The following is a 57671-nucleotide window of genomic DNA, read 5'->3' as shown; positions in this document are numbered from 1 at the left end:
CCGCCATATCGACGTTATATGACGTGCTACCGGTCAATGGGTCGTCTGTGTATGCGGTTACCATCTCCGGCTTCGGCGGATCAGGTTTCTGAGGCATACCGACCTTGGTATTCGCAAGCCATTCCGACGTGTATTCGAGGGTCTTACCCATATCGGTGATCTGTGTAGCCAGGGCTTTTGCCTTCGTGTGGTAGTTCTCGACCGCTTTGATGGCTCCGTTTGCCCCGTGTGATTTCCACTGCGACTCGTCCACCGCGTACTGGGCGAGTGTTTCGCCGGTCTTTTTCAGCTCGTTCGCCATCGATTGCCACGCCAGCGCGGCGTCGAGCACCGGTTTGACCGCGTGCCCGGCCGTCTGACCGAGGTTGTACAGATCGCGCCACGACTGGCTGGCCGGGTTCTCGGAGTTCGGGCCGGACTCGAGCCGCCAGAGCTTCAGCGCTTCCACCTGAGTCTGATTCGACCCCATGGAATTGACGAGTTTGTCCGGGAGCTCGGCAGGCTTGACGATTTGACTGAGCGGCGCCCGACCCTGGGACGAATCGACGATCTGGTCTTCCGTCAGCTTCTTTCCGCCGTTGATGAAATCGCGGCTACCGAAAGCCACTCCTTGTTCTTCCAGCTCGGAAGCTGATTGTGGCTCTTTACTCTTGACGGGTACCCCTGGGTAGTCGACGTCCATATATTCGGTTTCGTGCTTACCGCTCTTCGGCATCTTGGTTTGAAATTTTCCGGCATCTGCGGCCGATTTCGGCTTGATCCGGTCGAGATCGTTGAGCATTCCTTTCTTCACGTCGGGATTCATATCGTGCGCGGAATCCAGGTCGACCTCGATATATTTCTTACCTGCGTCCTTGAACGTATTCAGCATTTCGTTCAACGCGGTGCTGTGCGTCTGCAACACCTCGCCCAGGCCGTGGCGAGTCCCATTGAACAGAGTTGCCAGCGCGGAGCCGGACTTCAGTTGACTCAAGGGGGCGAGCGGGTCCATGCCGGTGAGCTTCTCCTGGATGCGGCTGATTCCGTCGAGCGCTTTGAGGCATTCGTTGGCCGCCTTCGCTGCGGCAGCGGGTTCGAATCGGAGCTTTTTGGCGTGTACCTGCTCGGCGATGTCTTTCCAGGGGTCCTCGGCCTTCTTGCCTGGAGAATTGACCGGGCCGCGGACCTCGGGCGCCTCGCCATTACCGCCACCATCGATCATCGGTGCCCCCAGGTGCGGGCAGCCGACTGCGGCAAGGCCGTGGTACCAACCATGGGTCCGCTCCTGACTATCGCCGAGAATTCGATCAAGTCTGGCATGGACGTGTACCCGGCCCCATGATCCACTTCTCAGTGGTGGCAATACATTAACGTCTGGTCGATCTTCGGCCGCAGTACACTACTGCGACGAAACCCTTTGGGGTGTCGTGACGAGCCGGTACGTCACAAGCGATGAGGGGTGTTATGTGGACAGCCGCATCAAGGAGTGGCTCGATCTCGGTGGAGACCACTGAGCAGGGTTTGCCGGTCGGTATCACGGTCGAACGCGGTGAGTTGCGTCGTCCCCCTGCCGAGTTGGCGGCCGAGATCGTCAGATTGTGTAAGCAGTCGGCGAATCGAGCCGGTCTCGCGCGCCGGGCGGAGTTGCGGGAGGCGGGGCTGAGCAGTGATGTTCTCGCGTTGACCGGGCTGCCCAAGCCGGAAGATGTTGCCCGCCAGGAGCTCATCGAAGAATCCGAGTACGAGGTCGAGCCGCAGAGTTGGTTGCGGTCGGTATGAGTAAGGCGATGGACGACCTCGAGGCGCGGGCGCAGCGCAGCCTGGAACGGCTGCGCGACCTCGCCGATGAGATGGGTGCGGTGCGAGGCCGGGAAACCTCATCCGACGGAGTCGTCACCGTGGTGGTCGACGGGAACGGCGCGCTGCAGGAGTTGGAATTGTCGGCGGGGATAGTGAAGTTGACCCCGGCCGAGTTCGAGCGACTCGTGGTCGACACGGCGAGTCGTGCGGCGCACCGTGCTTTTGCCGAACGTGGCGATCTGGTTGCCGCGTTCAACGAAGAGGCCGCCGAGTAGGGGGCGCGTATCACGACAACGACCCCTTACCACCAGTGGGTGGTTCCGCCGAGGTGCCGCCGCGGTAACCCGCTACATTCAACAATGTGAAATAATCATGTTCCGGCAGCGAGGGTTTGCGATGAACAAAGTAGTAGCTACGACCGATGCCATCCGCCGGTACGGTGACGCCTCCGCGGCCTTGGCGACCGATGTCGCGCTGGCGGGAGCGACGAATCAGGTCGCGACCATGGCTGCCGCGATACCGGTCTTCGGGCTGATCGGCCAGGACTTCCTGGCCACCTTCGCTGTCGCCCAGGCCAACAACCTGACCTCGGTGGCGGAACTGGCGCATGTCCATGGAATGTCGGCGGTTGCCGCATATGAGAGCGCAGCCCTCTACGACGGTACCGAAGCCGCCGCTGCCGCCGATTTCGGCAGAATAAACCGCTGACCCATGAACGCGCCGCTGGACCAGTCGGTCGTAGACCTGTTGCGCCACAGTGCCGTTGGACAAGCAGTGAACAGGCCGGTGAACGATGTCCTGAAGGATCTGGGGCTGCCACAGTTGCCGCAGGTTCCGGCACTGCCGCCGATGCCGGAGTTCCCACCGCTACCGGTGCTAGATCTGTCCGTGCTGGCGAAACCGCTCACCGATCTGGCCGGCAGTTTCGGCACCGGGCGTATGCCCGCCGTGGGGCACGTCGGCTCCGAGGAACTCGGGGTCAATCAAGCGGCGGCCCCGGCGGTCAATCCGGCGGCGGCCCCCGCGATCGATCCGGTGCAGGCGCTGTCCCAGGTGTCATCGGTCGTGCAGACGGCGGTGTCGCTCGGCACCTCCGCCATGCAGATAGCGCAGATGTTGTGGCAGAGTGACGCAGCCACCGCCGCCGGTACGAAGGCGACTCGGGCCGCGGCGGACGGAACGGCCGTCTCGGAGCAGAGTGCGGAGACATCGGTCGGTGTCACCGCCGCGGCGGGCAGTGTCTTTCAAGGTGCCACGATGATGTCGGGGATCATCGCGAAGTTCATGACCTCGCTGGTGGCCGCGGCTCCTTTCCTGCCCACCCCACCCGGGCAGGCGTTCGTGGTCGCACTCACGGCCGATACTCTCGCCGAGGCCACCGCCTGCGTCGCCAAGACTCGTGCCGAACTCACCGTGCACAGCGCGGCCATGACCAAAACCGGAAAGAAGGTCCCGGTGACCGGAGCGCCGAAAAACGTCGATCCGTCACAGGCAGTGCAGCAGATGATGCAACTGGTGGGGCCGCTCGGTCAGCTGGCGACCGCGGGTGGCCAGGCGCTGCAGACCGCCCAGACCGCGCTGAATCCGGCGAAGGCGATCGCCGATCAGGATGTCGATATGGCGCGGGCACGCCATGAGGCCGAGCTGCGCAACCCCGGTGGTGCGCTCGGCGGAGGTGCGGCAGGTGTCGGCGCCCCGATAGTGGGAGGGCAAGCGCGCCAGCTGACTCCGTGGGCCGGTGTTCGCGGCGGCACCTCTTTCGGACCGGCGGGTGCCAGTATGCCCGCCGCGGAGACGGCGTCCGCTGTCCAGGCTTCGCCGGTGCGCGGTGCGGCCACCTCGCCCGGCGCGATGCCGATGGCGGGTGCGGCGGGTGCGGCCGGTGCGCGTGCGCAAGAAGAGCAAACGACCGAGGGCCTGCGCGGGCTACTGGTCACCGGGGTGCACGGCGACGAGGTCGTCGGTGCTGTCGAAGGTGTATCGATGCCGGTGGTCGGCGCACCCGAACAAGCTTCGGGGCGACTGGATTCCGATCCGCCGGACAAGGCACTCACCCTCTGACGGGAGATCATCATGGAATTCGAATCGACGCAGGCCCGCAAGTCGGCGACGGCATTGGACGCCCTCGCGGCGCGGCTCGAGGCCGACCTGCGCACGCGACTGCCGGTACTCGCCGTCGAACCGGCCGGGACCGACGAGGTGTCGGTGCGCGCCGCGCAGTCGCTGCGCTCGGTCGCCTCGTCCTATGACGAAGCCGCCACGGCGGGCATTCTCGAGGTCCGCAAGCTGGCCGCCACACTGCGTTCCCAGACCGATGTGATGGATCGGATGGACGACGACAACGCGGCCGGCTTCCGGGCGGTGAAATAGCAACGGGAGCAGGGATGGTCGAGCCGCCGGTAATCGGCTTCACCGGTGTGGTCTGGCCCGCCAGACCCACCGAACAGCTGGCACGTGATTTGACCACGGGTCGCGGCGCGGCGCCGATGGCCGAAGCCGGTACGGCATGGACGCAGCTGGCCACCAGCTTCGGCGCGGCGGTCGTCGAATACGACCAGATCGTGGCGGAGCTGCGGGAGTCGTGGCGGTCGGACGGCAGTGATCTCGTCCTGGAGCGGATCGGCAAGCTGCGTGATTGGCTCGTCGATGCGGCCGCATCCGCGGGCCGCAATGCCACCAGTGCGGCGGGCCAGGCCGCCGCCTATGAGGTGGCCAGGCTCGCGATGCCGCATGTCGCCGAGATCGCGGCACTGGAAGCTGTCAAACAGAGCATCGAGCACGCGGGTGCCGCGCTCGGCGCGCCACTGGTCGCCGCGGCTGCGCAGGTCGACAGCGAACAGGATCTCGCGAAAGCCGATGCCGCACGGGTGATGCAGAGCTATGAGTCCGCGACTACGCCGCTGGCGACTCCCTGGGTGCAGGACCATCCACCGGTGATCGCGACCAGTGTCGCACTGGACGCCGAGCAGAATGCGGCGGCGGCATCGACGGCCGCGGCGACGCCCGCGATGCCCGGCGGTCGTTTCCTGCCCGTCCTCCCGGGGCTGCCCTCGATGCCGCTGGTGCAGACGGCGTATCGGGCACAGACCGTCGCGCAGTCGGTGTCAGTGGAGGAAACCGTTGCGGCCCAACCGGTGCCGGTACCTGCGGAGGATGCAACCGGCCGGATGGTGCCCGGCGGAGGTATGGCCCCGGGCGGCGCGGGCATGGGCGAGGCCGAACGCACGGTTCGTGCGGGGGCCGCCCCGACACCGCGCCCCGGCGATGCCATGCATTTGGAAACCGGTATCGAGGCCGCACCGCCGGTGCTCGGCGGCGTTGCCGAGCAGAACGCGCCCGCACCGGGGAAGGCACAGGCATGACGACGCCCGGACGGAGGAGATCGATATGCCGACGTTGACGAACGACGGGCTGCTCGCCGTGTCGGATATGCTGGGCGTGCAGACCCTGCCGACCGTACTCGGGGCCTGCCCGCAGCAGGATTCGGTCGACGCCTGGCATGCCGCGCAACAGCAGGCATTATCGGATCTGCGCGGCGCCGGCCTGATCGACGGCTACGACGAGGTCGAGTCCGACCTCGCGGCCGCACTGCATATCCTCGCGCAGCCGGATCGGGAATTGGTGGCGCGCATCTACACCGAATCGGGACCGATACGAATCTGCCTGGCGCGCAGAGGGTTCGAACACGCGCTGGCCATTCGTCACGGCGGCGATTTCGATATTCGCACCACCTGGGCCGACGACAGCGGAACCGCGCTGTCCCGTCCGATACTGTCCGCCCTCGGCGCATGCGAGCCCGCACCCATCGCCAATTTCAGTGCGCTCGCCGAGGATCTGCGACCGTTGTTCGACGGCGCGACGACCTCGAGCGACTTCACCCAAGCGCTGTATTCGCTGGGAGTGGCCGACGAACGCGATGCGATCGAATTCGGGCTGGCCATGTCGACCTGCTTCGCACACGCCGAAATCGTCGCCTACGCCACCTCCGACGCGGTGACGACCCGGGCCCTCGGATCGGTCGCGGTATACGACACCGCACGCGGCCGCATCGTCGCCAGCCCCGGAGCAGCCCAGGACCTCCGGGTCTGGTCCACCTTCACCCCGGGCTCCGATCACCGGATCGCACAGTCGATTTCTGCTCTGATCGATTCCCTGCCTGGAGGAAGGTGGATGCCCTAGCTCACGCGCTGTCGAGGGCTGACTGTGCGAATTACCGGCAACACCAACTGAATACACCCGACACCGCAGAATGAGAAGGACTGAACAATGAGCAAGGTAAGTCTCGACGATGCCGCCGCCGCCCAGGTTGTGAATGATTTCATGACGGCGGTGGGAGAGATCAAGAAGACGATCAGCGGGATCGGCGACGACATCAACGCCGCCAAGCCCGGCTGGCAGGGTGACGCCAACACCGCATGCGGTAAGGCCGCCGATGCGTGGGCGGACGAAGGTGAGCAGTTGCGGCTCAAGCTCGACGACATGACGTCGAAGATCTTCGAGGGCGGCAAGACCAAGACCAGTGTCGATGCCGACAACGTCGACAACTTCACCAACCTGGTGTAACACCTCGCCGACCATCACATCCGAAAGGAACCGATATGCTTTACGACCCCAAATACCTTGTCCCACTGCTGGGGCAGCTCGACAACCATTACAAGAACCTGCACACCCAGATCGCGCACCTGGAGTCGGCCGCGGATAAATTGATCAAAGTTGCCTGGGAAGACAACGACTCGGCCATCGCATTCAGCAAGGCGCACAAGAACTGGGAGAACGAGTTTTCCGACACCGCAACGAAGCTCGAAAACCTGCGTGATGCAGTCGATCGGGCGCTCGGCAATGCCCAGCATGCCGACCAGAAGATCTACCAGAGCTTCGAAGGAATGTAGTCGCGTCGATTCCGAACGGCCCGTGCACGATCGCGTGCACGGGCCGGTGGCGTTTGTTCTGTCAGTAGGCCATAACCATTCCGGTATCGAGATACTCCATCTCCGCGGGAGTCGCGACCATGTAGACCGAGGTCTGCGCCGTCGCCGTGTGGACGGTGACCAGATTCGCCGTCTCTGGATCCTCGGTCAGTACAATGTCGGCGGTGAAGTTCTCGATTCCGTGACTTCCCTGCGGGCGCAACAGGATGACGGTCGCGTCGGAATGATGCGCGTAGGGAACGATACCGTCGTAGACGACCACCGTCGCCGACCGATAAGAACTCGCCTGCTGTGAACTGGCCGACCATCCGGCCAGCGATATTGCCTGTGGTGCATCGACTCTCGCCACCATGGCACGCCAGGCCTCATGGCGATTGGTGTGCACGACGACGGTCGCTCCCAGCGCGATCGCGCGCAGAATCACCTGTTTCACGATGAGCAGCGATCCGATGATCTCGACCCGGCGGATGTACTGACCGACCAGCGGCAATGCGACGCCCTGTCCGGAGAAATCGGCGCCGACGATCTGCCCGCATCCGGCGATCGGGGTGAACAGATCGGCCAGCGAATCCGGCGTTCCCAGATAGCTCTCGATCGGCAGTGCGGGCCCTTGGACATTGATCGGCAGCCGATCCAGCATGGCGCGACGGTGTTTACCGGACAGGGCGACCAGACCCGGACTCGATACCTTGGCCGGCTGATCGCGAGCATCGAAACGCACCGTCGCCGACACCGAGATGGTTGCCGGTCCGCGATCGGCCCGGTGGGTCGGAGTGCCGGTGGCGCGACGTAGCCGCAGGGTGACGGTGGTCGCCAGACTCGGGGTCGCCCATACCTCCGCCAGTCCGCGTGGGCCGAGCGCTTCGGGAGTCATACGGTAGGTGGCGGAATGGATTCCGTTGTGCTCGACGCTGTGCGAGGTCTCGTCGAGCCGGGTGAGGTCGGCATTGAGGGTGAGCTGGTGCACGGCCGCGGTGATCTCGGTCGCCGACAACACCGACACCGTCAGATCGCGGGCCGCGAGGCGGTTGGTCACGCGCCGGGTCGCGACGATCGCGGACCGCAATGTGCCGGCCGGGCCGCCGCCGCGACGGTCGATCGCGGGCGCATTGGCCAGCGGGTCGAACCGCAGCACCACCCATGCCGTGCGGTGCGCGACCGCGGGCAGCGGGCCCAGGATCTGCTCGTACAGCTGGGCCACCCGGCCGGCATCGGAAGTGCGCGAACCGGTGGTGATCACGTCGATCGAGTCGAGGTCGATATCGAATTGGCTCAGGCAGCGAGCGATTTCGGGCAGTGGCACCATCTCGCCGGTATTCAGGCCGCTCGGGCTCAGCAGTGTCACATTCTGCGGCGGCGCGTCGATGCGCAACATGGTGATCAACCGGGCACCGTCCCAGCGCATACCGTAACTCCCGCCGTCGAGAACCGGTACGTCGAACGGGGTGTGCTGGGTGTCGGATCCCCAACGCTGGGAATGCCAGCGGAAAGCGAATGCGTCCGCGAGGGACGCCGCCGCACAGGTGCCGCGCACCCGCACAAGCCCGATCAGTGTGACCGCCATACCACCGGCGGCTGCCGCGTACCAGGGTGCGCCACAGGCGACTACCGCGAAGGCGACGGCGATCGCGACCAGGAGTACGGGAACCACCAGGCGTAGCGGTAACACCCGGAACAACCAGAATTGCGGTGAACTCAGCGGTGGGGCAGCGTGTTGCGCCGCGGGGCCGGCAGTCGTCGTCGCCATGCGCTCATCATGGACCGAACGTCGGTGGCTTCGCTACTGTAGTCACCTCAGGTGGGTATACCCCCTCGTCCCCCCAGATCTGTTTCGGAGGAATCGTGCCGGCCCAGTTGACTACACGTGCCCAGGTCAACGGATACCGGTTCCTGTTGCGCCGCTATGAGCACGCGCTGGTGCGCCGTGACGTCCGCATGCTGCACGATCCGATGCGGTCGCAGTCGCGCTCGCTGATCGTCAGCACGGTACTCGGCATCCTGATCATCGCGGGCGCGGCGATCCTGTCGTTCCTGCGTCCGCAGGGTTCCATCGGCGACGCGAAGATCGTGATGGCCAAGGACAGCGGCGCGCTGTACGCGGTCGTCGACAACACGTTGCATCCGGTATTGAATCTGGCTTCGGCCCGATTGATCACCCAGAGCAACGAGACGCCGACCTCGGTGAAAGAGTCCAAACTCGCCAGTATGCCGCGCGGTCCGTTGCTCGGGATCCCGGGCGCCCCGGCGACGCTGCCCGGATCCTCGGCGGGCAACCGGCCGACCTGGACGCTCTGCGATGCCGTGCCGTTGTCGTCGGCGGGCAGTGCCACCGGGGCCTCGGGCGCGGAATCGACCGTGATCGCCGGTGGACTCGACACCTCCGCGGAAACCGCTGCCCGGCCGCTGAATCCGGCACAGGCACTCCTGGCGACCCGGGACGGAAAGACCTTCCTGATCTTCGACGGCAAACGTGCCGAGGTCGACCTGAAGGATTCGATCGTGGCCAGGGCACTCGGGGCGGGCAACGTTGCGCCGAGGCCGATCAGTGCCGGTCTGCTGAATGCCACTATCGAGGTACCGGCCTTGACCCCGCCCCCGCCGATCGACCGAATCGGTGAGCACGGTCCGGGCCGGTTGTCCGATGTTCCGGTCGGTGGTGTCATCCGGGTGCGCGGGGTCGATTCCGATGCGCTGTATGTCGTGCTCTCCGCCGGGGTACAGCGGGTGTCGCCGTTTGCCGCCGAGATGATCCGCAACGCGAATTCCCAGGGAATGAGCGAGATCACGACCGTGCCGCCGGATCGGCTGGTCGGCGTTCCACTGCTCACGGTGCTTCCGGTCGACCACTTCCCGAAACAAACGCCCGTTATCGTCTCCGCCGAGAAGGCGCCGGTCGGATGTGTGTCCTGGTCGGCGAATGCCGCGGGGGAGGGGGCGGTGGTGACGGTGCTCGCGGGACGTGAGTTGCCACTGGCGAAGTCGTCGGTTCCGGTCGAGCTCACCACCGCCGATGGTATCGGTGACCGCCTCGATGCCGCCTTCATCCCCCCGAGCACCGGGGAGTTCATTCAAGCCGTCGCGATCGGTTCCGACAGCGAGCGTCGCGGCACGCTGTTCTATGTGGGCGACAACGGTGTTCGCTATGGCATCCCCGACGCCGAAACGGCGAAGATCCTCGGTTTGGCGGACAAGCCGCTGCCGGCCCCGTGGCCGATCGTCGGTCAGCTGGTTCCCGGGCCGACCCTGTCCGCCCAGCAGGCCCTGGTGAGCCACGACACTTTGTGAGGTCCCAGCAACGGCGCCGACTACCCTGCTAGTCCAGAATATTCGCGAGTGCGTTGCGCATATCATCCGCCTCGATGCGCATCAGGACCGCCTCGTCGATATCGGTCAGGTCCAGGGTCTCGTCATTGGCCAGTCGGAATTCGCGCTCCTCCTCGGCCGATTCGATGAGGTTGCGGATGAAACGTCCGTTGCCGACCAGGTCGATGCCGCGGCGCGGTTGGCCGTTCTGGTCGGTACTCTGGCGGTTGTACAGCTCGGTGCACGCCTCGACCAGTAGGTCGAGCGCCTCATCGGTGATCGACGAATCTCGTTTGCGCGCAATGTATTCCCCGATCTCGCCCAGTTCGTCCGGTGTGTAGGAATCGAACTTCACCCGCTTGGCGAACCGGGAGGCGAGACCGTCGTTGGCCGCCAGCAGCCGATCGATCTCGCCGTCGTATCCGGCGATGATGACCACCAGGCGGTCCCGATCGTCCTCCATACGGGCCAGCAGGGTATCGATCGCCTCACGTCCGAAGGCGTCGCCGCCCTGCAGACCGGACTGCACCAGGGTGTAGGCCTCGTCGATGAACAGCACACCGTCCATCGCGCTGTCGATCAGCTTGGATGTCTTGATCGCCGTGCTGCCCAGATGCTCGCCGACGAAGTCGGCGCGCTTGGCCTCCACCAGCGAGTCGCTCTTCAAGAGGCCGAGCCCGCAATAGATCTTGGCGACCACCCGGGCGACCGTCGTCTTGCCGGTTCCGGGCGGGCCGGTGAAGGCCAGATGCTGGCCGCGCGGCGCGCTGGCCATCCCCTTACCGGCGCGGATCTTCGCCAGCTGTGCGGTGGCCTGCAGTTTGGCCACCTGGGTCTTGACCGCTGCCAGGCCGATCTGTTCGTCGAGTTCCGTGCGCGCGGCATCGAGAATCAGCTTGGCCTTGTCGTCGCGCTCCTCGCGATCGATCTGCTCGGCCGACGGTGCCGAGGACGGATCCCATCGGTTGGTGCGAGCGTCGATCCGTTCCTGGGTGGTGGTCGTGATGCGATACCTGCGGTCCCGCATCGCCTGCGCATTGGCCTCGAAATCCGGAGCCTCGGAGAACACCTTCTCGAACAATGCCTGTGCCTCGGTCTCATGTCCCGTTTCGCGCAGGCACAGGCCGCGGCAGAATCGAGCGGAGACCGCGGCGGCGGGGATCGGGCCCTGCTCGGCCTGCTCCATACGGCGGATGGCCTCGCCGAACAGTCCCAGCTGGGCGCAGGCGGTGCCGACCATCACATGTGCGGCCGCGGCCATATAGGGGTCGTCCCACTCCGCGGAGCCGGCCAGTACCGTCATCACATCGGACCAGCGCTGGGTCTGATAGTGCAGCGAGCCGCGGACATATGCGCAGATGCGGTCGTCGGCCGAGCGATCCTCTTGTGACAGTTGAGATTTGCGATGCCGGGCGAGGTCGTCGAGTACCCGCTCGGCTTCGTCGTAGTCGCCGTCGGCGATCAACGTCGCCGCCTGTGCCAACGCGATCTCGACGAAACTTGCGAGCGGATAGTCGATGTACTGGCCTATCACGAAGCGGCCGGCGAGCTCGCGGGGACGCAAACCGAGACGGCGTTGTTCCCGGAACAGGGAAGTCGAACTTGTTTTGTAGAGGTTGAAAATGACCTCGCGGGTGACCTCCCCGGCCGCCGCGCGGCCCAGCCACGCATCGCACATCTCGGGGTCCCATTCGGTTGCCCGGGTGAACGCGAGCTGGGCATATTCCAGGTTACGGGTGGATTCCTGGCCGTCGATGGTAAGGCCCAACGACAATACGCCGGCGTCGAAAGCGCGTTGTGCTTGGCGATTGTCAGTCATACGGGAGAGCCCCCAAAGCGTGCGATGCGGACGAGATTTGCTCAGCATACGACAGGCGCAGGTGTAGATTGAGGGCCTTATCCAGCTCGAGAGCGTGATTGAGGAGCCTGCAGACTCGTGAGCGAGCCTTCGACCGGGAGCGTGGGAGCCGCGGTTCCGGAATTGTGCCGTGTTTCGATCATCGGTGGAAATACCCAGCTGGACATGGGGTTGCCCGCGACCGTTCCGATCGCCGCGTTCATCACCGATGTGGTCGGACTGATCGAATCTCGCACACCGGATCTCGCCCCAGATGACGAGGGCGCCCCGCTGCGCACCGAGCACTGGACTCTTGCCAGGGTTGGGCACGATCCGATCCCGCCGAACCAAACCTTGACCGACGCACAGATTTTCGATGGTGAACTGCTCGTGCTGCGCTCGGTGACGGCGAAGGAATCCCCGGCGCTGTTCGACGATGTCATCGACGCGGTGTCCCGGCTGACCACGGAGTCGTTCCGCGGTTGGTCACCGGTCGCGGCCCGCTGGACGGGGCTGATGACCGCGCTGGCCGGGATATTGGCGGCGATCGGGCTGCTGGTGGTGGCCAAACAGGACGGTACCAGTGGCTTTCTCGGATTTCTCCCGCTCGGCGCCGGTATCGCCGCCGTCGTCGCGGCGGTGATCGCGATCCGCCAGTACGCGGCCCAGGTGACCGCGATGATGCTGTCGCTGTTCGCGACACTGCTGTGCGCCGCATCGGCGGCCCTGTTCGTGCCGGGTGATCTCGGCAGTCCGCATCTGCTGCTGGCTTGTGCCACAGCACTGTTCGTCGCCGTGATCGCCTACAGCGTCACCGGTGTCGGCGCCATGCTGTGCGCGACGGTGACCACCTTCGTACTGTTCGGCGGATTCGCGGCGCTGGTTCGCCTGGTGTGGGACGCCGGCACACCGAAGATCGCCGCCGGGGTACTTGTTGCGGCACTGATCGTCATCACCATGGCACCACGGCTCGCGGTCGGTGCCGCGCGGCTGCCGGTGCCGCCGGTTCCGACCGCGGGCGGCGCGATCGACCCGGCCGATCACGAACCGCGGCCGACAATCGCCGATATCGGCGCCATCGGCGCGACCGCGCTGCCGTCGGCGGCGGGCCTCGAACTACGGGCCAACGCCGCCAACCACTATCAATCCGGTCAGTTGCTCGCCAGCACGCTCGCGGCCTTTCTCGCCGCGGTGCTCGCCGCCGATCAGCTGGGGACCGCGCGATGGCAGGGTGTCGCGCTCGCGGTCGTCGTCGGACTGATCCTGTGCCTGCGCGGGCGATCGTTCGCGGACCTGGTCCAGGCCGGGACGCTGATCGTCGGCGGCGCCGTCACACTGCTCGCGGCGCTCGTCACCGCCGGGCTCGGGCAATCGTCGTATCTGGTGCCGATCGCCGCGATCGTGCTGGCGGTCTCGGCGGCGATGATCGCCTTCGGTGTCATCGCACCGCACACCGAGTTCTCGCCGGTGGTCCGCAGGGCCGGCGAGATCTTCGAATATCTCTTGATCGTCACTATCATCCCGCTGGCGCTGTGGATCATGGATCTCTACTCGGCCGCTCGGAATCTGTGACCAGAGGTTCCCGCATGCGACTTGTGCTGAGGCTGGCCGGAGCGATACTGCTGCTCGCTCTCGCCACGATCGGGTTTCCCGCTCCGGCCTTCGCCGTCGGGCCGCCCGTCATCGATGGCGGTGCGCTCGGTGCGGCGATAGCGGCCAGTGCGGGCGGACCACCCGAGGCCACCGAACAGCGCTCGGTCTGCGCCGAACCACAACTCGCCGGCGCCCCACCGCGTGATCCGCCGCAACCACAGCGGCTGCTCGACCTGCCCGCCGCCTGGCAGTTCAGCCGCGGTGCCGGCCAGAAGGTCGCGGTGATCGACACCGGCGTGCGGCGCCACCCACGCCTGCGCGCCGTGCAGCCGGGCGGGGACTTCGTGTCGAATTCGGATGGCACCGACGACTGCGACGGCCACGGCACCCTGGTGGCCGGCCTGATCGCCGCTCAACCCAGCCCGGAGGACGGATTCGCCGGGGTCGCACCGGATGCGGAGATCCTCGCGATCCGGCAGTTGAGCCTGGCCTTCGAAGCAAAGGATCGAGGTCGCGGCGACGAACCGGGCAAGATCGCCTCGGCCGGTTACGGCAATGTGATGACCCTGGCCGCATCCGTCGTCCGCGCGGTCGATATGGGCGCGACCGTGCTCAATATCTCCGAAGTCGCCTGTGCCGCAGGCGGATCTGGTCCCGCCGATGCGGCACTCGGCGCCGCGGTGAAATACGCCTACGACCGCAATGTGGTGGTGGTGACCGCCGCCGGCAATATCCAGCAGGGCGGGGCATGCGCCGCGCAGAACGACGGCACCGGCTGGGGTGCGGTGAAGACGGTGGTGAGCCCGGCCTGGTTCACCCCCTATGTACTGTCGGTCGCCTCGGTGGACGCCGATGGGAAGCCATCGGACTTCTCCATCCACGGCCCCTGGGTCGGTGTCGCGGCACCCGGCCGGGGGATCGTTTCGCTCGACAGCAAACCGGGTGCGGCCGGTGTGGTCGACTCCGTGCAGACCAGCGACGGCACCGGATCCATCAACGGCACAAGCTTTTCCAGCGCCTACGTTTCCGGGCTGGCGGCATTGGTGCGGGCCAGATTCCCGCAGCTGTCGGCCCAGCAGGTGATGGATCGGATCACCCGCACGGCGATGCAACCCGGCCAGGGCCGAGATGACCGGCTCGGCGCCGGGCTGATCGACCCGCTCGCCGCGCTCACCGCACAACTGCCCGCACAGCCGATCGCCGCCGGCGTCGATGCGGCGCGAGCGCTGCCGGCACCGGCGCCACCGCCGTATGTCGATCCGGTGCCGGGCCGGGTCGCGGTCATCGGGACGCTGGTTCTGCTGGCGCTGCTCGCCATCGGCTTCGCGCTGTCGATTCCGTTCCGTGGACGACGCAATCGTGTCGATCCGGCGGAAGAAGACCGAGAAGGACTGTAGGACATGGTTACCGAAGGATTTGTGCGCCGCCCGCGTATCGCGTCGCCTCGCCCGCCGGGTGGTGAGGTCGCACTGTCGGCACCGCCGGAGATCCCGCGGCCGGTGCCGACCGGGCTGCTGATGAAGCTCATGCCGGTGGTCATGGTGGTCGCGGTGGTCGGCATGATCGCGATGATGGTCATGATGGGCCGCAACCTGCTGGCCAATCCGTTCATGATGATGTTCCCGATGATGATGCTCATGTCGATGGTCGGCATGGTGGCGGGTTTCCGGGGTGGCGGCGGGACGAAGAAGGCCGCCGAACTCAACGAGGAGCGCAAGGACTATTTCCGCTACCTCGCCCAGGTGCGCGCGGATGTGCGGGAGACCGGTAAGTCCCAGCTGGCCGCGCTGATCTGGAGTCATCCGGAGCCGGCGGATCTGCAATCGATCGCCGGAACCCGCCGGATGTGGGAACGCCGGCCCAGTGACCCGGACTTCGGGCATGTGCGCGTCGGTTCCGGCAGCCACCGGCTCGCGACCAAACTCGCCCGTCCCGAGACCGGTCCGCTGGAGGATCTGGAACCGGTATCGACCGTGGCGTTGCGCCGGTTCGTCCGCACCCATTCGGTGGTGCACAACCTGCCCACCGCGATCTCGCTGCGCGCCTTCCCCGCGATCAATATCGAAGGTGCTGCCGCGGAGGCCAGAATGCTGGTCCGGTCGATGCTGATGGAGTTCGCCACCACACACGGTCCCGATCACACCGCGGTGGCGATCATCTGCGCCGACCCCGACAGTGAGGCCTGGTCCTGGGCCAAATGGCTACCGCACCTGCAACATCCGGTCGACCGGGACGGACTCGGCTCGCGGCGCATGATGTACCAGTCGCTGGCCGAACTCGAAACCGCCATGTCCGCCGAACTGATCGAACGCGGCCGTTTCATGCGCAATGCGCAACCGACGGCGGGACGCGTCCATCTGCTGGTCATCATCGACGACGGATTCGTCAGCGGTCGCGAACGTATCGTCAGTGACTCGGGTCTGGACTCGGTCACCGTGCTCGACCTCACCGCGCCACAAACCGGGCTCGCCGTGCGCCGCGGACTGCAACTGGTCGTCGGTGATGGCATGGTGGCCGCCAAATCGGCTGCGGGTATCGAGAAATTCGCCACCGCGGATTCCGTCACGGTACCTGAGGCCGCTGCCCTGGCCCGAGCTCTGTCTCGCTACCGGATCGCGACCGCGGCGCAGATGATGAGTCTCGGCGACGAAACCCGCGCGGTGGCGGGTTTGATGTCGCTGTTGAAGATTCCCGATGCCGCGCAGATCAATCCGGCGGTGGTGTGGCGTTCGCGCAGCGACCGCGAGCGCCTGCGGGTGCCGATCGGGGTAACCCCGGACGGCACTCCGGTCGAACTCGATATCAAGGAGTCCGCCGAGAACGGTATGGGACCGCACGGATTGTGCATCGGCGCAACCGGTTCCGGTAAGTCGGAGTTCCTGCGCACCCTGGTGCTGTCGCTGGTGACCTCGCATTCTCCGGATCTACTGAATCTGGTCCTGGTCGACTTCAAGGGTGGGGCGACCTTTCTCGGCCTGGACTCGCTGCCACATGTCGCCGCGGTCATCACCAACCTCGAGGACGAACTCTCGATGGTCGACCGCATGAAGGACGCGCTGTCCGGCGAGATGAACCGCCGTCAGGAACTGCTGCGCTCGGCGGGTAATTTCGCCAATGTCACCGAATACGAGAAGGCGCGCGTCGCGGGCGCTCAGCTCGATCCGTTGCCCGCACTGTTCGTCGTAGTCGACGAGTTCTCCGAATTGCTGTCGCAGAAGCCGGATTTCGCCGATCTGTTCGTGATGATCGGCCGCCTCGGCCGCTCGCTGCGGGTGCATCTGCTGCTCGCCTCGCAGCGGCTCGAGGAGAACAAGATGCGCGGACTGGACAGTCACCTGTCCTACCGCATCGGTCTGCGTACCTTCTCGGCCAACGAGTCCCGCGCGGTGCTCGGTATCACCGATGCCTACCACCTGCCCAGCGTGCCCGGTTCGGCCTATCTCAAGAGTGACGCGGATGATCCGCTGCGCTTCAACGCGGCCTACGTCTCGGGACCGTATGTCTCGCCGCAGGGTGGCCAGCAGGTCGGCGGCCGGGAAATCGGCGGACAGGTGCCATTGATCTTCACCGCATCGGAGGTCGAGGCACCCGAGCAGCCGGCCCACCGGGAAAGTGCCGGGCCGCGCGGGCTTCCGGCCCTGCCACCCCCGCCCGGTGCCGTCGATGCGGAGCTGCCGGAGCCGAGCGGCGGGCAGGGGGAGGGCGGTGTCCCGGCGACCCTGCTTCAGGTAGTTGTCGCACGCCTGAATGGGCACGGACGGCCGGCGCACGAGGTGTGGCTGCCGCCGCTGGACGAATCGCCCTCGGTGGATATGTTGCTCCCCGATCCGGATTGGAAGTCGCCGGTCAACCGGCACGGTCAGCTCTGGATGCCGATCGGTGTCATCGACAAGCCCTACGAGCAGCGTCGTGACGTACTGATGATCGATTTGGCCGGCGCACAGGGCAATCTGGCCGTGGTCGGCGGACCGCAGTCGGGCAAATCCACCGCGCTGCGCACCGTCATCATGGCGGCCGCGGCCACCCACACCCCCGAACAGATCCAGTTCTACTGCCTGGACTTCGGCGGTGGCACGCTGTCCGGTCTCGCCGATGTGCCACATGTCGGTTCGGTGGCCGGCCGGTTGGAGGTCGATCGGGTCCGGCGCACCATCGCCGAGATGAATACGCTTTTGCATCAGCGTGAAGAGCGTTTCCGCGCGCTCGGCATCGAGTCGATCGCCGAATTCCGCAAGCGCAAGGCCTATCTCGCCCAGCTCCCGGAGGCCGAACGTGCGGCCGATCCGCTGTCGGAGGATCTGTTCGGCGATGTGTTCCTCGTGGTGGACGGGTGGGCGACCATCCGGGACGAATTCGACATACTCGAACCGGCCTTCAATACACTGGCCGCTCGCGGTTTGTCCTACGGCATCCATCTCATGCTCGCCGCCGGCCGCTGGGCCGAGATCCGGCCTGTCGTCAGGGACCTCATCGGTACTCGCCTCGAATTGCGACTCGGTGATCCGAGTGATTCCGAAATGGACCGCCGCACAGCCGTACTCGTCCCGGTGAGCCGTCCGGGCCGCGGACTGACACCCGACAGCCTGCATATGCTGATCGCGCTGCCCCGGCTGGATTCCGACTCCGACGCGCAAACGCTCTCGGAGGGCGTGGGCGAGGCCAAACGGCAGTTGAATGAGCTCTACGGCAGCAGGCGGGCCCCGCAGGTGCGCATGCTCCCGATGGAGATTCCGCGCGAACAGGTAATGGAAACCGCCCGCCGTCAGCGCATCGAGCTCGGGCCGACCCGCGTCGTCGTCGGAATCGACGAATCCGAATTGCAGCCGGTGGTCCTGGATTTCGGCGCGCAGCCGCACCTCATGGTGTTCGCCGATGTCGAATGCGGGAAGACGACGATGCTGCGCAATATCGTCATGGGGGTGGTCGAGAATGCGAATGCGAAGCAGGCGCGGGTCATCCTCATCGATTACCGGCGCACCATGCTCGGGGTCATCGAAGGGGAGCAGCTGGCCGGATATTCGACATCGTCGCAGACCTCGGTCGGCATGATCAAAGAGGTGGCGGGCTATCTGTCCAAACGGATTCCCGGCTCGGATATCACCCCGAAGGAGCTGCGCGAGCGCAGCTGGTGGAGCGGGCCGGAGATCTACATCGTCGTCGACGACTACGACATGGTCGCCACGGCGGAGAATCCGCTGGCGCCGCTGCTGGAATTCCTGCCGCAGGCGCGCGATGTCGGAATGCATCTGATCGTGGCCCGTCGCTCCGGCGGCGCCTCGCGCGCACTGTACGACAAGGTGCTCGGCGGAATGAAGGATCTGTCCGTCGACGCGCTGATGATGAGCGCTCCCAAGGACGAGGGCAAGATCATCGGCGATATCCGGTCGACGAAGCTGCCCGCGGGGCGCGGCACACTCGTGACCCGAGGCGGCAACGAGATGATCCAGGTGGCCTACCTCCCACCGGTGTAGTGCCTCAGGCGGGGGAGTCGCGGTAGTTGGCCAGCACCACCGCCAGGCAGTCCGCCGCGATCACCGCGCCGGCGGCGAACATCAGCGGGTGGCGACTGGCTCGGCGCGGCCTCGGTGCGCACAGCCATGTGGGCGGGGTTCGATGGTGGAATTTCTGTGACGAGCATCGGCATGCGTGATTCCCGCGTGCGCGGTATGAGCCGCTGTGTGCCGGGCCTGCTGGCCGGAACAGGGCCGAAGACGCCGTACGAGCTCAAACAACTGGTGGCCGAGAGCATCGGGCATTTCTGGACTTTCCCGCACTCGCAGCTCTACAGCGAACCGGCCCGGCTCGCGACGGGCGGATTCGTCGAGGAGGAGCGAGAGGAGGGTGGCCGGAGGCGGCGCCGGTTCGCGATCGCCGAACCCGGCAAGACGGCGCTGCGCGAATGGCTCGCCGCCGTCGGCGCCGAATTTCCCGAGGTCCGCGACCCGGCACTGTTGAAGTTGTTCTTCGGGCCGCTGACCGCACCGGGGAACATCGTCGCGCTGGCGCGGCGGCACCGCGACGCCCACCGGAAGCTGCTCGAACAGTTCACAGCCGCCGCGGAACCCCTGCGCGGCACCGCCGCGGCGATCGTGCGGTTCGGCATCGCCTTCGAGCAGGCATCGGTCGAGTTCTGGCAGTCCATCGCCGCCGACCCGCCCGCCGGTCCGCATATCGACAGCCAGCGATCGGTGCCTGTCGGTTATCTCGTTGGCGCGCTAGCGATGTGGGATACGGTGACGACCGCTTGTCACATCACTGTGCCACCCGATCGCGCCCGGACTCGGAATCGCCGTTGATTCCCTGGTTCGCCGTTGAACCTTTGTCCCGCACTTGTGCGTCTGCTTTAGGTGTCGTCATTGCCCCGCCATGTGTTATCGCCCCCACGGCCCCTTTTTACGGGGGCCGGAATTCGCCGTACCGTGGCGCGCCTGGCGGGTCCGGAGTCGCCACATCGCCTCGGTCCAGCCGCCGTATGTGCAGCCCGCCGGCGACCTCGCTGAACGCCATCGAGTGGCGATCGACCGATGCAACGGGTTCATGACCGGATTCCTTTTGTCCTTTTCGCTGGTCCGCATGGGTCTGTTGCCCGGTGGGGCCGGGGCGGTTCGGAAAACTTGTCGCTATTTCCCGCTGTTCGAACCCGGTGTGTCGAGCTGGCGCGGTGCTCGTCGTGCTGTTTACTCGGTCCGGTCAACCAGATGTTCGAGTCAACCAGATGTTCGAGTGACGAGTGAAAGCGGAGGAGACATGGCACTGCCTACCATGACCGCGGAACAGCGCACTGAGGCGTTGGCCAAGGCGGCTGCGGTCCGCAAGGCGCGCTCCGAACTGATCGGCAAGGTGAAGGCCGGCAAGGTTTCGGTTGCAGACCTGTTGAAGAAGGCGGACAGCGACGACCTGGTCAAGAAGACCAAGGTCGCTGCCGTGATCAAGGCGCTGCCCGGGGTCGGACCGGTCAAGGCTGCCAAGCTGATGGACCAGGCGGAAATCCCCGAGGACCGCCGCATCGGTGGACTCGGCGCCCGCCAGCGTGCGGCGTTGCTCGAAGCGCTGAAGGACTGACACGTCGTCCATAGCGATTGCGTGCAGGTCGCTCGAAAGGGTCAGCCGGACCATGATCGGGGAACGAACGCTCACGTCGGTGGCGTGGCTGTGCGTCGAGAACGGCCGCTTGCTCGCGGTCCGGACCGAGGGACGCGACGCCTTCTATCTACCGGGCGGCAAGCCCGAATCCGGAGAAACCTTGGCGGGAGCGCTCGTTCGGGAGGTTCGCGAGGAAGTCGGCGTCGAATTGGAGGCGCACCGGATCACGCCCGTGGTGACCATTACGGCCCCCGCCCACGGGCGTCCCGGAACACTGGTCGAGATGCACTGCTTCCGCGCGCCCGGTCACGGCACGCCGGCTCCGGCGGCGGAGATCGCCGAGATGGCGTGGCTCGGGCCGGACGACGGACACCTGTGCGCACCGGCCGTTGTGCGGGCCCTCGACCATTTGACCGAGGTCGGAGGTTGGCACGCGTCCTGAACGCCCAGTTCGCACGGAGAACGCCCCACAGCATGCGCTGTGGGGCGTTGCTGTTTCGGGGGTCTACCTGGTGGTACGGCGGCGCGGAAGATGGAAGGTGATCGGGTCGGGATCACGCAGCTGCGGCCCGCGCGGGGTGACCAGGAGCAGGGCCAGGCCGAGCGCGACGATCAGCGCCGCACCGATGACGCTGAGGGTGAAGCTGGCCCCGCCCATGGCGGCGGGTTTGTGGAAGGCGTGATAAAGCAGGTGCGGAAGGCCGAATACCAGCCAGCCCAGGCCCGCGACCTGGGCAAGCGCACTGCCGCCGAGGAATAGCGCGGCCAGGGTCACCGCGGTCAGCGCCAGGAAGAACGAGCCGACATCGAAGGCCAGATGGTGGTTGTAGGGGCCGTCCGCAGAGATCCACTGCATGCCGAAACCCGGAAAGCTGGTGTACCAGGAGTGCGGCGCGAAGACCGCCCACAGTCCGACGACCGCGCCCTGAAATGCCGATACCGCCAATATGATTCGCACCGCGAGCCAGCGATTGCGCTGCTGTTCGAACCGCATCCGGACCCGTAGCCCGCCGGATTTGCCATCTACCGTGATCCGCATCGGTCTCTCCGTTCGTCGCCGAACCAGGGATCTGGTGCTGCAACCGTAAGTCGGACCTCGGGTCACGATCAATAGGCGGCGACCTCGTCGGTGATGGTCAGCCGGTCGGCGCGGGAATAGATGTTCATGGTGTCGCCGCGCAGGAAGCCGACCAGGGTGAGGCCGGATTCGACGGCCAGATCGATGGCCAATGAGCTGGGGGCGGAGACGGCGCCGAGCATCGGGATGCCCGCCATCACGGCCTTCTGGACGAGTTCGAAGGAGGCCCGGCCGCTGACAATGAGCACGAGATCGTTTGCGGGGATCCGGTTTTCGAGAACCGCCCAGCCGAGGACTTTGTCGACGGCGTTGTGTCGGCCGATGTCCTCGCGCACGGCGAGTGGGGTGCCGTCGGTGGTGAACAGTCCCGCAGCGTGCAGGCCGCCGGTGGCGTCGAAAACCGTTTGGCGGGTGCGTAATCGGTCGGGCATGGCGGCGAGGGTTTCGGTGTCCACGGTGGTCGAGGTGGTCGGGAGCGGGAATCTGGTGCGGGTGCGGACCTCGTCGAGTGCGGTTTTACCGCAGAGACCGCATGCGCCGGTGGTGAGGAAGTTGCGGCTGCGCACCGGGATCGGGTTGCGCAGGTGGACATCGAGGACGTTGTAGGTGTTGTGGCCGTTGTCGTCGGTGCCCGCGCAGTAGCGGGCGCTCACCACGTCCTCGGCGGTGTGAATGATGTCCTCGCCCAGGAGGAAGCCGTGCACCAGTTCGATATCGTTGCCCGGTGTACGCATGGTGACGGTGAGTGATTGGCCGTTGAGGCGCAGTTCCAACGGTTCTTCCACCGCAACGGAATCCGGGCGTTCGATCACGCCGCTGGGGGAGACGCGATGCGTCTTGCGGCGCGCGGTCACTCTGCTCACGACTGCGCCTCGCTGCCGCTCGGCTCCGTCGTGCGCAGGGCGCACTGTGACATGGTTCGCTCGCTTCGCTCACTCACGACTGCGCCTCGCTGCCGTGGACGTGTGGCTCCACCCGGATCGTCACGGCCTTGGATACCGGCGTATTCGACCGTGCCGCCACGTGATCCAGCGGAACCAGGGGATTGGTCTCGGGATAGTAGGCGGCGGCGTTGCCGCGTGGGGTCGAGTATTCGACGATGCGGAAGCCGGTTACCTTGCGTTCGGTGCCGTCGGTCCATTCGGAGATCAGATCCACCAGATCACCGTCCACGAAACCGAATTCGGTGATGTCGTCGATATTCATCAGGACCACCTTGCGGCCGCCGTGCACGCCGCGGTAGCGGTCGTCCAGGCCGTAGATGGTGGTGTTGTACTGGTCGTGGCTACGCAGGGTCTGCAGGATCAGCCGGCCCTCGGGGACCGGTACCCAGGTCAGTTCGTTCACCGCGAAATTGGCTTTGCCGCTGGCGGTGCGGAATTCGCGGGAATCGCGCGGTGGGTGCGGCAGGACGAAGCCGTTGCGGTCGCGCACCCGCTGGTTGTAGTCGGCGCAGCCGGGCACGACGCGGGCGATCGCATCGCGGATCTTGTCGTAGTCCTGCTGGTATTGCGCCCACGGCACCGGGTGATCGGCGCCGAGCAGGGCCTGGGCGAGTTCGCAGACGATGGTGACCTCACTGCGCAGGTACTCGCTGACCGGCTTCAGCCGACCAGTGGACAGGTGCACCATGGACATCGAATCCTCCACCGACACTTGCTGTTTGGTGCCGCCCCGCAGATCGAGATCGGTGCGGCCGAGGGTGGGCAGGATGAGTGCGGTCGCACCGTGCACGATGTGGCTGCGGTTGAGTTTGGTGGAGACGTGCACGGTCAGCGCGCAACTGCGCAGCGCGGCCTCGGTGACTTCGGTATCGGGGGTGGCGGAGACGAAATTGCCGCCCATGCCGAAGAACACCCGCGCCCTACCCGCGCGCATGGCGCGGATGGCATCGACGGTGTCGTAGCCGTGTTTGCGCGGGCTGGTGATGCCGAATTCGCGGTCGAGCGCGTCGAGGAAGGTCTCGGGCATCTTCTCCCAGATGCCCATGGTGCGGTCGCCTTGGACGTTGGAGTGGCCGCGCACCGGGCATACGCCCGCGCCGGGCTTACCGATCATGCCGCGCAGCAACAGCAGATTCGTCGCCTCCTCGATGGTGGCGACGCCGTGCCGCTGCTGGGTCAGGCCCATCGCCCAGCAGATGATGATGTTCTTCGATTCGGCCAAAAGTGTTGCGGTGCGCTGCAGATCGTCATCGGTTAGGCCGGTTGCGTCCCGTACCGTTGCGAGATCGACGGCGCGCATATTCTTTTCGTATTCGGCGAAACCCGCACAACGCGCGTCGACGAACTCGCGGTCGACCACTGTGCCCGGCGCGCGGTCCTCGGCCTCGAACAGCATTTTGCCCAGGCCTTGGAACAGCGCCATATCGCCGCCGAGCCGGATCTGCAGGAAGTCGTCGGCAATGGCGACACCGCTGGTGAAGCCCTTGACCGTCTGGGGGTCGCGGAAGCCGAGCAGTCCGGTCTCCGGCAGCGGGTTGACCGCGACGACCTTGGCGCCGTTGGCCTTCGCGCTCGCCAGCGCGCTGAGCATGCGCGGATGATTGGTGCCCGGATTCTGACCCGCGACAATGATCAGATCCGCTTCGGCGAAGTCGTCGATCGAGACCGAACCCTTGCCGATGCCGATGGAGCTGGTCAGCGCGGCGCCGGAGGATTCGTGGCACATATTCGAACAGTCCGGCAGATTGTTCGTGCCGAAGCTGCGGACCAGCAATTGGTAGAGGAACGCGGTCTCGTTGGCGGTGCGGCCCGAGGTATAGAACAGGGCCTCGTCGGGGGAGCTCAGCGCGCGCAGGTACTCGACAATGAGTCGGTAGGCGTCGTCCCACTCGATGGGCGCGTAATGGGTCGCGCCGGGGCGCAGCACCATCGGATGGGTGAGGCGGCCTTGCTGGCCGAGCCAGTAACCGGATTTGCTCGCCAGTTCCTCGATCGAGTGCGCGGTGAAGAATTCGGGGGTGACGGTGCGCAGCGTCGCCTCCTCGGCGACGGCCTTGGCGCCGTTCTCACAGAATTCGGCCGGGCGGCGGTGCCCCGTCGGCTCGGGCCAGGCACAGCCGGGGCAGTCGAAGCCGTGCACCTGGTTCACGCGGGCCAGCGTGCGCGCGGTACGCAGCACGCCCATCTCCTCGACCCCGCGTTTGAGCGCGACCGCCACGGCGGTCACACCCGCGGCCTGCTCCTTGGGCTGGGTCACGGTCAATCCGGACTCGTCGATGTCCTGTGTCGGCCCGTTACGGTGCATGGTGGATATTGTCCTCTTCTCACGAATTTTGTCGTGGACCCACCCTTTGTCCTGATTACGGATGCTCGTATTGCGGTTGTGGGCTCCGGTCCCTCCCGAGCCGGATCGTGGACACTCGGGTGAATGTTTGCCGCCGGGTACCTCGGCGACGCTGCCTGGTAGCCAGCGGTTTTCGCGGGGTTCCGGCTCCGCGAGAAGGCTCCGCGTCGGCGGGTGCGGGCTTACCATAGCTACTGATCAAATCGCTGATTGAGGCTTGGGCGATGGGGACGCTGGCGGCAATTCCGACGCGTGCCGGCGGAGAGCGTCGGCAGGTGGCGTCCCGGCGTGCGAAATCCCGTATTCGGTGGGGTATTTTTTGTTCGGCCGCGCTGTTGGTGGCGGTCGGGTTCGGTCGGGTATCGGCCTTCGGGGTTCCGGCATCGGACGAGCCGACTTCGTCGGTGGTTGCGACAACGCCCGTGCCGGGTGGGCACCAAGGAACGCGGAATGGGGCCGGGGCGCAGACCAGCACCTCGGTGCCGAATGACAATTCCGACGGCGGCGGGACGCGCGACGGTTCCGGGACGCGCGACGGTACCGGGACGCGCGACGGTACCGGGACGCGCGACGGTACCGGGACAGGCGATGGAACCGGGACAAGTGATGGAACCGGGACGCAGACCACGAGCAGTCGGGTGCCCACTGATCCGTGTGCCGGGCGGTCGTCGGATGGCTGCTCGGGACCGACCTCCAGTCCCGAACAACCGCGGCTGCCGGATATCGTGCTGCCGCCGATCACCATCACCTCGCCGCCGCCACAGCCGCCGGTCAGGCCCGCGCCGCCCGTGGATTCGTCCACCACGGTGCTGCCGCCGCGGCAGCTACCGGAGGATCCACGGCCGCCGGAACCTCGGTCGAATAAGCAGCCCGAGGTGGTTGTGCCGACCGCTCGTCCCGCGGATCCGCCGCTGCCCGCCACCGCGGCACCGGCGCCGCCTATCGCTCCGCAACCCGCCGCGCTCGAGCTCACGCCAACGGCGATCGGGCTGGGTGACGATGTCACCGCGGCTGGATCGGGGTGCGAGCCACGGTCGCAGGTCAGCCTGCTGGTCGGGGACACACCGGTCGGGAACACCGTCGCGGGCGCAGATGGCGGGTTCCGGGCACCGCTGGCGTTGACGTCGATCGACGTCGGGCGATATGAGGTGACGGCGCGCTGCGGGCGCACGCTCACCGCGCCGCTGGACGTGGTGCTGGTCAGCCGGATCAGCTCCGCCACTTCGACATTGACGGTAATTCTGTTCTTCCTGTTGATCGGTGCCTGGTTCTACGGGCATCGGCTCGTCTCGCACCTACCCGCGCGGAGGGAACCATGATGGGAGTCCCCGTCTCGGCGGTGACGCGAATTGTTGTGCTGCCCAGTGTGTTCACCCTCGTGCTCCTCGGGTTGTCGGCGGCGCCGGTCGCGGCCAAGCCGCAGGGTGTGGACATGTCGGCGACCATCGACGATCGCGATATCGCCGACACCTCCACCACCGAACCGCTACGACTGCAACCGAACGGCACCATTCGGATGGCTATCGCGTTGACCAACAACACCGATGGGGCGCTGCGCATTCGGCGGGTGGACCTGGCCGGGCATGTGCTCGGGCTGACCTTCTTCTCGTACTCGACCGCGGTCGAATTGACCATCGCACCGGGAAGATCCGAGGAACTGAGGTATCGGCTCGATCTGACCGGGCTCGAGGGTCAGGCGACCGGACTGATCGTCGCGGATTTGGCGGTGATCGGCGAGGACGGCACACGGGTCGCCGCGATACCGCTGGACACCGACGTGCGCGGCTCGCTGTATTCGGTATACGGACTGTTCGGGATCGCGCTGGCGGTGCTGACGCTGCTGGCCATTGCCGATGCGGCGCTGGCGATCGCCCGGCATCGGCTGTCCGCCAACCGGTGGCAGCGCGGGTTGCGGCTACTCGCGCCGGGAATCGGCATCGGATTGGTATTCGGGTTCACCGCGTCGGTGTTGCGGTGGTGGGTTCCCGATACCGGATTGTGGCTTGCGGTTGCCGGGGTGGCGGCGGCGGTCGGCTTCCTGCTCGGATACTGTTCGCCGACACCGGAAGTCGGGGATCTCGCGCCGACGGAAGAGGCCGACGAAGTCGTCGATGTGGAAACCGAGCGCGTGCCGGCGGATGGGGCGATATCTTGACATCGGATACCGGGCGATTGCGGGCCGTGCTGCCCGCATATGACATCGGTGCGCAGGTCGGCAGGGGCGGATGCGGCGTGGTGCTCGCGGGTACCCATCGTCGGCTGGGGCGACCGGTTGCCATCAAACAGATTCCACCGCAGTTCGCGCACGACGAGCACGTGCGGCGTCGGTTCGTCGCCGAGGCGCGGTTGCTCGCGGCCATCGATCATCCGCATGTGGTGCGGGTTTTCGACTATATCGAGGCCGACGAGCTGTGCCTGTTGGTGCTGGAGTACCTGCCCGGCGGGACCGTTGGCACTCGGTTCGCGACGGAGGGATTCGACGCGGCTACCGCGGTCGCGGTCGGGCTGGCGTGTGCCGCTGGTCTGGAAGCGGCGCACCGCCACCAGATTCTGCACCGCGACGTCAAACCGTCGAATCTCATGTTCGGTACCGGCGGTGCGATAAAACTGACCGATTTCGGGATCGCCAAAATTGTCGGCGGCGATGAGACATTGGTGACCCGGACCGGGGAGATCGTCGGCACTCCGTCCTATATCGCGCCGGAACAGGCACGTGGACAGCCGCTTTCGCCCGCCACCGATGTCTACGCGCTGGCGACCATGCTGTATCAGCTGCTGTCCGGGGTGCTGCCGTTTCCGCCGAATGAAGACCATCTGGCAACGCTTTTCGCACACGCCTTCGGCAATCCCATACCGCTCGTCGAGGTCGCACCGGGCGTCCCCGAGCCGATCGCCGACGTGGTGATGCGTGGCCTCGCGACCGATCCGGCCGATCGGTTCGATACCGCCGAACTCTTCGGGGTCGCGCTCGCCGAGTTTGCCGCTGTGTGCTGGGGTGGCGATTGGCTTACGCCCGTGGGCATTCCGGTCATCGGTGCGGACACCATTGTCGCCGCCGCGACCGGAAGCAGTCGTGCCGCCGGGCGATCCGGTGTTCAGACACCGAGACCGCGAGTCGGGCTCGAACACGCCGCCGTCACACAGCGCACCGGCGTGCCACCCGCAGGTTTCGGACCGCGGCCTCCGGTAACCGCCGCTCCAACCGTTCCTCCGTTCGCAGCACCCGAATCTGGGCTGGTTCCCCCTTCGGCGGCGCCAACCGAAATCTCGCTGACGGACCGCCCACACGGTTCGGATTCGGTTGCGAGCGGGCCGATAGCGCCGGTGCCACGGCATGGTGGAATCGCGGATGGTTCTGAACAGTCGGGCGCCGCGACACCCGAGGCGCGGCCCGTTGCGGAGTCGCACGCAGCAGGGGCGGCATTGCTCGGGGCCGGAGATCCGACACCGGGTGCACGGTCCGAGTGGGCGCCGCACGCGCCACGCCCTACACCGGGAGATGCGACTACAGGGCCGAGGTCGGTGTCGGAGCCGTCAGCGTCGGAACCGCGTGCGCCAGGGTTGCCCGAAGCTAGGTGGCCCGCCGCTGAGCCGGATGCGTCGGCATGGTCGACATCAGAGATGACGGCCGGGGCAACTCGGGGTACACCACCGTCTTTTCGGCCGCCGATGGGGCGGGTGCGTCCGGTGCATGGGCTGCAGGACAACGGTGTTCGGTTGGCCGATGTCGATCGGCGGGATCTGGTACCCATCCGCGATGTCGTTACCTTTGCTGCTGCGTGGCCGTTGTTCGTGGTCGGGGTGTTGCTCGCGGTGGCTGCGTGTGTGGTTGCGGTCATCGGATTGGCTGCGCCGACCGCCGGAGGGGATCTGGTACCTGGCACGGTCACCGTCGCCGGTGTCGATCCGACGGAGCCGAATCCGATCGAGATCGATCTGTCGAATCCGATTCCGTTGCAGGTCAATGGAATCGATGTCGACTCCGCCGCGCTCACGGTGGAGGTATTCGGCGTGCGGGTGGGCGGGGATCCGGTTCCGCTGCGGCCCGGTGGCGTGGCCACCCTGCCCGATCCGGTCAACTCGCACGTACTGGCCGGCAGCCTCGACGGCCAGCTCACCCTCTCGCGCAGCGGAAACGAAATCGCCACGCAGCGAATCCAATTCCGCACCACCGGGCGCCCGACACACACGGTGGCGGCGGCCGCGATCGTGGTCCTCGCCCTGTTCGGCGTCGCCTACCTGGAGTCCAACACCCGCACCTTACGTCGCGGCCACGGCGGCTTCGCCAACATCATCGGCTTGTCCGCCAGTGCCGCCATTCTCGCCGCCGCCGTCGCCGGTGGCGCCTGGATTCTGCGCGACACCCCGCCCACCATCACCACCCTCGCCGTCACCGCCGTACTCGCCGCCGCCGCGGGAGTCGCCGCCGCACTGGGCGCACAGCGAATCGGCAAGCGCCGCCGACTCCTTCGCCGCGTCCGCCGCGATCACCGTTGACGCGGTAGCCCGGAACGATGTGTCGCTGGTCAGGAGTGGCGGCGTTTGCTGGTGGCTTGTGTCGGGTCCTCGGTGCGGTAGGTGAGGATGCGTTGGCCTATGCGTAGGCTCCAACCGGGGTGCAGTTCGGTCGGGGTGGTGCCGATGCGGGTCCATTCGTCGGCGCCGGGGGCGGCGATGAAAGTGCCTGCGGGGGTCTCGGCGTCGCGGACGTAGACCTTGCCGCGGTCGACCGAGACGTAGGCGTGCACCCGTGAGACGTGGCGGTCGCGCGGGACCGCGAGGGGAGTGGCGGTGGCCGCGCGTACCGTCTCGTCGATCATCGGGCTGCGGCCGACAACGTAGGCCCGGTCCAGTGGATACGCGGAGCCATCCGCGAGAACCAGCGTGCCGATGGGCTGCCCCACCCCCGAGTTGTTCGTGCCCCCGATCGGTCGCAGGGGTCGCGGTCTTACCCCCTGCAACGCCAGAATCTTGTGCAGCGCAATCGGTTCCGGCTGCGCTGTCACTCCGGCCCGCGTTCCGGCGGCCTCCTCCCGGTCCCGAGCGGACATGGCCTTGGTGCCGATCTCCTCCGCGCCTGCCTGCCCGGATCGACCGGATGGTGCCGAATCATCGGGCTGCGCCTCCGATGATGCCGAGCCCGACCGGGCAGCGGCCGTCGATCCCGCGGGTCCGGTCCTCTCGGTCGACTCGTCGAATCCCATGGCCCGCGTTGCCGATCTCTGTGAGGATCGGTCGGAATCCGTCGATCCGGTAGGTCCTGCCTTTTCGGCTGGTTCGGCGGAGTTGGCAATGGCTTGCTGTGGGGTCGGGCCGGATTGTGTGGATCCGGTGGGTCCTGCTTTCTCGGTTGGTTCGTCGTGTGCGGTGGGCTTGGCTGCGGATTGTTGCGGGGTCGGGCCGGATTGTGTGGATCCGGTGGGTCCTGGCTTCTCGGTCGGCCCGTCGAATTCGGCGGCGGATCTGTGCGGAGACCGGGGCGGGTGCACCGATTCTGCCGAGCGACGCTTCTCGGTGGGCTCGTTGGGTTCGGTCGACCGCGCGGGAGGCTCTCGCAGCGATCCCGTCGGGCGGGCGGTGGCGCCGAGCCGTGCCGATCTGGCGGGGTGGGGCGCGCCGATGTGCTGGCCGGTCGGGGTGGCCTCGGACTTCGCGGTCGGCTCGCGCAGGGCTTCGAATCCGGCCGGAGCGGTGGGTGGGGGTTCGGCGGCGGGCGGAGTGCCGGTGGTGCGGGCTCGGGTGGCTGCGGATTTTCCGATGCGGCGGGCGGCTATGCGTAGGACGAAACCGCCGCCGGGGACGATGCCTGCGCGCAGGTCGGTGCGTGGCTGTTCGTGTATCGGGAAGGCGGTGTCCGCGCCGACCGCGATCCGCCGTACCGGTTCGCGCACGATTTCGTCTACCCAGGTGAACGCGCGGGCTCCGGACAGTCGCCGCGATCCTTGCGCGCCCTGGATCTGCGCGCTGACCTGTCCGCGCAGCAAAATCACGGTGCCGTCGGCGGTCGGCGCGATAACGCCGAACGGCGGCGGCTCGGAATTGCCGCCGAAAACCACCGCCGCCAGGCGCTGCGCGATCGCCGCCCCAGGGTGTCGCGTATCCGCCACGGCCTCGATCGCACCGAGTATCCGGTCCGTGGAAGGGGTTTCGCCCGCGAGATACACGACAACCGCACCGAAGCGTGCGATCAGACCATCGCCCGGCGCAATCCCCACGGTCGACGGGTCATTTCGCACCCGCGCCTCCTTCCCGGACACTATCGGCGTCCAGCATAGAGCGTGCCGAGCACCCGAAACCGGCCCTCGACGAACCGCAACCACGCACCGACAGTGATCCGACCCGCCCTTGGTCGACGAGGTGTCGCGCATCACTCGCGGCGAGCTAGCCGGTGAACTCGAACGCGTGGTCTTCGAGCCAGGTGGTGAAGGGCCGGGCGGGGTGGGTGGTGAGGGTGGAAACGGTATCGGTGATCGGGGTGGGGACGCCGTCGCAGCGACGCCAGTAGTCGAGGAGGCCGTCGGCGTAGTGGGCGGGGATGAATTCGGCCATCTCCCGTTTCCATGCGTCGGGGGTCACGTGGGCAATGACTGCGGTGCGGCCGGTGATCTTGCCGATCAGGTCGATCTGTGCGGTGAACGTCAAGGTCTGTGGGCCGGTGAGGGTGTAGACATGACCGCGGTGGTCCGGTTTCGTCAGTAGCGCATAAGCGCACTCGGCGACGTCTAATTCGTGGATCGGATCGGTGTAGGCATTCGGGTAGGGGAGGCTGATCGGGCGGTCGGCCTTGATCGCGAACGACCACCCGCGGGCATTGCTCGCGAAGGCGCCGGGACGCAGTACGGAGACGGTCATCGGTGCGTCGGCGAGTCCGAGTTCGGCGTCGAGATGGGATTTCGCGACCGGGTTGGTGACAGCATCGGGATCGAGCACTGCGGACGAGGACAGCAGCACGATGTGATCGACTCCGGCTTCGGTCGCAGCGGAGACGAATTCGGTGATGCGCTCGGATTCGGCATACAGGAATACCGAGGTGACGCCGTCGAGTGCGGCGGTGAAGGTGGCCGGGTTCCGGAGGTCGCAGGCGACGGCGGATATTCCTGCGGGAAGCTGCTCGGGCCGGCGGGAACCGACGCGGACGGCGTAGCCGCCGGCGCGGAGCAGGGACATGAGATCGGCGGCGACCGCGCCGCGGCCTCCGGTAATGAGAATCATGAGAATTCCTCGGGTCGAAGGTGATTCTGAGGAAGAGGGCGAACGAGGATCGTTACGAACGCTGTTCGATAGCCTCGAACCCTACGAGGCGAACAGTGTTCGTGTCAAACAGTGTTCGTCGCAGCGTATGCTCCGGGATATGAGCGAGCGCAGGGAGCGAATCATCGACACAGCCGCCGCAGCGGTTATGCCGGAGCGGACCGGCGAGGCGCCGGCATGAGCGCTGCACCCGTCAGCCGCCGGGCCCGCCCCGCGAAGGCACCCCTCAGCCGTGCGGTGATCATCGAAACCGGCCTACGCATCCTCGACCGCGACGGTTCGGCCGCCCTCACCATGCGCCGCGTCGCGCAGGACCTCGATACCGGCGCGGCCTCGCTCTACGTCTACGTCGCGAACCGTGACGATCTGATGGCCGCCATGCTCGACCACATGCTCGGCACGGTGCCCGAGCCGACGGGCGATACCTGGCGCGACCGCCTCACGTCCCTGGTCGAGACGACCGTCGACGCGATGTCCAGATACCAGGGGCTCGCACTGGTCGCCCTCGGCTCGATACCGACGAGTCCGAATGCCCTGGTGATCGTCGAGCGGCTCCTCGCCCTGCTCGCCGAGGGAGGTGTGGACGCGCAAACCAATTCCTGGGCCGTGGACCTGATCTACCTGCACATATCCGCACAGGCCGTGGAGCAGAGCGCGTACGACAGCAAGGACACCAACGAGCAGGACTATGTCGCCGAGGTCGCCCGGCACTTCGCCGAACTACCCGCCGACCGATATCCGACGCTGGTGGCCATGCGCGAACAGATGCTGGCGGGCGGCGGCGACGACCGGTCGCGCTGGGCACTGCGCGCGCTCGTCAACGGCATCCTGGCGACTCCGGTCGAATGACTGTCGTGGGAGAATCATCCATGCGGATGATTCGACCGGCGGTCGAGGACGACCTGCCGATACTGCAAGATATCGAGCGTGTGGCGGGCAAACCGTTCGCCGACATCGGGATGATGGCCGTTGCCGATGACGATCCGCCGTCACTGGATACGCTCCGGGAATTCCAGCAGGCGGGCCACGCGTGGATCTATCCCGATGACGCGGGCCGCCCGATCGGCTATCTGATCCTCGGCATCGTCGACGGTAACGCTCATATCGACCAGGTCTCGGTGGATCCGGATCACGCGGGTAACCGGATCGGCAAACGGCTGATCGACCATGCCGTGTGCTGGGCGAAAGCCCAAGGGATGCAGGCGATCACGCTGACCACCTTCATCGATGTGGCGTGGAACGGCCCGTACTACGAACGCCTCGGCTTCCGCTTTCTGGCTCCCGCCGAGGAGACCGCGGAACTACGCGAAATCCGGGCCGCCGAGGCCGCGCACGGCCTCGACCGCTGGCCGCGCGCCGCCATGCGAGCCGAACTCGACGTCTGGCAACTGGACTAATGCTGGCTCGCGAAAGCTGCCTCCGCCGCTGGTAGGGCCGCCGCCCGGTCCTCGGCGACGAGACCGATCCGGGTGCGGCGGTCCAGCAGGTCGTCGGTGTCGAGGGCGCCTTCGTGGGTGATCGCGAAGGCGAATTCGGCCGCGGTGACGTCGATTCCGGGCGCGACCGGTTCGGCGAGTACGGGATTGCGCTCGGCCAGGTCGAGTACGGCCGCGGACTCGCTGCCGTAGCGTTCGACCAGCACGGTCGGGGCGGTGATGTGATCACGAGCGGCGCCGGAGACCGCGCCGACCAACGGAAGTCGTTTGGTTCGGCACGGGCCCGCGGTGAGGTTGCCGTGCTCGATCGCCGCATCGACGCCGTCCTCGGCCATCTGGCGGTAGGTGGTGAGCTTGCCGCCGACAATGGTGATGACGCCGACAGGGGAGTGCAGGACCGCGTGTCGGCGGGAGATATCGGCGGTGCTGTTATCGGCGGTCCGCAGCAGTGGGCGCAGTCCGGCGTAGGTGCCGCGAATATCGTTACGGGTCAATGGCTCTCGGAGTGCGGTGTTGATGGTTTCGAGGAGGAAATCGATTTCGGCATCGGTGGGCTTCGGCTCGTCGGGAACCGGGCCGGGGGCGTCCTCATCGGTGAGACCGAGGTAGACCCGGCCGTGCGCGGCGGGGAAGGCGAAGACGAAACGGCTGGTGCTGCCGGGTACGGGGACGGTCAGCGAAGCGGTGAGTCCGCCGAATGATCGGGCATCGAAGACCAGGTGGGTGCCGCGGCTCGGGCGCAGTTCGATACTCGGGTCGACTTGATCGGCCCAGACACCGGTGGCATTGATGACAGCGCGAGTTCGGATCGCCATGGACTCGTCGGTCAGGGTGTCGCGCAGGGTGGCCGAATCTCCGGTCACGCCAAGGGCTTCCATGCGAGTGAGGATCGTCGCGCCGTATGCGGCGGCGGTGCGGGCCAGTGCGACTACCAGCCGCGCATCGTCCACCAGCTGTCCGTCCCAGGCCTGCAGGCCGCCACGCAACCCGTCGCGGCGCACCGTCGGCGCCAGTCGCAGTGCCTCGGCGGTGGCGACTCGGCGCGAACGCGGCAGTGTCGCTGGCGAAGTGCCCGCACTGCGGCGCAGGACATCTCCGGCGACGAAGCCCGCGCGGATCAAAGTCCGTTGTGCGATACCGATTTCCGGAAGCAGCGGCACGAGCTGCGGCAGCGGACGAACGAGATGCGGTGCGGTGGTGGTGATCAGAATCCCGCGCTCGACCGCGCTTTCGTGTGCGATGCCGACCTGCCCGGTGGCCAGATACCGGAGTCCGCCGTGCACCAGCTTGGAACTCCACCGGCTTGTGCCGAATGCCAGATCGTGCCGCTCCACCAGCACGGTCCGCAGTCCGCGCGCCGCGGCATCGAGCGCGGCACCGGTCCCGGTCACGCCGGCGCCGATCACCAGCACATCGATTTCGCCGCCGTCGCCGAGCAATTGCAGATCACGGTTGCGGCGTCCGGCATTCAGCGCGGAATTACCGTGGGCGTCAGCCGAGTTCGCAGTCATTACAGTCCCTTTCGATGGCGGACGGATCGCCGGTGCCATGGCATTCGGTCATCGCGACGGGCTTTGTCATCGCGCCTTCTCCACGGGCGCCAGGTAGCCATCGATCGCGCGGGCCAACTCGGTATCCAGTGCCGGACCGGCCAGCAATGGCGCGACCGTACCGGCCGACTGCACCGCCGACTGCGCGATGAGCAGCAGCATGGTCGCCATCTGGTCCGGATCGCCCGCGCGAATGGTGCCGTCTCGGTGACCTTCTCGGATGCCCGCACCGAACAGTTCGAGCAGGGCGCGCTGGTTGCGGCCGAGGCGGCCGAAGACATAGGTGAGCATCAGATCGGTGTCGGTGCGGAAGATCTTGCCGAACAACGGATTCGAGCGAATCGTCGCCGCACCCGCGACCACGCCCTCAACCAGCCGGGTGCGCGCATCGCCCGCGGCGGGCATGGTGTCGGCGACGATCGCGCGCAGTTCGCGCACCAGCAATTCGGCAACCAGTGATCCGGTATCGGGCCAGCGCCGGTAGACGGTGGGCCTGCTGACACCGGCACGGCGGGCCACCTCGGTGAGTGTGGTGCGGCGTACCCCGAACTCCTGTACGCAGGCCCTGGCCGCATCGAGGATCGCGAGATCGGTGGCCGAGAGCGCGTCATCGGGGGCGGATGCTGCGGAAGTCATCGGATATCACCACCGGGTGTCGGCGGCACCGCGGTGCCGGAAGTGGGTGTCTTTTCGTTACTGCTTGACAGTCTATGTCAAACTGTAACGCATGGTCGAGACGCAGCAGCACACCGACGAAATCGGACCGTCCGAGACCGGGGTGCCCACCGCAAACCCGGGCGTGCCGTCGTATGCGGCGAGTATGGTTTGGGACGCCTGGGGCATCCCTGCCGGACACAAGCCGCTCTCGGCTTCGATCCGGGACCTGTTGACGCAGGTATTCGGAGTGTCCGGTGACCCGGTGGCGCGCCGCGATGAGGGCGATGTGCCGCTACGCGAGTCGACGCTGACGCCGACTCAACGGGACGGGTTGGTCGCGGTGGTCGGCGTGGGCAGCATTTCGGTCGACCACCACGATCGTCTGCTGCACGCGGGCGGCAAGAGCACACCCGACCTGCTGCGCCGTCGCGCCGACGGTCCGCAGGACGCACCCGATGCGGTCGTCTTCCCCGCGGATCACGAGCAGGTGCTCGCCGTGCTCGACTACTGCGCCGACAACGCCATCGCGGTCGTCCCCTTCGGCGGCGGTACCAGCGTGGTGGGCGGCGTCGATCCGGTCCGCGGTCGCTTCGATACCGTCATCGCGCTGGATCTGCGCCACCTGGAAGGTATTTCGGAGATCGACCCGGTCAGCGGCACCGCGACGCTCGGGGCTGGACTCACCGGCCCCGAGGCCGAGGAACTTCTTGCCGCCCATGGACTTTCGCTCGGCCACTTCCCGCAGAGCTTCGAATTCGCCAGCATCGGCGGCTTCGCCGCAACTCGGTCCTCCGGACAGGCATCGGCGGGTTACGGCCGCTTCGACGACATGGTCCAGCACCTCAAGATCGCAACGCCCAGCGGCACGATCGAACTCGGCCGCGCACCCGCCTCCGCCGCAGGCCCGGACCTGCGTGAGCTATTCGTCGGATCGGAAGGGGCGCTGGGTGTGATCACCGAGGTCACGCTGCGGGTACACCCGGTGCCGGAAACCATCGGCTACCAGGCCTGGTCTTTTCCGGATTTCGAAACCGGCGCCGCCGCACTGCGCTCGGTGGTGCAGGCAGGTGTCGCGCCTACCGTGCTGCGGTTGTCCGACGAGGTCGAGACCGGTGTCAACTTGGCGCGTTCCGCGGATATCGGCGGTGCGGCGGTGGCCGGGTGTCTGGCGATCACCACCTTCGAAGGCACCGAGGCGCATGTCGCGGCCCGCAGCGCCGAGGCGGGGGCATTGCTCGCCGCAGCGGGCGGGAACGCGCTGGGACAGACCCCGGCCCAGGAGTGGGAGCACGGGCGTTTCGCCGCACCCTATATGCGCGATGCGCTGCTCGATCTCGGTGTGCTGTGCGAAACCCTGGAAACCGCGACGACCTGGTCGAATCTGGTCGAGCTCAAGCTGGGGGTGACTGCGGCACTGACGGATTCGCTCGCCGGACAGGGCACCCCGCCGCTGGTGATGTGCCACATCTCGCACACCTATCCGACCGGAGCGTCGCTGTACTTCACCGTCATCGCCAAGCAGTTGGACGATCCGATCACCCAGTGGCTCATCGCGAAAGGTGCGGTCGGTGACACGATTGTGGCCGTGGGCGGCACCATCACCCACCATCACGCGGTCGGCACCGACCATCGCCCCTGGATGTCGCACGAGATCGGTGATCTGGGCGTGCGCGTACTGCGCGCGGTGAAGCGGGAAGTGGACCCCGCGGGCATCCTCAACCCGGGAAAGCTGGTCCCGTGACATCGGATTCGCGTCCGGTGCGCGCGATCACGGTGGTGACCAACCCGCAGTCCGGTGTCGGCAGAGGACACGAGGTGGCCGCGGCCGCGCTGGCGCGCTTCCGCGCACATGGCGTGGATGTCGCCGAGGTGCGCGCACCATCGGCCGCCGAATCCATACGCCAGGTGCGGGATTCGATCACCGGCGGCGCCGAGCCGGATGCGGTGGTCTGCATCGGCGGCGACGGCTTGATGAATGTCGTACTGGAAGCCATCGCGCAGACCGGGGTGCCGCTCGGCCTGATCCCCGCGGGCACCGGCAACGATCTCGCACGCGAAATCGGCGTGCCCACCGACGATCCCGTCGCGGCTGCGGACCTGATCCTCGGCGGCCGCACCCGCACCATCGACCTCGGCCGTATCGAATCGCCCGCACCCGGATTCACCCCCAAGTGGTTCGCCACCGTCACCGGCACCGGTTTCGATGCGCGAGTCACCCTGCGCGCGAACGATATGCGCTGGCCCAAAGGCCCGCTGCGCTACACCTTCGCCGCACTGGCCGAGATTTCCGGCCGCTTCACCGTGCCGTACCGAATCGAGCTGGCCGGCGTCGCGCCCGGCGCGCTCGACAACCCCGACGCCGACACCGTCATCGAGACCGATGCCGTCATGGTGGCCATCGGCAATACCCGCACCTATGGCGGCGGCATGCTGGTCTGCCCGGACGCGGTGATGGACGACGGGCTACTGGATCTGACTGTCGTGGGTGCGGTTTCGCGGCTGGATATGCTGCGCATGCTGCCCGCGCTGTCGGCGGGTAAGCGCATCGATCACCCGCAATCCAAACAGTATCGCGTTACCCAGGTGACTTTGACCGCCCCCGGCGCGCCCGCGACCGCCGACGGCGAACCGGCAGGCACGCTCCCCATCACCCTCCGCGCGGTGCGCGACGCGCTTACCGTGCTGGTCCGATGATCACTACGGCGCCACCGTCAAGCCACGAAACCGACCCGGCCGAGGCGGTCGATGGTAGTTCGGTCGAGGATGACCGTCGAGACCGGCTCGGGCGGTGGCGGACGGCCGGCGTCGACGGCGCGGATGAGGCGATTCCAGCGTCGGCAGTGCAGGGTGAAGGCGATCGAATTGATCCGACGTCCACGGGTGTGCTGACCGGCACGTGCGACACCAGCGGGCACATCGAGCAGGATCAGATGTAACTCTCGGCCGTAGCGCTCGGCCCAGTAACCGATCATTCGTCTTGCCCAGCCGAAGGTGGCGCAATCGTGGATCACCACCGGTCCGGTACCGTCCCGCAGCGCGGTCCGGATTCCCGCGTAATGCGTGACGTGCACGACCGGCCGCCACAGCGGATATGGAAGTCGACCGAGCTTGCGCCGCCACCGATTTCGGGAATGGTGCGAATCGAGCACCACCGAGCCATCGGGGCCTCGAGGTGGCTCCTCGGCATCTGCCTGCGCACCGAAGAACAATCGCAACGCCGTACTCTTGCCAGCTCCCGGGATACCGGCCACGACCAGCGCCGCCCTCGCCGGATACCGCAATTCCTCGATCACATGGCCGCGCAGATCGTGCACGGAATCCGGTGTTACAACCCGGATCTCGGGCAGTCGCGGTTGCGAACCGGGATCGGGCGAATCAAGCGGAGGGTTCACCCCTTCCAGGCTCCCCAGCACGATTCGATTCGGCAACAGGGAAAACCCTGATTCTCACCGAATATTTCCAGGGACCAGGGCACTCAGCCCATTGTTTCGACGCATGTATCGGACTGCCGGAGAGAATGCGGCTGCCGCGATGCGTGCCAAGGCTGCGGCCTGAACTTTGCGCACCGCGGGCGCGGCGCTGGCACTGTTCGGCGATAGCGTCGCGCTCGCGTTCATCACGTTGACGACGGCCACTCGCGCGGGGGTGTGGAGCCACCGCATCCGGCGAGCGTCACATCCCGGTTCATGGGCGCCAGACCCGCCCGTCAGGGGCGGAAGAAGGTGCCGGTCCGGTGACTGCGTTAAGAACCCTTCAAGAAGCTGAGAATTAGTTGTGGATTCGGGGCTCGGGCCGGTTTCGGCGGTAAGCTCTCCAGGTGTAGGCGGAGTCTTCGGTGTCCCTCATCCACCGAAGACTCCGCCTTCTTTCTGCGCCGCCCCTTTTAGGAGCTCAGCGGGCACGACCACTAGAATGCCGGGGTGACCAGCGCAGCCCCTGACAACTCGCGTAATCGTGCCGATGCCCTCCCCAAGAGCTGGGTCCCCAGCGAGGTGGAGGCCGAGATGTACGAGCGCTGGGTAGCGGCTGGCTACTTCGCGGCCGATTCCGCCAGTGACAAGCCCGGTTACTCGATCGTGCTGCCCCCGCCGAACGTCACCGGCAGCCTGCACATGGGCCACGCGCTCGACCACACCCTGATGGACACCCTCTCGCGCCGCAAGCGCATGCAGGGTTACGAGGTGCTGTGGCTGCCGGGCATGGACCACGCCGGCATCGCCACCCAGACCATCGTGGAGAAGCAGCTCGCGGTCGACGGCAAGACCAAGGAAGATTTCGGCCGCGAACTGTTCATCGACAAGGTCTGGGACTGGAAGCGGGAATCCGGCGGACAGATCCAGTGGCAGATGCGCGCGCTCGGCGACGGCGTCGACTGGAGCCGCGACCGCTTCACCATGGACGACGGGCTCTCGCGGGCCGTGCAGACCATCTTCAAGCGCCTCTACGACGCGGGCCTGATCTACCGGGCCGAGCGCCTGGTCAACTGGTCGCCGGAACTGCGCACCGCCATCTCCGATATCGAGGTCAAATTCGAGGATGTCGAGGGCGAACTCGTATCGCTGCGCTACGGCTCGCTGAAAGACGATGAGCCGCACGTGATCGTGGCCACCACCCGGGTGGAGACCATGCTCGGCGATACCGCGGTGGCGGTGCATCCGGAGGATCCGCGCTATAAGGATCTGATCGGCAGCACCCTCGAACATCCGATCACCGGACGCCGGATCCCGATCATCGCCGATGACTACGTCGATCCCGAATTCGGTACCGGCGCGGTGAAGATCACGCCCGCGCACGATCCCAACGACTTCGAAATGGGCCTGCGGCACAATCTGCCGATGCCGAGCATCATGGACGAGCGCGGCCGAATCACCGGCACCGGAACCGAATTCGACGGTATGGATCGGTTCGAGGCACGGGTCAAGGTGCGCGAGCGGCTCGCCGCGGAAGGCCGGATCGCCGCCGAGAAGCGGCCGTACCTGCACAGCGTCGGGCATTCCGAGCGCAGCGGTGAGGCGATCGAGCCGCGGCTTTCGATGCAGTGGTGGGTCAAGGTGGAGTCGCTGGCCAAGGCCGCCGGCGACGCGGTTCGCAACGGCGACACCGTGATTCACCCGACCAGCCAGGAGCCGCGCTGGTTCGAATGGGTCGACAATATGCACGACTGGTGCATCTCGCGGCAGCTGTGGTGGGGCCACCGCATTCCGATCTGGTACGGCCCCGACGGCGAGGTGGTCTGCGTCGGTCCGGACGAGACCGCGCCCGAGGGCTGGGTGCAGGACCCGGATGTGCTCGACACCTGGTTCTCCTCCGGTCTGTGGCCCTTCTCCACCATGGGCTGGCCGGATGCCACCGACGAGCTCCAGAAGTTCTATCCGACAAGCGTTCTCGTCACCGGCTACGACATCCTGTTCTTCTGGGTGGCCCGGATGATGATGTTCGGCACCTTCGTCTCCGACGATCACGTGCTCACCGCGGGTAAGGGCGGCGCGACGCAGGTGCCGTTCAAGGATGTGTTCCTGCACGGCCTGATTCGCGACCAGTACGGCAAGAAGATGTCCAAATCGCGGGGTAACGGCATCGACCCGCTGGACTGGATCAACTCCTACGGCGCGGACGCGTTGCGCTTCACCCTGGCGCGCGGTGCGCAGCCCGGTGGTGACCTCTCGGTCGGTGAATCGCATGCTCTCGCCTCGCGCAGCTTCGTGACGAAGCTGTTCAACGCCACCAAGTTCGCGCTCATGAACGGCGCGCAGCCGGGCACGCTGCCCGATCGAGCCGCTAGCGATTGCTTGCAGGTCGCTCGAAACGGCACTGCACTCACCGACGCCGACCGCTGGATCATCGATCGGCTCGAACAGGTTCGCGCCGAGGTGGATTCGGCCTTCGACGCCTACGAATTCGGTAAGGCGTGCGAGGCGCTGTACCACTTCGCCTGGGACGAGCTGTGCGACTGGTACCTGGAATTGTCCAAGGTGCAGTTCGCCGCCGGTGGTTCGCGTGCCGAGTCGACCAGCATCGTGCTCGGCAATGTGCTCGATGCGGTGCTGCGGCTGCTGCATCCGGTCATCCCGTTCGTCACCGAAGCGCTGTGGCGGGCGCTGACCGGCGGCGAGTCCGTCGTCATCGCCACCTGGCCGGCGGCCACCGGCGTGGCCACGGATGGCACCGCCGCACAACGGATTTCGGATGCGCAGCGGTTGATCACCGAGATCCGTCGCTTCCGCAGCGATCAGGGGCTGGCCGATAAGCAGAAGGTGGCGGCCAAGCTGATCGGCCTGGACGCCGCGGGTCTCACCGGACTGCACGATTCGGTGACCAACCTGGCCCGGCTCACCGAGCCCGGTGCCGAATTCGCCGCGACCGCCTCGGTCGAAGTGCGGCTGAGCGGGACCACCGTGACGGTCGAGCTCGACACCTCCGGCGCCGTGGACCTGGTCGCCGAACGCCGCCGCCTGGAGAAGGACCTCGCCACGGCCGAGAAGGAGTTGGCGACCACCACGGCCAAACTCGGTAACGAGGCATTCCTGGCCAAGGCGCCGGATCAGGTGGTCGACAAGATCAAGGGACGTCGCGATGTCGCCGAGGCCGAGGTCGCGCGCATCGGCGTCCGGCTCGCGGAACTGAGCGGCAAATGAACACCGAACCGGAGCCGCAGTACGCCGACGACGAGCATCCGAACCGGCGGCTCGGATCGGGGCCGTCCCCGGTCGATCTGGCCGAAATGGCGTTGGTCGAGGCGGAATTGGACCAGCGCTGGCCGGAGACCAAGATCGAGCCATCGCTCACCAGGATCGCGACGCTGATGGATCTGCTCGGCGAGCCCCAGCGGAGCTATCCGGCCATCCACATCGCGGGCACCAATGGCAAGACCTCGGTGACCCGGATGATCGATGCGCTGCTGACCGCACTGCACCGGCGCACCGGCCGGATAACCAGCCCACATCTGCAGCTGGCCACCGAGCGGATCAGCATCGATAACATGCCGATCACCCCGGCCGAGTACGTGGAGACCTACCGCGAACTGCTGCCCTATATCGAAATGATCGATAAGCAGTCCGCCGCCGCGGACGGTCCGGCGATGAGCAAGTTCGAGGTGCTCACCGGCATGGCCTATGCCGCCTTCGCGGAGGCACCGGTGGATGTCGCGGTGGTCGAGACCGGGATGGGTGGCCGTTGGGACGCGACCAATGTCATCGACGGACAGGTCGCGGTGATCACACCGATCGGTCTGGATCACACCGATTTCCTCGGCGAGGATCTCGCGTCCATCGCGGGTGAGAAGGCCGGGATCATCAAACGTGCCCCGGAGAGCCTGGTGCCGCGCGATACCGTCGTCATCATCGCCGAACAGGAACCCGAGGCCATGGATGTGCTGCTGCGTCGGGCCGTCGAGGTCGACGCCGCGGTGGCGCGTGAGGGCTCGGAGTTCCGGATGCTGGGCCGCCAGATCGCGGTCGGCGGCCAACAGCTCGAATTACAGGGCCTCGGTGGGGTTTACGACGAGATCTTCCTACCGCTGCACGGTGAGCATCAGGCCCGCAATGCGGTGCTCGCCCTCGCCGCGGTGGAGGCGTTCTTCGGCGCGGGTGCGGATCGGCAGCTCGATATCGAGGCGGTGCGTGCCGGGTTCGCGAGCGTCACCAGCCCCGGCCGGATGGAGCGCATGCGCAATGCGCCGACCATCTTCATCGACGCCGCGCACAATCCGGCGGGTGCGCGGGCGCTGGCCGCGACGTTGACCGCGGAATTCGATTTCCGCAAGCTGGTCGGTGTCGTCGCGGTGCTCGGCGACAAGGATGTGGCAGGCATGCTGGACGCGCTGGAGCCGGTTTTCGACGAGATCGTCGTCACCAACAACGGTTCGCCGCGCGCCATGGATATCGAACGCCTCGCCGACCTCGCCGTACAGCGCTTCGGCGACGAACGGGTGGTCATCGCCGAGACCCTGCCCGATGCGCTGGAAACGGCCATTGCCATTGCCGAGGAGGTCGGCGATGCGGGGGAGATGGTTTCCGGTGCGGGCGTCGTGGTGACCGGTTCGGTCGTCACAGCGGGCGCGGCTCGGGCGCTGTTCGGGAAGGATCCGGCATGAGTCTCAGGCCCGGAGGAGGCAGTGCGCGTAACCACCGCGGGCCCCGCGAATGCCGCGATGGGCACAGCGTAAGTGGTAAGGAGATAGCGTGACCGAGTCAACCGGCGACGCCGCCGAGCCCGAACGAGCCGACGGCGAGCCGCAGGTCCCCCCGCCCGCCACCGACCCGTGGAAGGGTCTGCGCGGTGTCATGGCGGGCACGCTGATCCTCGAGGCGATCACGGTGCTGCTCGCACTGCCCGTTGTCGCGTCCGTCGGCGGCGGTATCGGCTGGTTCTCCGGCAGCTATCTCGTCCTCCTGGCGCTGGTGATGATTCTCGGTGCCGGACTGCAACGCCGCCCATGGGCCATCCCGTTCAATCTGGCCCTGCAGGTCCTGCTGATCCTCGGCGTCTTCGTGCATTTGTCCATCGGCGTGATGGGCGTCTTCTTCGCCGTCGTCTGGGGCTTCATCCTGGTGCTGCGCGCCGACGTCAAGCGCCGGATGGAACTCGGTCTGCTGCCCAGTCAACGCATCCAGGGCTCTTCGTAGCCGCCGGTTCGGTAACCGGGGGTAGTGCCCATTAGGCTGTGCGCCGTGACTGAGCAGACGTTGGTACTCATCAAGCCCGACGGTGTGGCCCGTGGCCTCGTCGGTGAGGTGCTGGCCCGGATCGAGCGCAAGGGCCTGAAGATCGCCGCCCTGGAGCTGAAGCAGGTATCCGACGAGTTGGCGCGCGGCCACTACGCCGAACATGCCGAAAAGCCGTTCTTCGGTTCCTTGATCGAGTTCATCACCTCCGGCCCGGTCGTCGCGGCCATTCTGGAGGGTCCGCGCGCCATTGCGGCGTTCCGTCAGATCGCCGGTGGCACCGATCCGGTCGAGAAGGCCGTCCCCGGCAGCATTCGCGGCGACTTCGCGCTGGAGACCCAGGAGAACCTGGTGCACGGCTCCGATTCGCCGGAATCGGCCAAGCGGGAAATCGCGCTCTGGTTTCCCGAGTTCCCTGCCTGATCCCGGGCCCTGGGCGTGAGCTGCGCGAACAGGCAGCTCAGTCGGCTTCGTCACAGGACGAAGCCGAGCGCCAGCGAGGTGAAGTCGTGCGGCGATGGCGAGACGTCGCCGCACGGTGTGGGATACTGGCTGTGGTTGCTGACGACACTGACTGTTCGCGCAGGTACGCGGATGATCGGTGCCGGACGGTAACCGGATGACGCTGCGGTTCGATGCCGATCATCGCTGCCACGAACAGCTGGCCCGTTGCTGGGGCCGGAAGTTCGCGTCGGCACGCTGGATGAGCGCTCGCGCCGTGGAGTTCAGCCAACAGCCAGGCGCCGCGTGACCAGTTAGCCCGACCGACGAAAACCATGGTGTTAACGGGGCATGCGGGGCGAGACCAATTGACCTTGCGCCAACCGCGTGAGGTGAACGGACAGTGCCCCCGCGTCGGCCGCGTCACTCCTGCCAGGAGGGACGCGCCCGGGGACCCGAGGAGACTTCGTGGCCGATCAAGAGCCGCTGACAACAACATCACAGGATGCCGAACAATTGCCGGAGCGAATCCGAGTTCACGCGCTTGCCAAGCGGCTGGGGGTAACCAGCAAACGCATCCTGGCCAAGCTCGCCGAGTTGGGTGCCGACGCACGTAGTGCGCAGTCGAATGTCGATCGAGCGGTAGCGGAATCGGTCCGCGAAGCGCTCGGCACGGTGGAATCCGAGGCCGCCGCGCCTGAAACCGCCGCACAAGGGCCGGTTGCGGCTGAGCCGGTGGCGCCAGAATCCGAGCCGGTTGCGGCCGCGCCTGAGCCTGAGCCGGTTGCGGCCGCGCCTGAGCCGGGGCCCATCTTCTCCGCGCCGGACCGGGTCGTCGACCAGTCCGGGTCGCTGCCATCAGGGGAGCAGCCAGCGGCGCATCAGCCGTCGGCGCAGCTGTTCACCCATTCGGTTCCGCAGGAGCCGCATGTCGCGACGCCGGTCGTCTTCGAGGCCGCGGCGGCTTCGGTCGCCGCACCGCTGTTCCTCCCGCCGGACGCCGAGGCCGCCGAACAGGCGCGCCGGCAGCGTCGGGCCAAGCGTGAAACCCGTCGCGCCGAGGAGGCCGCGGCCGAGGCCGAGGCCGTCGAGGAAGAGACCGAAACCGCCGAAGACGAGTCGACCGAACAGCAGGGCGAGGCGGATCAGCCGCGTCGCCGTCGGCGTGGCCGCCGTGGCCGTGGCCGTGGCCGTGGTGAACAGCACACCGACACCGACACCGAATCCGACACCGACGACACCGAAGCCGCCGAGGAGACCGCCGAGGACGAGCAGTCCGCGCAGCGTGCCGCCAAGAGCGAGGCCGAGGCCGAACCCAGCGACGACACCGAGACCGAGGACGACGAATCCGGTGTGCCGGAGGGTTCGAGCCGTCGTCGACGTCGCCGTCGTCGCCGCAAGGTGGCGGGAGAGGGCGCGGATGGCGAGGGCGTCTCCGATGACGACCCGCCGAATACCGTCGTGCACGAGCGTGAGCCGCGCAATAAGAGCCGCACCCGCGCCACCGTCGACGAGGTGCAGGGCATCACCGGTTCGACCCGGCTCGAGGCCAAGCGGCAGCGTCGGCGCGACGGTCGCGAGGCCGGTCGCCGGCGCCCGCCGATCCTGACCGAGTCGGAGTTCCTGGCTCGCCGCGAGGCGGTGGACCGGGTCATGGTGGTGCGTGAGAAGACATTCTCGGACCATCCGACCGCGACCCAGGTCGCGGTGCTCGAGGACAACATCCTGGTCGAGCACTTCGTCACCAATACCGGCTCCGCGTCGATGGTCGGCAATGTCTACCTCGGCAAGGTGCAGAATGTGCTGCCCTCGATGGAGGCGGCCTTCGTCGATATCGGCCGCGGCCGCAACGGTGTGCTCTACGCCGGTGAGGTGAATTGGGAGGCCGCCGGTCTCGGCGGCAAGGAGCGCAAGATCGAGCAGGCGCTCAAGCCCGGCGATCAGGTGCTGGTCCAGGTCTCCAAGGATCCCGTCGGGCACAAGGGCGCCCGGCTGACCACCCAGATCAGTCTGGCCGGACGCTTCCTGGTGTACGTGCCGGGCGGTTCGTCCACCGGTATCAGCCGCAAGCTGCCCGATACCGAGCGCAAGCGACTCAAGGAGATTCTGCGCGATATCGTGCCCGCCGATGCCGGGGTGATCATCCGCACAGCGTCGGAGGGCGTCAGCGAGACCGAATTGGCTCGCGATGTGGAGCGGCTACAGGCGACGTGGCGCACCATCGAGAAGGCCGCCGAGGGCAAGGACAACGGCGCGCCCCAGACCCTGTACGAAGAGCCGGACCTGTTGGTCAAGGTCATCCGTGACCTGTTCAACGAGGACTTCTCCAAGCTGGTCATCGAGGGTGAGCGGTCCTGGAGCACCGTCGAGAACTACATCCGCACGGTCGCGCCGGACATGCTCGCCCGGGTCTCCCGGCACGAGAACAACGGCGTCGACGTCTTCGAGACCTATCGGATCGATGAACAGCTCGCCAAGGCGCTCGATCGCAAAGTGTGGCTGCCCTCGGGCGGCACCCTGGTGATCGACCGGACCGAGGCGATGACGGTCATCGACGTCAATACCGGCAAGTTCACCGGTGCGGGCGGCAGCAACCTGGAAGAGACGGTCACCCGCAACAATCTGGAGGCCGCGGAGGAGATCGTGCGCCAGATGCGGTTGCGCGATATCGGCGGCATGATCGTCGTCGACTTCATCGACATGGTGCTGGAGTCGAACCGGGATCTGGTGCTGCGCCGGCTGACCGAGGCATTGGGTCGCGACCGCACCCGCCATCAGGTTTCCGAGGTGACCTCGCTGGGCCTGGTGCAGATGACTCGCAAGAAGCTGGGCACCGGTCTGGTCGAAGCGTTCTCGTCGACCTGTGAGCATTGCCATGGCCGGGGCATCATCGTGCACACCTATCCGGTGGAGCTCACCGCGACCGAAGATGCCACACGCGGCGGCAGGGAGACCGGATCGCGACGGCGCCGTGGCCGGGACAAGAGTGCGGCGGCGACTGCGCCTGCCGCTGCCAGCAATGGCACCGGACATGTTGCGGAGGCGGACGAGGCGGAGATCGCGGTCAAGCGGGCGCATCCGGTCGCGCTGGCAATGGCGGCACATCAGTCCGAGGAGGCCGCGCACGGCGAGGAGCCCGAGGCACAGGGTGAGGTCGCCGTGGCTGACAGCGTTGCGGCCGAAGCCGAGGCGGTTGTGACCGAAGCCGTCGCCGTCGCCGGCTCGACTGCGGGCGTGGTCGAGGAAGTCGTGGTCGACGAAGCTGTCGCGGCGGTGGCCGAGGAAGTCGCGGCGGCGGTGGCCGAGGAAGTAGCCGAAGCGTTGGCGGTGGAAGCCGTCCAGCCCGCGTCTGCGGAGGTCGCGGCCGCTGAGCCCGTTGCGACGTCCGAGGCAGCGGCAACCGTTGCGGTCACCGAGCCCGCGGCTGAGCAGGCTGTGACCGCAGCCGCCCCCGTCGTCTCGGCCAACGGTGCGCCGGAACCGGTGGCACCCCGTTCGGCCGGCCGCAGACGTCGCGTGGCGCGTTCGGCCGCCGCGCCGGCCGTGGATAGCGCGGGCGCGGTGTTCGTGCTGCCGACGGCTGATCAGGCATCCGCAACGCCCGCGGTGGACTACACGGCGGATATGCCGGTCGTGGTGCCGACGCGCAAGCCGCGTCGCCGGGCCGTCGGTCGTCCCGCCGGACCGCCGGTGGACGACGCGAACTGATTCGCCACCATCGGATCCGAATGGGGACCCCCGCCGCAGTTCGCGACGGGGGTTCCCGCGTTCGACGGTCGCGGCCGACCGGTGGCCGGGACCGTGAGCTGGTCCGAGGCACCGGTTTGGTCGGGGTGGTACCCGTCCTGTAATCTTGGACAGTCGCTGCCCGGCGACAGCGCTCATGTGCGCTGTGTTCGTGACTCGGCTCGAAGCCGAGAGCCATCAGGTTGCTGAGGCGGCGGTGACTACCAGACCAGAGTGCTGTGGTTTCCAGCCGGAGTCATCCGGGCGGGAGCACACAGCCGCGCGAGCACGAGCCGCGCGCATGACAGGAAGAAGGGCAGCCGACCGATGGCAACGTACGCGATCGTCAAGACCGGCGGAAAGCAGTACAAGGTCGCGGTCGGTGACCTGGTGAAGGTCGAGAAGATCGAGGGTGCGCCGGGTTCGTCCGTGGCGCTGGCCCCGGTTCTCGTGGTGAACGGCGCCGAGCTGACCACCGATGCGGACAAGCTGGCCAAGGTGTCCGTGGCCGCCGAGGTCGTCGAGCACACCAAGGGCCCGAAGATCCGCATCCACAAGTTCAAGAACAAGACCGGCTACCACAAGCGTCAGGGTCACCGTCAGCCGCTGACGGTCCTCAAGGTCACCGGCATCAAGTAAGCCTCCGCGCTTTCTCGAATTACTTCACAGGAGTTCAGAAATGGCACATAAGAAGGGTGCATCCAGCTCGCGCAACGGTCGCGACTCGAATGCCCAGCGACTCGGCGTCAAGCGTTTCGGTGGCCAGACCGTTTCGGCGGGCGAGATCCTGGTTCGTCAGCGTGGCACACACTTCCACCCCGGCGTGCTCGTCGGCCGTGGCGGCGACGACACCCTGTTCGCCTTGGCGGCGGGCAAGGTCGAGTTCGGCACCAAGCGCGGCCGCAAGACCGTCAACATCGTGGTTCCGGAGCCGGCCGAGGCCTGACCGCCTCTAGCCGATCCAGAAACAGCTGAGCGGGTCAGGGTGTATTCCCTGGCCCGCTTTTCGCGTTCTCGAAAGATCGCGTTCTCATACAGCAGGTCCTTTCGAGCGACCTGCAAGCAGTCGCTACGGCTACCACCGAGGAGGATGATTCGGACATGTCCAAATTCATCGACCGTGTCGTATTGCACGTGCGTGCGGGCAAGGGTGGTCACGGCTGCGCCTCCGTGCGCCGCGAGAAGTTCATGCCGCTCGGCGGACCGGACGGCGGTAATGGCGGACGCGGCGGGGATGTGATCCTCGAGGTCGACCCGAATGTGCACACCCTGCTGGACTTCCACTTCCATCCGCACGCCAAGGCGAGCAATGGCAAGCCAGGCGAGGGCAGCAACCGCGACGGTAAGCAGGGCACCGACCTGGTGCTGAAGGTGCCCGACGGCACTGTCGTGCTGGACGACGACGGCAAGGTGCTCGTCGATCTGGTCGGTTCGGGCAATAAGTTCATCGTGGCCCGTGGCGGTCGCGGCGGACTCGGTAATGCCGCGCTGGCCTCCAAGGCGCGCAAGGCGCCCGGTTTCGCACTGCTCGGTGAGGAGGGCGAGGAGGGCGATCTCGTCCTCGAGTTGAAATCCGTCGCCGATGTGGGCCTGGTCGGGTATCCGTCGGCCGGGAAGTCCTCGCTGGTGTCGGTGCTTTCGGCCGCCAAGCCGAAGATCGCGGATTACCCGTTCACCACGCTGGTGCCCAATCTCGGTGTGGTTTCCAGCGGTGACACCACCTTCACCATCGCCGATGTACCCGGACTGATTCCGGGTGCGAGCGAGGGCCGCGGGCTCGGGCTGGATTTCCTGCGGCACCTGGAGCGCTGCGCGGTGCTCGCGCATGTCGTGGACTGCGCGACGCTGGAGCCGGGACGCGATCCGGTCTCCGATGTCGATGCGCTCGAAGCCGAACTCGCCGCCTACAAACCGGCTTTGGATGCCGATACCGGGCTCGGTGATCTGGCGGATCGGCCGCGCGTGGTGATCCTGAACAAGGTCGATGTGCCCGATGCCGCCGAGCTGGCGGAGATGGTCACGCCCGAATTCACCGCACGCGGCTGGCCGGTCTTCGAGATTTCGGCGGTGAGCCGAGCGGGCCTGCGCCCCCTGAGCTTTGCGCTCGCGGAGATGGTCGAGCAGTATCGGACCGCGCATCCGAAGGCGGCGCCGAAGCGTCCGGTGATCCGCCCGATCGCGGTGAACGAGACCGGCTTCAGTGTGATCGCCGATCCCGAGGAGCCGGGCGGCTTCATCGTGCGTGGGCCGCAGCCGGAGCGCTGGGTGCGCCAGACCCAGTTCGACAACGACGAAGCCGTCGGCTACCTCGCCGACCGCCTGGCTCGCCTCGGCGTCGAGGAGGAACTGGTGAAGCAGGGCGCGCAGCCCGGTGCGCCGGTCACCATCGGCGATGTCACATTCGACTGGGAGCCGCAGATCTCCGCGGGCATCGATATGGTGCCTACTGGTCGAGGCACCGATATCCGCCTGGAGCAGAACGACCGGATCAGTGCCGCCGAACGCAAGCACGCCTCGCGGGTGCGGCGCGGTCTGGTCAAGGATGACGAGGAATAGCGTGGACGCCGTGGGCTTGTGGTCTGCGCCGGGGACTGGCACGGCGTCTCGACGAGTGCTGCGGTTCAGTTCACCCATCCGGCGAGTGGCCGAATTCGGTGTCGGGCGCGGTGCGGTGTTGTTTTCGGCGGGTTCGATTGGGGTGGAAGGCACGACGAGTTCGATCGAATCGGTGCAGGCAGTACGGGCGGTTGGTCCGGAGGCAGCGCGCCTGGTGCGGTCTGTTGGTTCGGCGGCCGCTGACTCAAAGGGGTTGGTTGGTGCGGCGGTGGCTGGTCCGGTGAGGTCGGTCGGTACGGCGGCAGTTGACTCGGTGAGGTTGACTTGTGCGGCAGCCGCTGACTCGGACGTGGTGGCTGGTGCTTTGCGGTCGGCCGGTGCGGCAGAGTCGGTTGGATCTGCCGGTGCGACCACGGCGGTGCGGGAGATCGAATTGGTTGATTCTGTTGTGGTGCAGGGAGTTCGATTCCGATGCAGATGAGTTCGGGGATGGCCGAGGTGATGTCGCAGTCCGGGTTGAGTGCGGCCAGGACGGCGATTGCTTCGGCGCGCAGCGTGGTAGTGAAGATCGGGTCTTCGGCGCTGACCAGCCTTAAGGGTGGGCTGGATACGGCGCGGTTGGATCGGCTCGCCGATGCGGTGGAGGCGCGGATGCGGGCCGGATCCGATGTGGTCGTGGTGTCCTCCGGTGCGATCGGCGCCGGTATCGCGCCGCTCGGATTGACAAGTCGCCCAAGGGATCTGGCCACCAAACAGGCGGCGGCGAGCGTCGGCCAGTTGGCCTTGGCGCATGCGTGGGGCACCTCGTTCGGGCGGTACGGGCGCACGGTCGGCCAGGTGCTGCTGAGCGCCGACGACTTCTCCCGGCGCGAACACCATCGCAATGCGCAGCGCACCTTGGATCGGTTGCGCTCGCTCGGTGCGGTCGCCGTGGTGAACGAAAACGACACCGTCGCAACGGAAGAGATTCGATTCGGCGATAACGACCGGCTTGCCGCATTGGTCGCGCATCTGGTCGGCGCGGATGCGCTGGTGCTGCTCTCCGATGTCGAGGGCCTCTACGACGGCGATCCGCGCAAGGGCGCCGCCAACTTCATCCCCGAGGTCCGCAGCAGTGCCGACCTCGACGGCGTCATCGCGGGCAGCGGTGGCGCACTCGGCACCGGTGGCATGGCCTCCAAACTCTCCGCGGCCCGGCTCGCCGCCGATGCGGGCGTCCCCGTTCTGCTGGCCGCCGCCACCGAGGCCGATATCGCGCTCGGCGCCGGCACCGTCGGCACCGCCTTCGCCGCCCGCCCGGTCCGCCTCTCAGCCCGCAAATTCTGGGTGCGCCACGCCGCCGACAGTCGCGGCGCCATCCTCATCGATGAGGGTGCCGTCCAAGCCGTCGCGCACCGCCGTCGCTCCCTGCTCGCCGCAGGCATCACCGGCGTTCGCGGTCGTTTTCACGGCGGCGACGTGGTCGACCTCATCGCACCCGACAACCGCATAGTCGCCCGCGGCGTAGTCGAATACGACAGCACCGAACTCTCCGGCATGCTCGGCCGCTCCACCACCGAACTTCCGGACACCATGCAACGCCCGGTAATCCACGCCGACGACCTGGTCAAGGTGTAGAGCCCGCTGTTGAACTTTCCGCGGACGATTGGTCTCGGCTATCGTCCGCTGGCAGTTGGACCCCGGCGATGTCGGTGCGTGGAAAGTCGTTGCCTTTGAAGAGCAGAGGTTCGCCACTTACCTTCGAGAGCGCGTAGGAGAAGCAGTCGCCATAATTCAGGGCGGCCGGATGTCGACCCTTGCTGAACTTTCGCCAGGCCAGTCGTGCCAGATGCGCATGTTCCGGATGTACCGCAACGAGATCGACCGCGGCCCGATGGAGCCATAGGTCGAATTCACGTCCACCGGCTTCGCCGAATCGTGCCTCGATGACGATGGAGATCTCCAGATACGTTGCTGTGGACATCAACCGGACGGGATCTGATTCGATCGCTGCTTCGAAACGGTCCGCTTCGGGTTCGTTGTTCAACACGGTAACGACTGCGGAGGTGTCGATAACCATCAGGTGGGCAGGCCGTGCTCGTCGTAGCCGATGATTTCGTCCGGACTGCGCTTATCGATCACCGGCAGGGCCGCACATCGGCGCCGAATGGCCGCGAGTTCGTCGCGGAGCGGTATAGAACGAGCACGGCCGGTTTCGCGCGCGAGCCGTTCGCGCAATGCGATGACGACTGCCTCCGTCGAGGTCTCGCCGGTTTGTGCCGCTAGCTCCCGCGCCAGTCGATCGGCGTCCGGATGCTTGATGCTCAAGAGCCATCTCTTGATTCTGTACGAATAGGAGGAATCTAGACATCAAGTCGACTTGTGTGTTGAGTTGGGAGTCGCTCATCGCTGACTGCCGTCCGGGGTCGGGATGACGCCGGGTTGGTTGGAGGTCGGCGGGGGTTGGGAGGGGTTGGTCTGGTCGGGGATGGGGCCGGTGATGCCGGGCTGGCCGCCGGGGTCGGGGAGGGGAGAGGTTGGTCCCGACGGGCCGGGGGCCGGGGGCGCGGGCGCCTGTTGGGTGGAGGGCGCTGGTGGTTGCGGCGCCTGGGTTGACGGCGGAGCCGGAGGGGGAGCTTGCTGGGTTGGTGGGTCCGGTGTCGGGGCTGGCTGCGGCGGTGGGGCCGGAGCGGGCTGTGGCGCCTGGGATTCCGGAGTCGGCGGGCCTGGGCTCGGTTGCGGCGCTGACGGTTCCGGCGTGACGGGCGCGGGGGAGGGCTGCGCGTCGGGGGCAGGCTGAGGGGGCGGAGCCGGGATGGGCTGTGGTGCCTGGGAATCCGGTGTGCCTGGGGTTGGTGATGGTTGCGGTGCCTGGGAATCCGGTGTTGCGGGGGCCGGACTAGGGGGTGCTGGCGTCGTTGTGTCCGGGGTTGGTTGTGGTGCTTGGGATTCCGGTGTGGAGGGTGCTGGATTCGGCCCGAGGTTCGGCGCTGGCGCGGGCTGTGGCGTCTGGGACTCCGGTGTGGGCGGTGTTTGCTGTGGGTCCGGGGTGGGCTGTGGCGTGGTTGGCGTCGGGGTCGGCTGTGATGCCTGAGGTTCCGGTGTTGATGGGGCTGGTGCGGGTGTGGTCGAGTCGGGGGTTGGTTGTGGTGCTTGTGATTCCGGTGTCGGCGGTGTCGGTTCGGGAATTTGTGCGCCGGGCGGAGCCGATGGTGCTGTTGGTCCGGAGGCCTGATCGTTGGGCTCGGTAGACGGCTGAGGTACCGACGGTGTCACGCCCGGTGTGCCGGGTAGTGCGGGTGGTGCGGGGAGGGCGGGGACGGCGGTGCCTGCCATTTGGTATGCGGGTTTGTAGATCATGTTCATCGCGAGCACCGCTTCTTGGCGCAGCGCCTCGTCCGCCATTTGCGCATTGATCACATCGGCGGCTTCGAGCAGTCGGGCGATGGTGCCGATCGGGCCCGAATTGCCCGGTGGCACCACCGCGATCTTCACCGCTTCCGCCGCTGCGGCCACCGCGCCGAGGCGGGTGCCGACCTGTCCCATGATCGCGGCGAGTTCGTCGACGGAGTCGGCGTAGCTGCGTGCGCTCGCATATGCGGCCTCGGCGGCGGTACCCTCCCAGGCCATCGAATTCATTACCCGATCCGAGCCGGCGCGGGTCAGCGGAAACGAACTGGCCAGCGTCCCTGCGACTTCCAGCCACGTGACCGATGCGTTGAGGATCTGCGCGGCATCGATCTGCTGGGTCTTGGCGTAGATCTCCTCATGCTTCATCGACTCGAAATGCTCCATCGAGCTGATGTAATCGGGATCATTACCGGGCCCACCCGTCGCCCGACCACCGCCCCCCACGGAATCGCCGCGCGATGCTGTCATGGCTGCCCCTCGCTGACACTCGACTCGGTCATCGCCACAGCACACAGAGTTCGCCCACCGCGCACTCGACCATCACCCATTGAATCGGTTCGCGATGCTGTACTCATGGCTGCGCCTCGCTGACGCTCGGCCGAGTCGTCCCGATCCTGATTCGCCCGCGCCCACCGGGCACCGGACAGCCGCCCAGTGCGCAAGCACCATGCGATCCTGCCCTCATCGCGGCACCCGCGTTTCGATTGCCCGCAGCGCCGCGGCATTCGCGGCGTCGGCCTCTTCGAATAGCCCGCCGCTGATCAGGAACGCCTCCTTCATGCGGTAGGCGGCTTCGATGTAGTGGTCGAGCAGGGTTGCGGCGTCGCGGGCCTTGTGTGCGAAGCCGGCCTGCAACTGCTGTGCGGAGACGAATCCGCCGAAGCCAGCCGAATCACCCGCCGATTCGAGGCGCTGGCGTAGATAGATGAGCCGGTCGGCCTGGTTGTCGTACATTTCGGCGCAACGTCGCGCCGCATCCGGATCGAACTTGATGGTGCCCGCCTGTGCCTCCTGTTTGAAGCGGGCGATATCGGCTCGGCTGCTCTCGATCGTCATGCACCACACCCCCGGGGATCGGTCGGTCCGCCTCAGACTAACCGTTGGGCACGCCTCCGCATGAAATAGTTCCGGTCGGTTATGACTATCGGGCCTGCGCTGGAATACGTTTCTGCAGTTGCGTCGCGAGCTGCTCGGCCGAGGCGGGGACGATGTGCACGGTATCGCCCGCCTTGATCAGATAGCGCCCGTCGCCCTTGACATCTATCCAGGTGTAGTGGATCGGCGGCTGGCGTGACGGGTGGTCCAGGCGCCCCTCGATCCGGATATGCCCCTCGGCGGTATGCGGCTTCAGCAGCAGCCGCCGGATCGAGGGCACCGCCCGCTGCGCTACGACCACCGTCTCGCTGTCGCGGATCGCATCGGCCGATGCCGCCCGAGCCGGTTCGTGCCCGGCCGGAACCGCGGGCAACAACGCTGCGATCCGAGCGCCGAGCTTGGTGCTGAGCCCGATCGAAAGTCGTACGCGCCCACCGAAATCCGGTCGGGAGCCGGGTTCCTGCACGGCGAGGACGGCGCGGTCGTAGATCGCACAGGCCAGTAGTCGAATCTCGGTGCCGGGACCGTGTCCGCCGCCGATCGCCACGATCCTGGTCTGTGGTGCGGCCAGGATCCGCAGGCACGCCGATAGGTCCGGATCGCTGCGTGGTGGTAATCGTTCGTCCAGTTGAACGCGCAATTTATCGGCTTCGGTCTCGGTTCGTGGTGTCTCGAGAATGCGCAGCGGATACGGGTGACGGTCCACTTCGGTCTCGCGCCAGATATGGGCGAACTCGTCCGGGGTGAAGGTCCAACCCACGCCGAATCACTCCTTACAACCACGAACGCCGTGGCGCCGCTGGCGACTGTTTGCAGGTCGCTCGAAAGGGTCAGCTTACTGGTGCCTCGAGGCGTTCGAACCAAGTCTTCGGCAAGCAGTACCACAGGATTGCGGGCTAACGTCGAAGGCAAAACTCGGATATATCCAAACAACCCCTTCCGTTTTGCTCCGCCTCGTTGTGCCGGAGCGCCTGCTCGGGCGTGGTGGTCGGGGTGATGGGAGAGAAGCTTTGCAGGTACTCGGACCGTGGACCGACTCGGCGACATTCGCCGCACTGGCCGGGGGTAAAGCACGTGGTTTGTACACCTTGCACAATGGTGGCTTCCGCGTCCCGGACTGGGCGGTGCTCGGCACCGACGTCTTCAACCGGTTCCTTATCGAGACCACCGCGGACGCCGATTTGGCGGCTATTGTGTTGGATGTCACATCATTGGACGACTTGGATTCGGCGCTGGCCGCCGGTGCGGAACTACGTGCCGCGATCGTCGATGCGCCACTGCCACAGGCGATTCTCGAGCTGATCGCCGATGCGTACGGTCGCGTTGGCACGGGTGCGATCGCGGTTCGATCTTCGGCGGCCGTCGAAGACGGTCCCGGCCAGTCCTATGCGGGCCAATTCGACTCCTTCCTCAATGTCAACGGCGTCGATGCGGTCGCCGCGCGCGTGCGCGACTGCTGGGCCTCGGCGTTCTCGGAACGGTCCATCCGCTATGCCTTCGCGCACGGCCAGCCGCGCGCCGATGCCATAGCCGTTGTCCTGCAACGCCTTATCGCCGCACAAGCCAGCGGGGTGATGTTCACCGCGAACCCGATCAGCGGCGCCGCGGACGAATTGGTCGTCAGCGCGGTGTACGGGCTCGGCGAGGGGCTGGTCTCGGGTGCGGTGGACGCCGATTCGGCCGTGGTCGACAAATCCTCCGGCGCGGTGCTGGAAACGACTGTGGGGGACAAGGATCGCAGTTATGCACCCGCGGGGGAGCAGGGCTGTGCGGTGCTCGAGGTCGACCAGCAGCGCCGCGAGAGCGCTGTGCTCGCCGATGCCGAACTGGCGGAGTTGGTGGAGTGGGGGCGCAAGCTGGAGGCCGATTTCGGTGCGCCACAGGACATCGAGTGGGCCATCGATGCCGACGGCCTCTGGTTCCTCCAGTCACGGCCGATCACCACGGCGGTCTCCGACGGCGCCGCGCGCGGCGCGGTGCTGCGGGGTGCCGGTGAGGTGCTCGCCGACGGCGACGA

At 66.7% G+C, this 57671-nt stretch carries 49 protein-coding genes and 1 pseudogene (2 of these 50 only partly in view); 34 read left to right on the top strand and 16 right to left on the bottom strand.

From position 1 onward, the window contains the following. A protein-coding gene (locus AB0L58_RS12130; RefSeq protein ID WP_364385303.1) for a hypothetical protein crosses the window boundary here: on the bottom strand, positions 1-1201 show its 5' portion. The gene continues 893 nt to the left of window position 1, outside the view; 1201 of the gene's 2094 nt are visible here — the first part of the coding sequence; it begins with the start codon at positions 1199-1201; the stop codon falls past the left edge of the window. Positions 1202-1479: 278 nt separating this feature from the next. Here AB0L58_RS12130 and AB0L58_RS12125 point away from each other — a divergent pair, with 278 nt between their 5' ends. The 9 genes from AB0L58_RS12125 to AB0L58_RS12085 all read left to right on the top strand — a co-directional run bounded on the left by AB0L58_RS12125 (position 1480) and on the right by AB0L58_RS12085 (position 6668). After that, positions 1480-1758, top strand: a complete 279-nt coding sequence (locus AB0L58_RS12125) for a hypothetical protein (protein WP_364385300.1) — start codon at positions 1480-1482, stop codon at positions 1756-1758. After that, complete coding sequence (locus AB0L58_RS12120; RefSeq protein ID WP_364385297.1) at positions 1755-2054, top strand: YbaB/EbfC family nucleoid-associated protein; 300 nt, start codon at positions 1755-1757, stop codon at positions 2052-2054. The genes AB0L58_RS12125 and AB0L58_RS12120 overlap by 4 nt, the downstream gene beginning before the upstream one ends. Positions 2055-2175: 121 nt before the next feature. Then, positions 2176-2487 (top strand): hypothetical protein, encoded by a 312-nt coding sequence (locus AB0L58_RS12115; RefSeq protein WP_364385294.1) that lies wholly within the window; start codon positions 2176-2178, stop codon positions 2485-2487. 78 nt (positions 2488-2565) lie between these two features. After that, a complete protein-coding gene (locus AB0L58_RS12110; protein WP_364385291.1) occupies positions 2566-3840 on the top strand; it encodes a hypothetical protein in 1275 nt (424 codons plus the stop codon). Positions 3841-3852: 12 nt separating this feature from the next. Further along, entirely contained in the window at positions 3853-4149 is a 297-nt protein-coding gene (locus tag AB0L58_RS12105; protein ID WP_364385288.1) for a PE family protein, read from the top strand. Between the two features lie 14 nt (positions 4150-4163). After that, on the top strand, positions 4164-5141 hold the full coding sequence (locus AB0L58_RS12100) for a PPE domain-containing protein (protein WP_364385285.1): 978 nt from the start codon (positions 4164-4166) through the stop codon (positions 5139-5141). Between the two features lie 25 nt (positions 5142-5166). Next, complete coding sequence (locus AB0L58_RS12095) at positions 5167-5958, top strand: ESX secretion-associated protein EspG (RefSeq protein ID WP_364385282.1); 792 nt, start codon at positions 5167-5169, stop codon at positions 5956-5958. An 87-nt stretch (positions 5959-6045) separates the two neighbouring features. Then, positions 6046-6342 carry a WXG100 family type VII secretion target gene (locus AB0L58_RS12090; protein ID WP_364385279.1) on the top strand — a complete coding sequence of 99 codons (297 nt, stop codon included), beginning with the start codon at positions 6046-6048 and terminating at the stop codon, positions 6340-6342. Between the two features lie 35 nt (positions 6343-6377). Beyond that, entirely contained in the window at positions 6378-6668 is a 291-nt protein-coding gene (locus AB0L58_RS12085) for a WXG100 family type VII secretion target (RefSeq protein WP_364385276.1), read from the top strand. Between the two features lie 61 nt (positions 6669-6729). Here the strand turns inward: AB0L58_RS12085 and eccE are convergent, their stop codons facing one another. Continuing rightward, positions 6730-8454: a type VII secretion protein EccE gene (eccE, locus tag AB0L58_RS12080; protein ID WP_364385273.1), complete on the bottom strand. Its 1725-nt coding sequence runs from the start codon at positions 8452-8454 to the stop codon at positions 6730-6732. 107 nt (positions 8455-8561) lie between these two features. Here eccE and eccB point away from each other — a divergent pair, with 107 nt between their 5' ends. Then, positions 8562-9992, top strand: coding sequence for a type VII secretion protein EccB (gene eccB, locus AB0L58_RS12075; protein WP_364385270.1), 1431 nt, complete (start codon positions 8562-8564; stop codon positions 9990-9992). 28 nt (positions 9993-10020) lie between these two features. On the opposite strand, the gene eccA is transcribed toward eccB, so the two are convergent. Further along, positions 10021-11829, bottom strand: a complete 1809-nt coding sequence (eccA, locus tag AB0L58_RS12070; RefSeq protein ID WP_364385267.1) for a type VII secretion AAA-ATPase EccA — start codon at positions 11827-11829, stop codon at positions 10021-10023. A 117-nt stretch (positions 11830-11946) separates the two neighbouring features. Here eccA and eccD point away from each other — a divergent pair, with 117 nt between their 5' ends. The 7 genes from eccD (at position 11947) to AB0L58_RS12035 (ending at position 20965) form a co-directional block, all read left to right on the top strand. After that, entirely contained in the window at positions 11947-13419 is a 1473-nt protein-coding gene (gene eccD / locus AB0L58_RS12065) for a type VII secretion integral membrane protein EccD (RefSeq protein ID WP_364385264.1), read from the top strand. Between the two features lie 14 nt (positions 13420-13433). Then, on the top strand, positions 13434-14837 hold the full coding sequence (mycP, locus tag AB0L58_RS12060; protein ID WP_364385261.1) for a type VII secretion-associated serine protease mycosin: 1404 nt from the start codon (positions 13434-13436) through the stop codon (positions 14835-14837). Between the two features lie 3 nt (positions 14838-14840). Then, positions 14841-18911, top strand: a complete 4071-nt coding sequence (eccCa, locus tag AB0L58_RS12055; protein WP_364385258.1) for a type VII secretion protein EccCa — start codon at positions 14841-14843, stop codon at positions 18909-18911. Between the two features lie 26 nt (positions 18912-18937). Further along, positions 18938-19090, top strand: a complete 153-nt coding sequence (locus AB0L58_RS12050; RefSeq protein WP_364385255.1) for a hypothetical protein — start codon at positions 18938-18940, stop codon at positions 19088-19090. Next, positions 19083-19736: a helix-turn-helix transcriptional regulator gene (locus tag AB0L58_RS12045; RefSeq protein ID WP_364385252.1), complete on the top strand. Its 654-nt coding sequence runs from the start codon at positions 19083-19085 to the stop codon at positions 19734-19736. The genes AB0L58_RS12050 and AB0L58_RS12045 overlap by 8 nt, the downstream gene beginning before the upstream one ends. Positions 19737-20187: 451 nt before the next feature. Continuing rightward, positions 20188-20502, top strand: coding sequence for an integration host factor, actinobacterial type (gene mihF, locus AB0L58_RS12040; RefSeq protein ID WP_040687687.1), 315 nt, complete (start codon positions 20188-20190; stop codon positions 20500-20502). A 52-nt stretch (positions 20503-20554) separates the two neighbouring features. Further along, positions 20555-20965, top strand: a complete 411-nt coding sequence (locus AB0L58_RS12035) for an NUDIX domain-containing protein (RefSeq protein ID WP_364385249.1) — start codon at positions 20555-20557, stop codon at positions 20963-20965. Positions 20966-21028: 63 nt separating this feature from the next. Here the strand turns inward: AB0L58_RS12035 and AB0L58_RS12030 are convergent, their stop codons facing one another. The 3 genes from AB0L58_RS12030 to AB0L58_RS12020 form a co-directional block, all read right to left on the bottom strand. Then, positions 21029-21562, bottom strand: coding sequence for a hypothetical protein (locus tag AB0L58_RS12030; RefSeq protein WP_364385246.1), 534 nt, complete (start codon positions 21560-21562; stop codon positions 21029-21031). 68 nt (positions 21563-21630) lie between these two features. Beyond that, entirely contained in the window at positions 21631-22464 is an 834-nt protein-coding gene (gene fdhD / locus AB0L58_RS12025; protein ID WP_364385243.1) for a formate dehydrogenase accessory sulfurtransferase FdhD, read from the bottom strand. Positions 22465-22537: 73 nt separating this feature from the next. Next, positions 22538-24850: an FdhF/YdeP family oxidoreductase gene (locus AB0L58_RS12020; RefSeq protein ID WP_364385240.1), complete on the bottom strand. Its 2313-nt coding sequence runs from the start codon at positions 24848-24850 to the stop codon at positions 22538-22540. A gap of 677 nt (positions 24851-25527) precedes the next feature. Between AB0L58_RS12020 and AB0L58_RS12015 the strand changes: the two genes are divergently transcribed. From AB0L58_RS12015 to AB0L58_RS12005, 3 genes are read left to right on the top strand one after another with little or no spacing between them, the layout of a single operon-like run. Then, positions 25528-26208, top strand: coding sequence for a hypothetical protein (locus AB0L58_RS12015; RefSeq protein WP_364385237.1), 681 nt, complete (start codon positions 25528-25530; stop codon positions 26206-26208). Further along, on the top strand, positions 26205-27044 hold the full coding sequence (locus AB0L58_RS12010; protein WP_364385234.1) for a hypothetical protein: 840 nt from the start codon (positions 26205-26207) through the stop codon (positions 27042-27044). The genes AB0L58_RS12015 and AB0L58_RS12010 overlap by 4 nt, the downstream gene beginning before the upstream one ends. Continuing rightward, complete coding sequence (locus AB0L58_RS12005) at positions 27041-29386, top strand: protein kinase (RefSeq protein WP_364385231.1); 2346 nt, start codon at positions 27041-27043, stop codon at positions 29384-29386. The genes AB0L58_RS12010 and AB0L58_RS12005 overlap by 4 nt, the downstream gene beginning before the upstream one ends. A gap of 29 nt (positions 29387-29415) precedes the next feature. On the opposite strand, the gene AB0L58_RS12000 is transcribed toward AB0L58_RS12005, so the two are convergent. Both AB0L58_RS12000 and AB0L58_RS11995 read right to left on the bottom strand, forming a co-directional pair. Next, entirely contained in the window at positions 29416-31125 is a 1710-nt protein-coding gene (locus AB0L58_RS12000; protein WP_364385228.1) for an FHA domain-containing protein, read from the bottom strand. Between the two features lie 145 nt (positions 31126-31270). Next, entirely contained in the window at positions 31271-32101 is an 831-nt protein-coding gene (locus AB0L58_RS11995) for an NAD(P)H-binding protein (protein ID WP_364385225.1), read from the bottom strand. Positions 32102-32317: 216 nt separating this feature from the next. Here AB0L58_RS11995 and AB0L58_RS11990 point away from each other — a divergent pair, with 216 nt between their 5' ends. Next, positions 32318-32989, top strand: coding sequence for a TetR/AcrR family transcriptional regulator C-terminal domain-containing protein (locus AB0L58_RS11990; RefSeq protein WP_364385222.1), 672 nt, complete (start codon positions 32318-32320; stop codon positions 32987-32989). A gap of 20 nt (positions 32990-33009) precedes the next feature. Continuing rightward, positions 33010-33537, top strand: coding sequence for a GNAT family N-acetyltransferase (locus AB0L58_RS11985; protein WP_364385219.1), 528 nt, complete (start codon positions 33010-33012; stop codon positions 33535-33537). Here AB0L58_RS11985 and AB0L58_RS11980 read toward each other — a convergent pair. Both AB0L58_RS11980 and AB0L58_RS11975 read right to left on the bottom strand, forming a co-directional pair. Next, complete coding sequence (locus AB0L58_RS11980; protein WP_364385216.1) at positions 33534-35087, bottom strand: glycerol-3-phosphate dehydrogenase/oxidase; 1554 nt, start codon at positions 35085-35087, stop codon at positions 33534-33536. The two genes, AB0L58_RS11985 and AB0L58_RS11980, sit on opposite strands and share 4 nt — an antisense overlap. A gap of 66 nt (positions 35088-35153) precedes the next feature. Continuing rightward, positions 35154-35762 carry a helix-turn-helix domain-containing protein gene (locus tag AB0L58_RS11975; RefSeq protein ID WP_364385213.1) on the bottom strand — a complete coding sequence of 203 codons (609 nt, stop codon included), beginning with the start codon at positions 35760-35762 and terminating at the stop codon, positions 35154-35156. A 184-nt stretch (positions 35763-35946) separates the two neighbouring features. On the opposite strand from AB0L58_RS11975, the gene AB0L58_RS11970 reads away from it, so the two are divergent. Both AB0L58_RS11970 and AB0L58_RS11965 read left to right on the top strand, forming a co-directional pair. Beyond that, entirely contained in the window at positions 35947-37524 is a 1578-nt protein-coding gene (locus tag AB0L58_RS11970) for an FAD-binding oxidoreductase (protein ID WP_364385651.1), read from the top strand. Beyond that, positions 37521-38477 carry a YegS/Rv2252/BmrU family lipid kinase gene (locus tag AB0L58_RS11965; RefSeq protein ID WP_364385210.1) on the top strand — a complete coding sequence of 319 codons (957 nt, stop codon included), beginning with the start codon at positions 37521-37523 and terminating at the stop codon, positions 38475-38477. Before AB0L58_RS11970 ends, AB0L58_RS11965 begins: the two co-directional genes overlap by 4 nt. Before the next feature lie 17 nt (positions 38478-38494). Here the strand turns inward: AB0L58_RS11965 and AB0L58_RS11960 are convergent, their stop codons facing one another. Then, positions 38495-39175 carry a hypothetical protein gene (locus AB0L58_RS11960; RefSeq protein ID WP_364385207.1) on the bottom strand — a complete coding sequence of 227 codons (681 nt, stop codon included), beginning with the start codon at positions 39173-39175 and terminating at the stop codon, positions 38495-38497. Between the two features lie 528 nt (positions 39176-39703). Here AB0L58_RS11960 and AB0L58_RS11955 point away from each other — a divergent pair. The 9 genes from AB0L58_RS11955 (at position 39704) to proB (ending at position 52786) form a co-directional block, all read left to right on the top strand. After that, positions 39704-42418 carry a valine--tRNA ligase gene (locus AB0L58_RS11955; protein ID WP_364385204.1) on the top strand — a complete coding sequence of 905 codons (2715 nt, stop codon included), beginning with the start codon at positions 39704-39706 and terminating at the stop codon, positions 42416-42418. Positions 42419-42504: 86 nt separating this feature from the next. Next, positions 42505-43875 carry a folylpolyglutamate synthase/dihydrofolate synthase family protein gene (locus tag AB0L58_RS11950; RefSeq protein WP_364385648.1) on the top strand — a complete coding sequence of 457 codons (1371 nt, stop codon included), beginning with the start codon at positions 42505-42507 and terminating at the stop codon, positions 43873-43875. Between the two features lie 88 nt (positions 43876-43963). Beyond that, the gene (locus tag AB0L58_RS11945; protein ID WP_364385201.1) at positions 43964-44407 is read left to right on the top strand and encodes a DUF4233 domain-containing protein; all 444 of its coding nucleotides are present in this window, start codon (positions 43964-43966) and stop codon (positions 44405-44407) included. Positions 44408-44452: 45 nt separating this feature from the next. Next, complete coding sequence (gene ndk, locus AB0L58_RS11940) at positions 44453-44869, top strand: nucleoside-diphosphate kinase (RefSeq protein ID WP_040687718.1); 417 nt, start codon at positions 44453-44455, stop codon at positions 44867-44869. A 486-nt stretch (positions 44870-45355) separates the two neighbouring features. Continuing rightward, a complete protein-coding gene (locus AB0L58_RS11935) occupies positions 45356-48595 on the top strand; it encodes a translation initiation factor IF-2 N-terminal domain-containing protein (protein WP_364385197.1) in 3240 nt (1079 codons plus the stop codon). A 345-nt stretch (positions 48596-48940) separates the two neighbouring features. Beyond that, entirely contained in the window at positions 48941-49252 is a 312-nt protein-coding gene (gene rplU, locus AB0L58_RS11930) for a 50S ribosomal protein L21 (RefSeq protein WP_040687720.1), read from the top strand. A gap of 40 nt (positions 49253-49292) precedes the next feature. After that, entirely contained in the window at positions 49293-49559 is a 267-nt protein-coding gene (gene rpmA, locus AB0L58_RS11925) for a 50S ribosomal protein L27 (protein WP_063047669.1), read from the top strand. Between the two features lie 155 nt (positions 49560-49714). Then, on the top strand, positions 49715-51169 hold the full coding sequence (gene obgE / locus AB0L58_RS11920; RefSeq protein ID WP_364385194.1) for a GTPase ObgE: 1455 nt from the start codon (positions 49715-49717) through the stop codon (positions 51167-51169). A 516-nt stretch (positions 51170-51685) separates the two neighbouring features. Beyond that, positions 51686-52786, top strand: a complete 1101-nt coding sequence (proB, locus tag AB0L58_RS11915; protein WP_364385645.1) for a glutamate 5-kinase — start codon at positions 51686-51688, stop codon at positions 52784-52786. Positions 52787-52844: 58 nt separating this feature from the next. Here the strand turns inward: proB and AB0L58_RS11910 are convergent. The 5 genes and pseudogenes from AB0L58_RS11910 to AB0L58_RS11890 form a co-directional block, all read right to left on the bottom strand. Further along, a pseudogene (locus tag AB0L58_RS11910) lies at positions 52845-53228 on the bottom strand (type II toxin-antitoxin system VapC family toxin); the annotation flags it as partial. Then, a complete protein-coding gene (locus tag AB0L58_RS11905) occupies positions 53228-53476 on the bottom strand; it encodes a type II toxin-antitoxin system VapB family antitoxin (protein WP_364385191.1) in 249 nt (82 codons plus the stop codon). The pseudogene AB0L58_RS11910 and the gene AB0L58_RS11905, both read right to left, overlap by 1 nt. Before the next feature lie 75 nt (positions 53477-53551). Next, complete coding sequence (locus AB0L58_RS11900; RefSeq protein ID WP_364385188.1) at positions 53552-55027, bottom strand: hypothetical protein; 1476 nt, start codon at positions 55025-55027, stop codon at positions 53552-53554. 213 nt (positions 55028-55240) lie between these two features. Next, the gene (locus tag AB0L58_RS11895) at positions 55241-55615 is read right to left on the bottom strand and encodes a hypothetical protein (protein WP_364385185.1); all 375 of its coding nucleotides are present in this window, start codon (positions 55613-55615) and stop codon (positions 55241-55243) included. An 85-nt stretch (positions 55616-55700) separates the two neighbouring features. Next, the gene (locus AB0L58_RS11890; RefSeq protein WP_364385182.1) at positions 55701-56414 is read right to left on the bottom strand and encodes an ESX secretion-associated protein EspG; all 714 of its coding nucleotides are present in this window, start codon (positions 56412-56414) and stop codon (positions 55701-55703) included. Positions 56415-56664: 250 nt separating this feature from the next. On the opposite strand from AB0L58_RS11890, the gene AB0L58_RS11885 reads away from it, so the two are divergent. Beyond that, positions 56665-57671 carry the 5' portion of a phosphoenolpyruvate synthase gene (locus tag AB0L58_RS11885; RefSeq protein ID WP_364385179.1) on the top strand. The gene runs 1717 nt beyond the window's last position, so 1007 of the gene's 2724 nt are visible here — the first part of the coding sequence; it begins with the start codon at positions 56665-56667; its stop codon lies beyond the right edge, outside the window.

It is taken from the genome of Nocardia sp. NPDC052112 (assembly GCF_040680135.1).
Classification (GTDB): Bacteria; Actinomycetota; Actinomycetes; order Mycobacteriales; family Mycobacteriaceae; genus Nocardia.
This window is presented reverse-complemented; position numbering and strand designations above follow the sequence as displayed.

Coding starts and splice junctions, on each gene's coding strand:
- AB0L58_RS12010 (WP_364385234.1), top strand. CDS start 26,205: ATGATGGGAGTCCCCGTCTCGGCGGTGACGCGAATTGTTGTGCTGCCC.
- eccE (WP_364385273.1), bottom strand. CDS start 8,454: ATGGCGACGACGACTGCCGGCCCCGCGGCGCAACACGCTGCCCCACCG.
- eccA (WP_364385267.1), bottom strand. CDS start 11,829: ATGACTGACAATCGCCAAGCACAACGCGCTTTCGACGCCGGCGTATTG.
- AB0L58_RS11985 (WP_364385219.1), top strand. CDS start 33,010: ATGCGGATGATTCGACCGGCGGTCGAGGACGACCTGCCGATACTGCAA.
- AB0L58_RS12030 (WP_364385246.1), bottom strand. CDS start 21,562: ATGCGGATCACGGTAGATGGCAAATCCGGCGGGCTACGGGTCCGGATG.
- AB0L58_RS11980 (WP_364385216.1), bottom strand. CDS start 35,087: ATGACTGCGAACTCGGCTGACGCCCACGGTAATTCCGCGCTGAATGCC.
- mihF (WP_040687687.1), top strand. CDS start 20,188: ATGGCACTGCCTACCATGACCGCGGAACAGCGCACTGAGGCGTTGGCC.
- mycP (WP_364385261.1), top strand. CDS start 13,434: ATGCGACTTGTGCTGAGGCTGGCCGGAGCGATACTGCTGCTCGCTCTC.
- AB0L58_RS12100 (WP_364385285.1), top strand. CDS start 4,164: ATGGTCGAGCCGCCGGTAATCGGCTTCACCGGTGTGGTCTGGCCCGCC.
- AB0L58_RS12035 (WP_364385249.1), top strand. CDS start 20,555: ATGATCGGGGAACGAACGCTCACGTCGGTGGCGTGGCTGTGCGTCGAG.
- AB0L58_RS12095 (WP_364385282.1), top strand. CDS start 5,167: ATGCCGACGTTGACGAACGACGGGCTGCTCGCCGTGTCGGATATGCTG.
- AB0L58_RS11975 (WP_364385213.1), bottom strand. CDS start 35,762: ATGACTTCCGCAGCATCCGCCCCCGATGACGCGCTCTCGGCCACCGAT.
- obgE (WP_364385194.1), top strand. CDS start 49,715: ATGTCCAAATTCATCGACCGTGTCGTATTGCACGTGCGTGCGGGCAAG.
- AB0L58_RS12085 (WP_364385276.1), top strand. CDS start 6,378: ATGCTTTACGACCCCAAATACCTTGTCCCACTGCTGGGGCAGCTCGAC.
- AB0L58_RS11995 (WP_364385225.1), bottom strand. CDS start 32,101: ATGATTCTCATTACCGGAGGCCGCGGCGCGGTCGCCGCCGATCTCATG.
- AB0L58_RS12090 (WP_364385279.1), top strand. CDS start 6,046: ATGAGCAAGGTAAGTCTCGACGATGCCGCCGCCGCCCAGGTTGTGAAT.
- AB0L58_RS11990 (WP_364385222.1), top strand. CDS start 32,318: ATGAGCGCTGCACCCGTCAGCCGCCGGGCCCGCCCCGCGAAGGCACCC.
- AB0L58_RS11970 (WP_364385651.1), top strand. CDS start 35,947: ATGGTTTGGGACGCCTGGGGCATCCCTGCCGGACACAAGCCGCTCTCG.
- AB0L58_RS12115 (WP_364385294.1), top strand. CDS start 2,176: ATGAACAAAGTAGTAGCTACGACCGATGCCATCCGCCGGTACGGTGAC.
- AB0L58_RS12105 (WP_364385288.1), top strand. CDS start 3,853: ATGGAATTCGAATCGACGCAGGCCCGCAAGTCGGCGACGGCATTGGAC.
- eccCa (WP_364385258.1), top strand. CDS start 14,841: ATGGTTACCGAAGGATTTGTGCGCCGCCCGCGTATCGCGTCGCCTCGC.
- AB0L58_RS12045 (WP_364385252.1), top strand. CDS start 19,083: ATGCGTGATTCCCGCGTGCGCGGTATGAGCCGCTGTGTGCCGGGCCTG.
- AB0L58_RS11900 (WP_364385188.1), bottom strand. CDS start 55,027: ATGACAGCATCGCGCGGCGATTCCGTGGGGGGCGGTGGTCGGGCGACG.
- AB0L58_RS12020 (WP_364385240.1), bottom strand. CDS start 24,850: ATGCACCGTAACGGGCCGACACAGGACATCGACGAGTCCGGATTGACC.
- rplU (WP_040687720.1), top strand. CDS start 48,941: ATGGCAACGTACGCGATCGTCAAGACCGGCGGAAAGCAGTACAAGGTC.
- rpmA (WP_063047669.1), top strand. CDS start 49,293: ATGGCACATAAGAAGGGTGCATCCAGCTCGCGCAACGGTCGCGACTCG.
- AB0L58_RS11950 (WP_364385648.1), top strand. CDS start 42,505: ATGGCGTTGGTCGAGGCGGAATTGGACCAGCGCTGGCCGGAGACCAAG.
- AB0L58_RS11895 (WP_364385185.1), bottom strand. CDS start 55,615: ATGACGATCGAGAGCAGCCGAGCCGATATCGCCCGCTTCAAACAGGAG.
- AB0L58_RS12120 (WP_364385297.1), top strand. CDS start 1,755: ATGAGTAAGGCGATGGACGACCTCGAGGCGCGGGCGCAGCGCAGCCTG.